General features: G+C 72.9%; 51 protein-coding genes and 3 pseudogenes (1 of these 54 cut by a window edge). 29 read left to right on the forward strand and 25 right to left on the reverse strand.

The window, feature by feature from the left end; all coding sequences use genetic code 11:
- Positions 1–241: hypothetical protein (locus EAO76_RS45575; protein WP_222872221.1), on the reverse strand; the 241-nt coding region annotated here is incomplete at its 3' end.
- Here EAO76_RS45575 and EAO76_RS35640 point away from each other — a divergent pair.
- Together EAO76_RS35640 and EAO76_RS35645 are read left to right on the forward strand one after the other, a co-directional pair.
- Positions 240–1,082 carry a nitrilase-related carbon-nitrogen hydrolase gene (locus EAO76_RS35640; RefSeq protein WP_148840210.1) on the forward strand — a complete coding sequence of 281 codons (843 nt, stop codon included), beginning with the start codon at positions 240–242 and terminating at the stop codon, positions 1,080–1,082. The two genes, EAO76_RS45575 and EAO76_RS35640, sit on opposite strands and share 2 nt — an antisense overlap.
- The gene (locus tag EAO76_RS35645) at positions 1,079–2,362 is read left to right on the forward strand and encodes an aspartate aminotransferase family protein (protein ID WP_148840211.1); all 1,284 of its coding nucleotides are present in this window, start codon (positions 1,079–1,081) and stop codon (positions 2,360–2,362) included. Before EAO76_RS35640 ends, EAO76_RS35645 begins: the two co-directional genes overlap by 4 nt.
- 149 nt (positions 2,363–2,511) lie before the next feature.
- On the opposite strand, the gene EAO76_RS35650 is transcribed toward EAO76_RS35645, so the two are convergent.
- Positions 2,512–4,398, reverse strand: a complete 1,887-nt coding sequence (locus EAO76_RS35650) for an alkaline phosphatase family protein (protein WP_262375965.1) — start codon at positions 4,396–4,398, stop codon at positions 2,512–2,514.
- A 391-nt stretch (positions 4,399–4,789) separates the two neighbouring features.
- Between EAO76_RS35650 and EAO76_RS44960 the strand changes: the two genes are divergently transcribed.
- From EAO76_RS44960 to EAO76_RS35665, 4 genes are all read left to right on the forward strand, one after another.
- Positions 4,790–4,945 carry a hypothetical protein gene (locus tag EAO76_RS44960; protein WP_187438890.1) on the forward strand — a complete coding sequence of 52 codons (156 nt, stop codon included), beginning with the start codon at positions 4,790–4,792 and terminating at the stop codon, positions 4,943–4,945.
- Positions 4,946–5,081: 136 nt separating this feature from the next.
- Entirely contained in the window at positions 5,082–6,473 is a 1,392-nt protein-coding gene (gene hydA, locus EAO76_RS35655) for a dihydropyrimidinase (RefSeq protein ID WP_148840212.1), read from the forward strand.
- A 143-nt stretch (positions 6,474–6,616) separates the two neighbouring features.
- Complete coding sequence (locus tag EAO76_RS35660; RefSeq protein WP_148840213.1) at positions 6,617–7,636, forward strand: TIGR03842 family LLM class F420-dependent oxidoreductase; 1,020 nt, start codon at positions 6,617–6,619, stop codon at positions 7,634–7,636.
- Between the two features lie 168 nt (positions 7,637–7,804).
- A complete protein-coding gene (locus EAO76_RS35665) occupies positions 7,805–9,355 on the forward strand; it encodes an NCS1 family nucleobase:cation symporter-1 (protein WP_148840214.1) in 1,551 nt (516 codons plus the stop codon).
- On the opposite strand, the gene EAO76_RS35670 is transcribed toward EAO76_RS35665, so the two are convergent.
- Complete coding sequence (locus EAO76_RS35670) at positions 9,293–10,636, reverse strand: MFS transporter (protein ID WP_148840215.1); 1,344 nt, start codon at positions 10,634–10,636, stop codon at positions 9,293–9,295. The two genes, EAO76_RS35665 and EAO76_RS35670, sit on opposite strands and share 63 nt — an antisense overlap.
- Before the next feature lie 357 nt (positions 10,637–10,993).
- On the opposite strand from EAO76_RS35670, the gene EAO76_RS35675 reads away from it, so the two are divergent.
- The gene (locus EAO76_RS35675; RefSeq protein WP_148840216.1) at positions 10,994–11,770 is read left to right on the forward strand and encodes an ATP nucleotide 3'-pyrophosphokinase; all 777 of its coding nucleotides are present in this window, start codon (positions 10,994–10,996) and stop codon (positions 11,768–11,770) included.
- 18 nt (positions 11,771–11,788) lie between these two features.
- Here the strand turns inward: EAO76_RS35675 and EAO76_RS35680 are convergent, their stop codons facing one another.
- On the reverse strand, positions 11,789–12,562 hold the full coding sequence (locus tag EAO76_RS35680) for a hypothetical protein (RefSeq protein ID WP_148840217.1): 774 nt from the start codon (positions 12,560–12,562) through the stop codon (positions 11,789–11,791).
- A gap of 261 nt (positions 12,563–12,823) precedes the next feature.
- On the opposite strand from EAO76_RS35680, the gene EAO76_RS35685 reads away from it, so the two are divergent.
- Entirely contained in the window at positions 12,824–13,165 is a 342-nt protein-coding gene (locus tag EAO76_RS35685; protein WP_376037118.1) for a hypothetical protein, read from the forward strand.
- Here the strand turns inward: EAO76_RS35685 and EAO76_RS35690 are convergent.
- Together EAO76_RS35690 and EAO76_RS35695 are read right to left on the reverse strand one after the other, a co-directional pair.
- Positions 13,149–14,255 (reverse strand): nucleotidyl transferase AbiEii/AbiGii toxin family protein, encoded by a 1,107-nt coding sequence (locus tag EAO76_RS35690; RefSeq protein ID WP_222872222.1) that lies wholly within the window; start codon positions 14,253–14,255, stop codon positions 13,149–13,151. The two genes, EAO76_RS35685 and EAO76_RS35690, sit on opposite strands and share 17 nt — an antisense overlap.
- Positions 14,252–14,914 (reverse strand): hypothetical protein, encoded by a 663-nt coding sequence (locus tag EAO76_RS35695; RefSeq protein WP_148840219.1) that lies wholly within the window; start codon positions 14,912–14,914, stop codon positions 14,252–14,254. Before EAO76_RS35695 ends, EAO76_RS35690 begins: the two co-directional genes overlap by 4 nt.
- A gap of 267 nt (positions 14,915–15,181) precedes the next feature.
- Here EAO76_RS35695 and EAO76_RS35700 point away from each other — a divergent pair, with 267 nt between their 5' ends.
- Together EAO76_RS35700 and EAO76_RS35705 are read left to right on the forward strand one after the other, a co-directional pair.
- A complete protein-coding gene (locus tag EAO76_RS35700) occupies positions 15,182–16,645 on the forward strand; it encodes an amidase (protein WP_148840220.1) in 1,464 nt (487 codons plus the stop codon).
- A 147-nt stretch (positions 16,646–16,792) separates the two neighbouring features.
- Positions 16,793–19,396, forward strand: a complete 2,604-nt coding sequence (locus EAO76_RS35705; protein ID WP_148840221.1) for a SpoIIE family protein phosphatase — start codon at positions 16,793–16,795, stop codon at positions 19,394–19,396.
- Positions 19,397–19,566: 170 nt separating this feature from the next.
- Here EAO76_RS35705 and EAO76_RS35710 read toward each other — a convergent pair whose 3' ends face one another.
- Positions 19,567–20,622, reverse strand: a complete 1,056-nt coding sequence (locus EAO76_RS35710) for a biotin/lipoate A/B protein ligase family protein (protein WP_148840500.1) — start codon at positions 20,620–20,622, stop codon at positions 19,567–19,569.
- Between the two features lie 356 nt (positions 20,623–20,978).
- Here EAO76_RS35710 and EAO76_RS35715 point away from each other — a divergent pair.
- Positions 20,979–21,533: pseudogene (locus EAO76_RS35715) on the forward strand (lytic polysaccharide monooxygenase); the annotation flags it as partial.
- On the opposite strand, the pseudogene EAO76_RS35720 reads toward EAO76_RS35715, so the two are convergent.
- Positions 21,526–21,810 (reverse strand): annotated as a pseudogene (locus EAO76_RS35720) (electron transfer flavoprotein subunit beta/FixA family protein); the annotation flags it as partial. The pseudogenes EAO76_RS35715 and EAO76_RS35720 sit on opposite strands and share 8 nt — an antisense overlap.
- A 145-nt stretch (positions 21,811–21,955) precedes the next feature.
- Here EAO76_RS35720 and EAO76_RS35725 point away from each other — a divergent pair.
- From EAO76_RS35725 to EAO76_RS35735, 3 genes are all read left to right on the forward strand, one after another.
- Positions 21,956–22,645: a TetR family transcriptional regulator gene (locus EAO76_RS35725; protein ID WP_148840501.1), complete on the forward strand. Its 690-nt coding sequence runs from the start codon at positions 21,956–21,958 to the stop codon at positions 22,643–22,645.
- A 138-nt stretch (positions 22,646–22,783) separates the two neighbouring features.
- On the forward strand, positions 22,784–23,134 hold the full coding sequence (locus EAO76_RS35730) for a zinc ribbon domain-containing protein (protein ID WP_262375966.1): 351 nt from the start codon (positions 22,784–22,786) through the stop codon (positions 23,132–23,134).
- A gap of 81 nt (positions 23,135–23,215) precedes the next feature.
- Entirely contained in the window at positions 23,216–24,061 is an 846-nt protein-coding gene (locus EAO76_RS35735) for an inositol monophosphatase family protein (RefSeq protein ID WP_148840224.1), read from the forward strand.
- Between the two features lie 87 nt (positions 24,062–24,148).
- On the opposite strand, the gene EAO76_RS35740 is transcribed toward EAO76_RS35735, so the two are convergent.
- A complete protein-coding gene (locus EAO76_RS35740; protein WP_187438921.1) occupies positions 24,149–24,931 on the reverse strand; it encodes a DUF4037 domain-containing protein in 783 nt (260 codons plus the stop codon).
- 137 nt (positions 24,932–25,068) lie between these two features.
- Here EAO76_RS35740 and EAO76_RS35745 point away from each other — a divergent pair, with 137 nt between their 5' ends.
- Positions 25,069–26,484, forward strand: a complete 1,416-nt coding sequence (locus tag EAO76_RS35745; protein WP_148840226.1) for an NAD(P)/FAD-dependent oxidoreductase — start codon at positions 25,069–25,071, stop codon at positions 26,482–26,484.
- 320 nt (positions 26,485–26,804) lie between these two features.
- Here the strand turns inward: EAO76_RS35745 and EAO76_RS35750 are convergent, their stop codons facing one another.
- Entirely contained in the window at positions 26,805–27,242 is a 438-nt protein-coding gene (locus tag EAO76_RS35750) for a hypothetical protein (protein ID WP_187438891.1), read from the reverse strand.
- Between the two features lie 164 nt (positions 27,243–27,406).
- Between EAO76_RS35750 and EAO76_RS35755 the strand changes: the two genes are divergently transcribed.
- Positions 27,407–28,903, forward strand: coding sequence for an AlkA N-terminal domain-containing protein (locus EAO76_RS35755; RefSeq protein WP_148840227.1), 1,497 nt, complete (start codon positions 27,407–27,409; stop codon positions 28,901–28,903).
- Entirely contained in the window at positions 28,900–29,424 is a 525-nt protein-coding gene (locus tag EAO76_RS35760) for a methylated-DNA--[protein]-cysteine S-methyltransferase (protein ID WP_148840228.1), read from the forward strand. The genes EAO76_RS35755 and EAO76_RS35760 overlap by 4 nt, the downstream gene beginning before the upstream one ends.
- Positions 29,425–29,522: 98 nt before the next feature.
- Here the strand turns inward: EAO76_RS35760 and EAO76_RS35765 are convergent, their stop codons facing one another.
- Positions 29,523–30,107 (reverse strand): TMEM165/GDT1 family protein, encoded by a 585-nt coding sequence (locus tag EAO76_RS35765; protein ID WP_148840229.1) that lies wholly within the window; start codon positions 30,105–30,107, stop codon positions 29,523–29,525.
- A 334-nt stretch (positions 30,108–30,441) separates the two neighbouring features.
- On the opposite strand from EAO76_RS35765, the gene EAO76_RS35770 reads away from it, so the two are divergent.
- Positions 30,442–30,843, forward strand: a complete 402-nt coding sequence (locus EAO76_RS35770; protein ID WP_148840230.1) for a (2Fe-2S) ferredoxin domain-containing protein — start codon at positions 30,442–30,444, stop codon at positions 30,841–30,843.
- A 12-nt stretch (positions 30,844–30,855) separates the two neighbouring features.
- Here the strand turns inward: EAO76_RS35770 and EAO76_RS35775 are convergent, their stop codons facing one another.
- From EAO76_RS35775 to EAO76_RS35785, 3 genes are all read right to left on the reverse strand, one after another.
- Entirely contained in the window at positions 30,856–31,623 is a 768-nt protein-coding gene (locus EAO76_RS35775; RefSeq protein WP_148840231.1) for a Sir2 family NAD-dependent protein deacetylase, read from the reverse strand.
- A gap of 87 nt (positions 31,624–31,710) precedes the next feature.
- Positions 31,711–32,922 carry a hypothetical protein gene (locus tag EAO76_RS35780; RefSeq protein WP_262375967.1) on the reverse strand — a complete coding sequence of 404 codons (1,212 nt, stop codon included), beginning with the start codon at positions 32,920–32,922 and terminating at the stop codon, positions 31,711–31,713.
- A gap of 175 nt (positions 32,923–33,097) precedes the next feature.
- The gene (locus EAO76_RS35785) at positions 33,098–33,592 is read right to left on the reverse strand and encodes an NUDIX hydrolase (protein ID WP_148840232.1); all 495 of its coding nucleotides are present in this window, start codon (positions 33,590–33,592) and stop codon (positions 33,098–33,100) included.
- A gap of 160 nt (positions 33,593–33,752) precedes the next feature.
- Here EAO76_RS35785 and EAO76_RS35790 point away from each other — a divergent pair, with 160 nt between their 5' ends.
- Positions 33,753–34,877, forward strand: a complete 1,125-nt coding sequence (locus EAO76_RS35790) for a glycerate kinase (protein ID WP_148840233.1) — start codon at positions 33,753–33,755, stop codon at positions 34,875–34,877.
- Positions 34,878–35,024: 147 nt separating this feature from the next.
- Here EAO76_RS35790 and EAO76_RS35795 read toward each other — a convergent pair whose 3' ends face one another.
- The 6 genes from EAO76_RS35795 to EAO76_RS35820 form a co-directional block, all read right to left on the reverse strand.
- Positions 35,025–35,588 (reverse strand): SRPBCC family protein, encoded by a 564-nt coding sequence (locus tag EAO76_RS35795; RefSeq protein ID WP_148840234.1) that lies wholly within the window; start codon positions 35,586–35,588, stop codon positions 35,025–35,027.
- 128 nt (positions 35,589–35,716) lie between these two features.
- Complete coding sequence (locus EAO76_RS35800) at positions 35,717–36,655, reverse strand: MASE1 domain-containing protein (protein WP_187438892.1); 939 nt, start codon at positions 36,653–36,655, stop codon at positions 35,717–35,719.
- A 157-nt stretch (positions 36,656–36,812) separates the two neighbouring features.
- The gene (locus EAO76_RS35805; protein WP_148840236.1) at positions 36,813–37,640 is read right to left on the reverse strand and encodes a PP2C family protein-serine/threonine phosphatase; all 828 of its coding nucleotides are present in this window, start codon (positions 37,638–37,640) and stop codon (positions 36,813–36,815) included.
- A 158-nt stretch (positions 37,641–37,798) separates the two neighbouring features.
- On the reverse strand, positions 37,799–38,197 hold the full coding sequence (locus EAO76_RS35810; protein WP_148840237.1) for a DUF6221 family protein: 399 nt from the start codon (positions 38,195–38,197) through the stop codon (positions 37,799–37,801).
- Positions 38,198–38,560: 363 nt separating this feature from the next.
- A complete protein-coding gene (gene pssA / locus EAO76_RS35815) occupies positions 38,561–39,418 on the reverse strand; it encodes a CDP-diacylglycerol--serine O-phosphatidyltransferase (protein WP_262375968.1) in 858 nt (285 codons plus the stop codon).
- Positions 39,405–40,052, reverse strand: coding sequence for a phosphatidylserine decarboxylase (locus tag EAO76_RS35820; RefSeq protein ID WP_148840238.1), 648 nt, complete (start codon positions 40,050–40,052; stop codon positions 39,405–39,407). Before EAO76_RS35820 ends, pssA begins: the two co-directional genes overlap by 14 nt.
- A 2-nt stretch (positions 40,053–40,054) precedes the next feature.
- On the opposite strand from EAO76_RS35820, the gene EAO76_RS44965 reads away from it, so the two are divergent.
- Complete coding sequence (locus EAO76_RS44965) at positions 40,055–40,198, forward strand: hypothetical protein (protein WP_187438893.1); 144 nt, start codon at positions 40,055–40,057, stop codon at positions 40,196–40,198.
- A gap of 35 nt (positions 40,199–40,233) precedes the next feature.
- Here EAO76_RS44965 and EAO76_RS35825 read toward each other — a convergent pair whose 3' ends face one another.
- From EAO76_RS35825 to EAO76_RS35835, 3 genes are read right to left on the reverse strand one after another with little or no spacing between them, the layout of a single operon-like run.
- Complete coding sequence (locus tag EAO76_RS35825; RefSeq protein WP_148840239.1) at positions 40,234–41,439, reverse strand: acyl-CoA dehydrogenase family protein; 1,206 nt, start codon at positions 41,437–41,439, stop codon at positions 40,234–40,236.
- Positions 41,440–41,441: 2 nt separating this feature from the next.
- On the reverse strand, positions 41,442–41,969 hold the full coding sequence (locus EAO76_RS35830; RefSeq protein ID WP_148840240.1) for a MaoC family dehydratase: 528 nt from the start codon (positions 41,967–41,969) through the stop codon (positions 41,442–41,444).
- Positions 41,970–41,971: 2 nt separating this feature from the next.
- Entirely contained in the window at positions 41,972–42,970 is a 999-nt protein-coding gene (locus EAO76_RS35835) for a CoA ester lyase (RefSeq protein WP_148840504.1), read from the reverse strand.
- On the opposite strand from EAO76_RS35835, the pseudogene EAO76_RS35840 reads away from it, so the two are divergent.
- From EAO76_RS35840 to EAO76_RS35880, 9 genes and pseudogenes are all read left to right on the forward strand, one after another.
- Positions 42,954–43,295 (forward strand): annotated as a pseudogene (locus EAO76_RS35840) (carboxyl transferase domain-containing protein); the annotation flags it as partial. The gene EAO76_RS35835 and the pseudogene EAO76_RS35840 sit on opposite strands and share 17 nt — an antisense overlap.
- 78 nt (positions 43,296–43,373) lie before the next feature.
- Positions 43,374–44,033 carry a ScbR family autoregulator-binding transcription factor gene (locus EAO76_RS35845; RefSeq protein WP_148840241.1) on the forward strand — a complete coding sequence of 220 codons (660 nt, stop codon included), beginning with the start codon at positions 43,374–43,376 and terminating at the stop codon, positions 44,031–44,033.
- Between the two features lie 241 nt (positions 44,034–44,274).
- Positions 44,275–45,111, forward strand: a complete 837-nt coding sequence (locus EAO76_RS35850; protein ID WP_148840242.1) for an AfsR/SARP family transcriptional regulator — start codon at positions 44,275–44,277, stop codon at positions 45,109–45,111.
- Positions 45,112–45,128: 17 nt separating this feature from the next.
- Positions 45,129–45,941, forward strand: coding sequence for a ScbR family autoregulator-binding transcription factor (locus EAO76_RS35855; protein ID WP_148840243.1), 813 nt, complete (start codon positions 45,129–45,131; stop codon positions 45,939–45,941).
- Between the two features lie 185 nt (positions 45,942–46,126).
- Complete coding sequence (locus EAO76_RS35860; RefSeq protein ID WP_148840244.1) at positions 46,127–47,008, forward strand: phosphopantetheine-binding protein; 882 nt, start codon at positions 46,127–46,129, stop codon at positions 47,006–47,008.
- Positions 47,009–47,448: 440 nt separating this feature from the next.
- Positions 47,449–49,188: a polyketide synthase gene (locus tag EAO76_RS35865; protein ID WP_187438894.1), complete on the forward strand. Its 1,740-nt coding sequence runs from the start codon at positions 47,449–47,451 to the stop codon at positions 49,186–49,188.
- Positions 49,185–50,021, forward strand: coding sequence for a 4'-phosphopantetheinyl transferase superfamily protein (locus EAO76_RS35870; RefSeq protein WP_148840246.1), 837 nt, complete (start codon positions 49,185–49,187; stop codon positions 50,019–50,021). Before EAO76_RS35865 ends, EAO76_RS35870 begins: the two co-directional genes overlap by 4 nt.
- 292 nt (positions 50,022–50,313) lie before the next feature.
- Positions 50,314–50,862 carry a flavin reductase family protein gene (locus tag EAO76_RS35875; RefSeq protein WP_316248389.1) on the forward strand — a complete coding sequence of 183 codons (549 nt, stop codon included), beginning with the start codon at positions 50,314–50,316 and terminating at the stop codon, positions 50,860–50,862.
- Positions 50,863–50,879: 17 nt separating this feature from the next.
- Positions 50,880–53,360, forward strand: coding sequence for a LuxR family transcriptional regulator (locus tag EAO76_RS35880; RefSeq protein WP_222872223.1), 2,481 nt, complete (start codon positions 50,880–50,882; stop codon positions 53,358–53,360).
- A 63-nt stretch (positions 53,361–53,423) separates the two neighbouring features.
- Here the strand turns inward: EAO76_RS35880 and EAO76_RS35885 are convergent, their stop codons facing one another.
- Positions 53,424–54,650, reverse strand: coding sequence for a hypothetical protein (locus EAO76_RS35885; RefSeq protein ID WP_222872224.1), 1,227 nt, complete (start codon positions 54,648–54,650; stop codon positions 53,424–53,426).
- Positions 54,651–54,766: 116 nt separating this feature from the next.
- Positions 54,767–56,511: the 3' portion of a 3-hydroxyacyl-CoA dehydrogenase family protein gene (locus EAO76_RS35890; protein ID WP_262375969.1), read on the reverse strand. Its footprint extends 49 nt past the window's final position; the window shows 1,745 of its 1,794 coding nt (coding positions 50–1,794); its start codon lies off the right edge, out of view — the gene reads right to left on this strand; its stop codon occupies positions 54,767–54,769.

Genomic DNA, 56,511 nt, shown 5'->3' on the forward strand with positions numbered 1-56,511 from the left:
TTGGAAAGCAGGTGCTGTTCCCGGCCCCGCCGCCGCGGCCCGGGAACAGCACCTGCTTTCCAAGGGTGAGACCGGGGGAGCGTGTGGACCGCACGGGTGTGAAACATGATCGACTCCGCCGGTTCACGGCGATGGTCTTGCCCCGCTGTGTGGCGGGGCTTACGTTCTCCTCTACGTCCGTGTCTACGGGCGTAGAAAACGCGTTGAGGCTCTCTGACGCCGCGTCGAAGGAGCAGCTCATGTCCCAAGTCGTACGCGCCGCACTCGTCCAGGCGACCTGGACCGGCGACACCGAATCCATGATCGCCAAGCATGAGGAACACGCACGCGAGGCCGCCCGTCAGGGTGCGCAGATCATCGGCTTCCAGGAGGTGTTCAACGCCCCCTACTTCTGCCAGGTGCAGGAACCCGAGCACTACCGCTGGGCCGAGGCCGTGCCCGACGGGCCGACCGTCCGCCGGATGCAGGACCTCGCCCGGGAGACCGGCATGGTGATCGTCGTGCCGGTCTACGAAGTCGAGCAGTCGGGCTTCTACTACAACACCGCCGCCGTGATCGATGCCGACGGCTCCTATCTCGGCAAGTACCGCAAGCACCACATCCCGCAGGTCAAGGGCTTCTGGGAGAAGTACTACTTCAAGCCCGGGAACGTCGGCTGGCCGGTCTTCGACACCGCCGTCGGCAAGGTCGGCGTCTACATCTGCTACGACCGCCACTTCCCGGAGGGGTGGCGCCAACTCGGGCTCAACGGAGCCCAGTTGGTGTACAACCCGTCGGCCACCTCGCGCGGCCTCTCCGGTTATCTCTGGCAGCTGGAACAGCCCGCCTCGGCCGTCGCCAACGAATACTTCATCGCCGCGATCAACCGCGTGGGCCAGGAGGAGTACGGCGACAACGACTTCTACGGGACCAGCTACTTCGTCGACCCGCGCGGCCAGTTCGTCGGCGAGGTCGCCAGCGACAAGGAGGAGGAACTCGTCGTCCGCGACCTCGACTTCGGCCTCATCGACGAGGTCAGGCAGCAGTGGGCGTTCTACCGGGACCGCCGCCCCGACGCGTACGAGGGACTGGTGGAGCCGTGAGCAGTCTGCACGACCGCCATCTCGCCGTCTGCCCCGACTGGCTGGCGCTCTATTACAAGAAGCCCCTGGAGATCACCCACGGCGAGGGCCGCCACGTCTGGGACGCCGACGGCCGGCGCTACCTCGACTTCTTCGGCGGCATCCTCACCACCATGACCGCCCACGCCCTGCCCGAGGTGACCAAGGCGGTCGCCGAGCAGGCGGGGCGGATCATCCACTCCTCCACGCTCTACCTCAACCGGCCGATGGTCGAGCTGGCCGAGCGCATCGCCGCGCTCTCCGGAATCCCGGACGCCCGGGTCTTCTTCACCACCTCCGGCACCGAGGCCAACGACACGGCCCTGCTGCTCGCCACCGCGTACCGCAGGTCGAACCAGATCCTCGCGATGCGCAACAGCTACCACGGCAGGTCCTTCTCCGCGGTCTCCATCACCGGCAACAACGCCTGGTCGCCCACCAGCCTGTCGCCGTTGCAGACGCTGTACGTGCACGGTGGCGTCCGCACCCGGGGGCCGTACGCGCACCTCGGTGACGCGGAGTTCGTCGCGGCCTGCGTGGCGGACCTGGAGGACCTGCTCGGCCACACCCGGACACCGGCCGCGCTGATCGCCGAACCCATCCAGGGCGTCGGCGGGTTCACCTCGCCGCCCGACGGGCTGTACGCGGAGTTCCGCCGGGTCCTCGACCGGCACGGCGTCCTGTGGATCTCCGACGAGGTGCAGACCGGCTGGGGCCGCTCCGGCGAGCACTTCTGGGGCTGGCAGGCGCACGGCAGGAACGGGCCGCCGGACATCCTCACCTTCGCCAAGGGCATCGGGAACGGCATGTCGATCGGTGGTGTCGTGGCCCGCGCCGACGTCATGAACTGCCTGGACGCCAACTCCATCTCGACCTTCGGCGGTTCCCCGGTCACCATGGCGGCGGGCCTGGCCAACCTCTCGTACCTGCTGGAGCACGACCTCCAGGGCAACGCCCGGCGGGTCGGCGGGCTGCTGATCGAGCGGCTGCGGGCGATCGGGGCGGGTTCGGAGCACGTGCGGGAGGTGCGCGGCCGGGGCCTGATGATCGGCATCGAGCTGGTGCGGCCCGGCACCGACGAGGCGGACCCGCAGGCGGCCGCGGCGGTGCTGGAGGCGGCCCGGGAGGGCGGCCTGCTCATCGGCAAGGGCGGCGGCCACAACACCAGCGTGCTGCGGATCGCGCCGCCGCTCTCGCTGACCATCCCGGAAGCGGAGGAGGGGGCCGAGATCCTGGCCGAGGCCCTTCGGTCGGTGGCCTGAGACCGGGCGGGCCGGTGCGGTGCGGGCGGATCGGTGCGCACCGCACCGGTCGGCCGACGAGGGTGGACCGGTGCGGCCCGGCCCGCCGGCGTCGGCGGGCCGGGCGGCGGACGGGCCCCGGCCGGTGGCTCAGGGGCCCGCCCGGCCGGTCAGCCGCGGTGGCCGGTGGGGCGGGTGAGGTCCAGGCCGCGGACCGGGTCGAGCTCGCCGTGGTACGCCAGGTCCCGGTGGCGCACCTCGGTGATCCTCAGCGACGCCTCGGCGACGCCCCGGTCCACCGTGACCTTGAAGCGCACCGAGCCGTCCTTCTTCGTGGTGCCGGTCAGCTCGCGCACCGTGCCGCCGGCCGTCAGCTCGGCGGTGACCTCCGCGCCCTTCACCGGCGCGCCCTGCGCGGTCGTCACGACGCCGTGCGCGGTGACCTTCCAGGCCGCGTCGGTACCGGGCCGGCCGAGCAGTTTGCTCTCGGCCGTCAGCGAGGCCACGGCGAGCTGCGACGGCGGGGCGGGCTGGTCGAGGGCGACCCGGTCCACCGTCCAGAAGGCGCTGTTCGTGCCGGTGTAGCGGAAGCTCAGCCGGGCCGTCCGCGCACCCGCCGGGACGGTGAGTCCGATGCGCTCGACGGTGTTGCTGTCGGACCGGTAGGACTTCACGGGCTGCGGGGCGCCGCCGTCGTACGAGACGTACACGTCACCGGTCTGCGGGCCGTCGACCCGGTAGTTCGTCGCGTACGAGACGGTCGCCGTCGCCGCGCCGTTCAGCTCGTACGCGGGGCTGATCAGGGTGGAGTCGAACTGCCCGGCGTCATGCGCCTTGTCGTCCCACTCGTCGGAGTCGGCGACCGCGAACACGTCGCGGGCGCGGACGTTCGTCTCGCGGCCCTGGCCGCGCTCGGCGTCGGACCAGAACTCGTCGGTGGCGAAGGCCCAGCCGCGCCACTCGGTGACGCCGCCGGCCGGCATCCGCGAGTTGTCGATGGACCAGCCCCCGGGCGCGGTGTTCGTCCACCCCCTGGCGTCGGCCGGGAGCTTCGTCTCGTCGACGGGCCCGCGCAGCGAGGGGCGCAGCGCGTCGAAGGCATCCGTCCCCGGCTCGGCGAGCGAGGTGCCGTCCAGGTCCCAGGCGGGGTCGGTGGCGACGCCCTCGTGGCGCAGGACCGTGGGCGCGATGTCGGTGATCTTGACATCGTCGCGGACCGAGCCGGGCCGGATGTCCTTGCCCTTGGCGATCACGAACGTGCCGCGCTCCAGCGGGGTGTTGCCGCCGTGTCCGCCGGTGGGGGTGTGGCCGTGGTCGGCGGTGACGACGACGAGCCAGTCCTCCTGCGCGTACGTCGGCCGCGAGGCCACCGCGTCGAGCAGCCGGCCCACCTGGGCGTCGGCGGTGTTCAGGGCCTTGAGGTAGGCGGCGCTGGAGGAGCCGGTGCTGTGGCCCGCGCCGTCGACCTCGTCGAGGTGGACGAAGGTGGAGTCGGGGTTGCCGTGCGCGAGGTAGTCGGTGGCCCTGGCGGTGGTGCCCTCGTCGTTGCCGCCCGCTATCCGCAGATCGGTCCTCGCCCCGAAGACGGTCCGGGGGATCGGGCTCCAGGTGCCGACGACCAGGGTGGACGTGGCCGGGTCCGCGGTCTCCAGCCGGGTCGCGTAGTCCGGGTAGCGGTCGTAGTTCGGGTTCGTGAAGTCGTTGTCCTTCACGTTGTGCTTGTCGGGCCAGACGCCGGTGGCGATGGAGGACCAGCCGGCGCCGGAGACGGTCGGGGCCATCGGGTTGGCGTACAGGTTGCTCCGGGCGGTCAGTCCGTCGGCCATCAATCGCTCGATGCGCGGTACGTCGGCGCGCGAGAAGGCGTCGAAGGTGGCGCCGTCGATGCCGATGACCAGGGTCTTCGCCTGCTTGGTACCGGACGGCAGACCGGCGTACGGGGCGGCGGACGGCGATGCGGGGCTCTGGGCGCGGGCGGCGGTGGTGGCGAGCGGCAGGGCGACGGCGGCGACGGTTGCGGCGGCCAGCACCGTACGCGCGGAGCGCGACAGGGACACGTGATCCTCCGGGATCGGTCGAGGGGCACCGGACAACGGGGGGCGTCCGGTGGTGTGTTCGAGGCTGGCCCTCGGTGGTGATCGGATCACGCCGCGTACGGGACGGGCGCATGAACCGTACTCGACATCTGGACCAGACCCGTCATCAATTCGTTACCCACGAGCGGGCCCGCGACTCCCCGGCCGCTCCGCGCGCGCACCCGCACCGGCCCGCGGACGGCGCCGGCCCACGACGCGTTGTGGGCCGGTGGAGTGTCGGGCGGATGAAACAGAAACGTCTTCAGCGGTTAGCGGCAGCGGTATTGCCACAGTGGGTAACCCACTTCTACGTTCTTCATCACGCACCTCATCTACGTGCGTAGACCCATTCCGCCACAGTGAGGAGGGGTACATGAGCCGCGCCGTCTTCCACGGCGGTCCCACCGGCGTCGCGCCCGACGGGAGCCGTGCCGCCGTACGCACCGGGGGCGCCCGCGCCGTGCCCTTCGCGGCACACGGCATCCGCGCCGCCGACGCTCTCGGCACCGGCCCCCGAACCGCCGGGTGAACACACGGGCGGACGGGGCCGCCGACCGGCCGCTGCCCGGACGCCCGTGTGTTCCGACCGGCCGGGCCGTCCGCCGCGGCACGGCCGGAGGCAGCCGTGTTCCCCGGCGGACGCGATGTGAAGGGACTTGTGAGGTATGACTCGGACTCTGATTACCGGTGGCCTTGTGATCACGGCCGCCGAGGAGCTGCACGCGGACGTGCTGATCGAGAACGGCCGGGTGGTGGCGCTGGCGACACCGGGCAGCCAGCAGTGGACTGCCGACCGGGTCATCGACGCGTCGCACAAGTACGTGATCCCGGGCGGGATCGACGCGCACACGCACATGGAGATGCCGTTCGGCGGCACCTTCGCGTCGGACACGTTCGAGACGGGCACGAGGGCCGCGGCCTGGGGCGGCACGACCACCGTCATCGACTTCGCGGTGCAGTCCAAGGGGGCGGCGCTGCGGGAGGGGCTGGACACCTGGCACGCGAAGGCCGACGGCAACTGCGCCATCGACTACGGATTCCACATGATCGTGGCGGACGTGAACGAGTCGACGCTGAAGGAGATGGACGGGCTCGTCGAGGAGGGCGTGAGCTCGTTCAAGCTGTTCATGGCGTACCCGGGGGTCTTCTACTCGGACGACGGGCAGATCCTGCGGGCGATGCAGCGGGCCGGCGGGAACGGCGGGCTGATCATGATGCACGCGGAGAACGGCATCGCGATCGACGTGCTGGTGGAACAGGCACTGGCCCGCGGCGAGACCGACCCGCGTTACCACGGAGAGGTCCGCAAGGCGCTGCTGGAGTCGGAGGCGACGCACCGCGCGATCAAACTGGCGCAGGTCGCCGGCTCGCCGCTGTACGTGGTGCACGTTTCGGCGCAGGAGGCGGTGGCCGAGCTGACCCGCGCCCGGGACGAGGGCCTGCCGGTCTTCGGGGAGACCTGCCCGCAGTACCTGTTCCTGTCGACGGACAACCTCGCCGAGCCCGACTTCGAGGGCGCGAAGTACGTGTGCAGCACGCCGCTGCGGCCCAAGGAGCACCAGGCGGCGCTCTGGCGGGGCCTGCGCACCGACGACCTCCAGGTGGTGTCGACGGACCACTGCCCGTTCTGCTTCTCCGGCCAGAAGGAGATGGGCCGCGGCGACTTCTCCAGGATCCCCAACGGGATGCCGGGCGTGGAGCACCGGATGGACCTGCTGCACCAGGCGGTGGTGGACGGGCACATCTCGCGGCGCCGCTGGATCGAGATCGCCTGCGCGGCACCGGCCCGGATGTTCGGCCTGTACCCGAGGAAGGGCACCATCGCGCCGGGCACGGACGCCGACATCGTCATCTACGACCCGGCCGCCGAACAGACCCTCTCCGCCGAGACCCACCACATGAACGTCGACTACTCGGCGTACGAGGGCAAGCGGCTGACGGGGCGGGTGGAAACGGTCCTGTCGCGCGGCGAACCCGTCATCACCGAGCGGGAGTTCACGGGCCGTGCCGGGCACGGCGTGTACACCCCGCGCGGTCTCTGCCAGTACCTGGACTGACCGGTCCGGCACGCCGGGTGCCGTGGGCGGCGCACCGCCCGCGGCACCCGGCGCCGGCAGGCAAGCAGACACGTGTGGATCGTCCGGCGGTCCGCGGCGCGACCGCGACCGCCGGTCCGGACTCGACCAATGAGGGGCCTCACATGGACTTCGGACTCGTCCTGCAGACCGACCCGCCCGCCTCGGCCGTCGTCGGCCTGATGCGCCGCGCCGAACGCAACGGCTTCAGCCACGGCTGGACCTTCGACTCCGCCGTGCTGTGGCAGGAGCCGTTCGTCATCTACAGCCAGATCCTCGAACACACCGAGAACCTCGTCGTCGGCCCGATGGTCACCAACCCGGGCACCCGCACCTGGGAGGTGACCGCCTCCACCTTCGCCACCCTCAACGACATGTACGGCAACCGCACCGTCTGCGGCATCGGGCGGGGCGACTCCGCGATGCGCGTCGCCGGGCGCAAGCCGAACACGCTCGCCCGGATCAGCGGGGCGATGAGGACGATCCGGGCCCTGGGCCGCGGCGACGAGGCCGACCTCGGCGGCACGGTCATCAAGTTCCCGTGGGTGCGGGAGGGCGCCGAGGTCCCCGTGTGGATGGCGGCGTACGGGCCCAAGGCGCTGAAGATGACCGGCGAGGAGGCCGACGGCTTCATCCTCCAGCTCGCCGACCCGTTCCTCACCGAGTACATGGTGAAGGCGGTGCGCGACGCGGCCGTCGCCGCCGGGCGCGACCCGTCGGAGGTGAAGATCTGCGTCGCCGCGCCCGCGTACGTCACGGCGGACGACTCGCCCGAGGCGCTCGCCCACGCCCGGGAGCAGTGCCGCTGGTTCGGCGGCATGGTCGGCAACCACGTCGCGGACCTGGTGGAGAAGTACGGCTCGGACTCGGGCCTGGTGCCGCAGGAGCTGACGGACTACATCAAGGCGCGCGACGGGTACGACTACGCGCACCACGGCCGCTCCGGGAACCCCGACACGAAGTTCGTGCCGGACGAGATCGTGGACCGCTTCTGCCTGATCGGCCCGGTCGGGACGCACCTCGAAAGGCTGCGCGCGCTGCGGGACCTGGGCGTCGACCAGTTCGCGCTGTACGCGATGCACGACGCGAAGGAGTCGGTGATCGACGAGTACGGACAGCACGTCATTCCCGCACTCGACGCCTGACGGACGGCCCGTCCCGACCAGCGCACACCGCCCGCACCCCGGCCACCGTTCCTCCGCCCACCGGCCGGGGCCCGACCGGGCAAGGCAGTTCACGGCACCCGCACGGCCATGTTCCTTCGTTCCCCGTGAGCCCGTCGGGCCCGCGGCATCCCATCGAACGGACTGCCCATGACCAACACCGTCCCACCCCCGTCCCCCTCCTCCCCGATACCGGCCGGAGGGGCGGGCGTCGAACTCCCCGCCGACGCCTACCCCTCCGGCAGCCGATACGCCAACGAGGACCTGCGCCCCGTCCCGGTCGCCGAGCGGCGCTGGACCACGTACAACTTCGTGGCCCTGTGGATCGGCATGGCCCACTGCATCCCGTCCTGGACCCTGGCCTCCGGTCTGGTCGCGCTCGGCATGGACTGGAAGCAGGCGGTGCTCACGATCGCGCTGGCGAACGTGATCGTGCTGCTGCCGATGCTGCTGACCGGGCACGCCGGGCCGAAGTACGGCATCCCCTTCCCGGTCCTGGCCCGCGCCTCCTTCGGGATACGCGGCGCGAACCTGCCCGCCATGGTGCGCGCCGCGGTGGCCTGCTGCTGGTTCGGCATCCAGACCTGGATCGGCGGGCAGGGCATCTTCCTGCTGCTGGGGAAGATCTTCGGCGGATGGGCCGACGCGGGGAAGGTCGGCAGCTACCCGTGGACGCTGTGGCTCTGCTTCGTCCTGTTCTGGGCGCTCGAACTCGCCATCATCTACCGGGGGATGGAGACCCTGCGGCGCTTCGAGAACTGGGCGGCGCCGTTCGTGCTCGTCGGCGCGGCGGTGCTGCTGGTCTGGATCGCGAACAAGGCGGGCGGCTTCGGCCCGCTGCTGCACGAGCCGTCGAAGGTCGGCTGGGGCGCGGACTTCTGGAAGGTCTTCTTCCCGGGGCTGATGGGCATGATCGGCTTCTGGTCGACGCTGTCGCTGAACATCCCGGACTTCACCCGCTTCGGCAAGGGACAACGCGCCCAGGTGTGGGGGCAGACCCTCGGCCTGCCGACCACGATGACGGCGTTCGCGCTCATGTCGGTGCTGGTGACGGCGGGTTCGGAGAAGGTGTACGGGGCGGCGATCTGGGACCCGGTCGAGCTCGCGGCCAAGACGGACAGCGTCTTCGGGCTGCTGTTCGCCCTCGTCACCGTGTTCGTCGCGACGATCTCCGTGAACATCGCGGCCAACGTGGTCTCTCCCGCGTACGACCTGGCGAACCTGGCGCCGAAGCTCATCAACTTCCGCACCGGCGCGCTCATCACGGGCGTCGTGGGTGTGCTGATCATGCCGTGGAAGCTGACGTCGACGCCCGAGCTGTACATCTTCACCTGGCTGGGCGTGGTCGGCGGGCTGCTCGGCACGGTGGCCGGCATCCTGATCGCGGACTACTGGATCATCCGCCGGACCGTGCTGCACCTCGCCGACCTGTACGTGGCCGGAGGGCGGTACTGGTACACGCGCGGCTGGAACTGGCGGGCCGTCGCCGCCTTCGTCGTCGGCGGCCTGCTCGCCGTCGGCGGGTCCTACTCGACGCTCGACGCGGAGGGGAACAAGGCCGGACCGTTCCCCACCGACGGCCTCGTCCCGTTCCTCAAGCCCCTCGCGGACTACGGCTGGGCCGTCGGGCTCGGGGTCTCACTGGTCGTGTACGTGGCGCTGACGGCGGGAGCGGGGCGGCGGACGGCCGACGGCGGCTGAGAGCACGGGCACCGGTCCGGTCCGACGGGCGGCCGGTGTCAGCCGTCCACCCGGGAGCGAGGGGCCGGTGCCGACCCCCCCGCTCCCGGCCACCGGTGCCGTACCGGTGGTACGGGGGCGCGGCTCGACCGCCGGGGCCGCGAAGGCGGCGCAGGCGACACAGACCAGGACGACGGACATGGCGGCCCGCAGGCCGATGTGGTCGCCGAGGAAGCCGAGACCGGGCGGCCCGACGAGGAAGGCGAGGTAGCCGATGGTGGCGACCAGACCGACCCGGGCCGTCGGGCCGGGCCCGGATTCCCCCGCGGCGGTCAGCGCGAGCGGGAAGCCGAGCGAGGCGCCCAGGCCCCACAGCAGCACCGCGGCACCGGCCAGGACGGCGCTGTCGGAGACGATGACGACGAGCAGACCGAGCGCGCCGAGGGCGGCACTGGCGCGTACGACGGCGGTGCGCCCGAAGCGGTCCAGGAAGAACGCCCCGGTGAAGCGGCCCAGGGTCATGGCGGCGGCGAACCCGGCGTAGACGAGTGAACCGGTCGTGGCGTCCACGCCGTGGCCGTCGACCATCAGCAGGGGCAGCCAGTCGTTGGCGGAGCCCTCGGCCAGAGCCATGGCCAGCACGATCGCGCCGATGAGGAGGAGCTTCCCGTCCTTCCACACCGCCGGGTGCGGTCCGTCGTCGCCCTGCCCCGCCCCGCCGGGCGCGATGCGGCCGGTGCCCGCCGGGACGGCGCGCATCGCGTACAGGAAGAGCCCGGTGGCGAGCAGGGTGATTCCGGCCAGGTGCCAGTGCGCGGGCACCCCGGCGGCGGTGACCGCCATGCCCGTACCGGCCCCGAGAACGGTGCCCAGGCTGAAGCAGCCGTGCAGCGCGGGCAGGGTCGTCGTACCGCTGATCCGCTCGACGTCCGTGCCGTCGACGTTCACGGCCACGTCACTGGTCCCCATCCCCGCCCCGAACGCGCAGAGGCCCGCCGTCACCACGGGTACGGACGCGGCGGCGCTGCCCGCGCAGATCGTGGCCATCCCGATGAGGAGCAGCAGTGTCCCTCCGGCGATGACGGGCCGGGTTCCGTACCGGGAGACCAGCCGGCCCGAGGAGACGATGCCCAGCATCGAGCCGAGCGACAGGCCGAACAGCACCAGGCCCATCTGCGCCGTGGACACGCCCAGCCGGTCCCGGATCTCGGGCGTGCGCGTCACCCATGACGACATCGAGATCCCGGCGAGCAGGAAGAGCAGGAACAGCGCCTGGCGGCGCCGGGGCACGGCGCGGTACATGAGGGTGCTTCTCCGGGGAGCTGGGAGACGGGGAGGGACCGGGGGACGAGAGGGAACGCCGGGGCTGGTTCCCGTCCGGTCCGGACCAACGTACATGCTCGCCCCCCGTTGATGAAAGCGCATACAAAATAATGTCCGGCACCTCGCGCACCGGCCTCGGAGCGCCGGGACCGCGCCTTCGGCACCCGCTCCCGGCGGCGGGCGGCCTCCTCGCCGGCGGGCCGTTCGGGGCTTTTGGCCGGACGCGGACGGGTGAAAGATCCTCCGGCCGGTCGACAGGCCAACACCCCGTGCCCGTACCGCCCGTTAGGCGTCGCGTCGAACCGAACCCCCGCTGTCCACGGAGGAACCGCACGCATGAACATCACCCGCACCGTCACCCGGGCCGCGATCACGGCGGCGCTCGCCGCCGCACTCGGCGGGGCCGCGACGCCCATGGCCGCCGCGGAGACCTCCCGCGCCACCGCGGCCGAGCCGGGGGAGGGATGGAAGGGCGAGGACGGGCTGAGCCTGGACGCGGCCGACAACGAGCGCGTCGACGCCTACCTGGAAGGGGCCGGGCGGGCGGAGCGCGGCATCAGCCCGCAGGTGCGGGCCGCCGCGTGGGCGACCGGGGCGGAGGTGATCGGATTCGAGAACCGGCTGAAGTCCCCCGACTCCCTCAAGCGGAAGGTGGCCACCTCGCTGCGCGAGCAGCCCGGCCGGAACGTCGACGCCGTGCTCGCCACGCTGTCCGACGCCGTCCGCTACACCCTCCGGTGGCGCGACGAGGAGTACACCACCGGTGTCACGAACGTTTCCCACCTGCTGGCCGGCTGGGGCAACACCAGCACCAAGTGGTCCAACACCTGGGGGCGGGGCCAGGGCTACAAGGGCCTCAACACCGGCTGGCGCGCACCGCGCACGGGCCAGCTGTTCGAGGTCCAGTTCCACACCCCCGCGAGCAAGAACGCCCAGGAGGTGACGCACAAGCTGTACGAGGAGCAGCGCCTGCCGGGCACCGGACCCGAGCGCAGGAAGGAACTCCAGGCGCAGCAGGACGCCGTCTTCGCCGCGGTACCCGTGCCCGACGGCGCCGACCGGCTGACCGCTCCCGCCGCACCGGCCCGCCCGGAGTCCGTGCCCATGGCCTGAGCCCCCGCGGGCCCGGGGTCACACCGGCGCGCTCGTGCGGCCCAGCAGGGCGCCGATGTCGTAGGTCTCGTCCGGGGGCGGCGTGGTCGTGGGCACCGGCTTGTCGAAGGCCGAGAAGCCCACGACCGCGTCGGCCCCGTCGCCGCGCACCGTGATCCTCAGCGGGTACGGCTTGCCCGTGGCCGCGACGTACGTCGTCAGCGTCCGGTCGTCCCTCATCCGGGTCAGCGGGATCACCGGAGTCCCGGCGAGGGTGGTCTTGTGGCCCTTGTTCAGCGTTCCCCGGTCGTTGTCCGCGTTGTCGGCGACCAGCTTCCGGAACGTGTCCAGGTCGCAGCCGTCCGCCAGGCCGCGCAGCCGCGGATCGTCGGCCGAGCCCTTCATGTAACGCCCGTGGAGGATCGCGGCGAAGGCCGGACCGCCGCCCGGGACCTGGTTCTTCCAGAAGTCCGCGTCCGGCTTGACCCAGACGTCGTCGCCGCGCTTCACGATCCGGACCGAGCCCTGGTTCCTGCCGAGGCCCACCGAGCCGTTGCAGTTGCCGTCCCGGTCCAGGGTGAGCTCCAGCGTCATCGGCGGGCCGCCGTCGCCGAGGTCGCCGCGCGCGCTGAGGTGCAGGGAGCGGACGCTCAGCAGGGCGTCGCGGGAGCGGTCCGCGATCTGCTGCGCGGAGAGGTCGTCGATGCCGTCGTCGGCTCCCGCCACGCCCCCGCCCAGGACGCCGCCGGTGATTCCCAGCGCGATGACGGCCGCCCGGACGGCCCGGCGCGTGCGGTTGCGTCGACCGGTCACGTCGCCTCCCTCGTAGGGCCCGTCGGGCCCGTTCAGGTGTGCGGACCCGACGGTTCCGAGAGTACGCCGGGGGCGGATCGGCCGCGCGGTGGAGGAACGCGGCGGGAATGCACACAGCGTGACGTTCTGCCCGGTTTTGCGTCACGGGGAGCGGGGACGGTTGTCGGCGTACCGGCCCGCCGTCGCCGGAGCCGCCGCGGGCGGGCCCGCCGGCGCCGGACCGCCACCGACGAGGAGGAACGGGAACACATGAAGCTGTCGATGGGAAGCGCGTCCGGGGCGATGCTGCGGGGCGTCGTCGTGACGGGAGCGGCCGCCGCGCTCGCGGTGCCCGCCACCGCCGCCACCGCCCTGACGCCCCCGGCCACACCGCCGGGCCTGTCCTGCGAGACCGGAAAGCACGAGATCGACGACTACACCGGCTTCGCGCTGTGCCGGAACAACGGCAGCACGACGCAGACCTTCTGGGTGCACCTGGTCTGCGGCTGGTCCCCGGACGCGGACGGCGAACACGTCACGCTCAACCCCGGCCAGTCCGGCCAGTCCACCGCGCACTGCGGCAGCCTGGGCACCGGGATCGGGGAGATCACCGTCCAGCCGTAGGACGCGTTCCGCGGGCGGCGTCGTCCCCCAGCAGGCGCGGCAGCGCGTCCGCGAGCCGCTCCCGCAGCCGGTCGGGCCCGCCGTCCACCCACGGGTGGGCGGCGTGGAACGCGGCCCAGTCCACCGGCCAGTCCAGCACCGTCCGGGGCGTGAACCCCTCCGCGTGCGGGCCGAGCACGGTGCGCAGCAGGCGGAGCGAGAGCCGTGTCGCGGGGTGCTCCGCGAGCAGCACCGCGTCGTACAGGTCCTTGGTCGCCGACCGGCCCTCCGCCTCCTGGTCCTCGGCGAGCCACAGCAGCTTCCAGGCCAGCGAGAGCCCCGGGTCCGCGGTGCGCACCGGTGTCGGCGGGCCGCCGTCACCGCGCGGGCAGGCCGTCCACACCGGGGCCCGGGGCAGCCGCTCGTCCCGGGCGAAGTCCATCCCCAGCTCGCCCGGCGGCAGCCCGTCGGCCTGCCAGGGCACGACGACCCGCACACCGGGCGTCTCGTACTCCCGGTACATCCACGTGTCGTCCGCCCGCACCCGGTCCGGATCGATGCGTATCCCCTCGGGCGGCGGCGGACCGGCCGTCAGGGCGGCGACGACCTCGGCGAGGGCGGAACGGGGCGCGTACATGCCCCCGAAGTCCTCGCACCCCCCGGATCCGTCGGACTCCTCGGAGTCGTCGAGCTCCTCGGACTCGATCCAGCGCAGCCCCTCGGGCGCGAGCAGGGGCCGGGCACCGGCGGTCTCGTGGCACTCCTCGTCCGTCCACAGCTCGGGAGCGGCCGCTCCGTGCGCGGCCTCCGGCCAGTGCTGGACCGTCTCGATCCCGGAGACGTACGGGTAGGGATCGAGACGGTCGACGAAGTCCTCCGCCGACGGCCCGAACATGATCCAGTCCAGGTCGCCCGGCTCCCGCGCCGCCGCGCCCACCCACGCCCGGAGCGGGAAACTGCCGCGCAGCACCAGCCGGTCGCCCCACGGCGACCGGGCGATCACGCGCAGCAGATGGTCCTGGGCGGCGCGCCGGGCGGCCCGCCAGCGCGGGGCGAGCTCCGGGTCGTCGAACGTCGGCTCCCCGGGAACGGGGCGGTCGACCGTACTCACGGCGCCACCTCGACCCGCTCGTCGATCCAGCCCGCGTCCACCGCCGGATGGTCGTCGTGCACCACGAACTCCTCCTCGGTCTCCAGTACTTCGAGCCCGGCGTCGTCCAGCGCGCGCAGGAGCGCGTCGAGCCGGGCCCGGGCCCCGGGCCGGCCCACCGCGCGGCAGCGCTGCGTGACGAACCGCTCGTGACGTCCCCGGCCGTCGGTGCGGCGGGCGTTGCGCGACAGGTGCGCGCCGTGGCGCTCGGCCGCGGCCCGTGCGGCGACGAGGTCGGACTCGCCGGAGAGCAGCAGCTTGACGTGGTGCTCGAAGTGGCAGTCGGGGGACAGCGCGGCGGCCTCGTCGGCGGTCCGGGGCACGTCCTCGTTCCACGGCGCGGCCTCGATCTTCACCCGGACGACCGGGAACCCCGCCGCGCGCAGCGCCTGCGCGCGGAGCCCCGCGGCGGCCCGCCGCCCGGAGAGCGAGCCCCGGCCCCGCTCGGTCAGCATGGGCTGGTCCGGCACCGCGCCGCGGTCCAGGACGATGCGGGTGAGCTTCAGGCCGTGCCGCCGGGCCCAGCGCGCCAGCCGGGCGTCCTCCTCCGCGCCGTCGGCACCGGGATCGAACCGCACCGTCAGATGCGTCTCGAACTCGCCCTCGAACTCCGCTTCCACACGCCCTCCAGCAGTGCCTTCGCCACTCGCGCCCGGACCGTCCCGGCCCGTTCCCACCGGCAGAACGTAACAAGCGGCACCGACACTCCCCGGCCCCTCCCCGACGCGCCGCCCGGCGCACCGGCCGGCGTGCCGACCGGCCACTTTCCACCGAACGGTTGAGCGGACCGCTCACTTCTCGTTACCCTCCGGTAAGTTCGGTCGGGCCCACAGCGGGACCACAGACGCGTCGCGCGCCTCTGCCGATACGAGGAAGGCGGTCAGCCCATGTCCTCAACGGAAGCCGTGGAAACCACCGGACCGGCCGGTCCGGCCGGACTGGCCGACAGCGCACGGGAGCTGGCCGAGGGCACCACCACCTCGACCGAGCAGGTGTCCGCCGCGCTGCGCCGCATCGAGGCGAGCCAACCCGTCCTCAACGCCTTCCGGCACCTGCGCGCCGATGCCGCGCTCGTCGAGGCCGCCGAGGCCGACCGCCGACTCGCGGCGGGGGAGCGGCTGCCCCTGCTCGGCGTACCGGTCGCGGTCAAGGACGACACCGACGTCGCCGGAATGCCGACCCACTTCGGCTGCGACGGCGACCTGCCCGTCGCCGCCGCCGACAGCGAGGCGGTACGCAGACTGCGCGCCGCCGGAGCCGTGATCGTCGGGAAGACCAACTCCTGCGAACTCGGCCAGTGGCCGTTCACCGAGGGGCGCGCGTTCGGCGCCACCCGCAACCCGTGGCACACCGGCCACACCCCCGGAGGCTCCTCCGGCGGCTCGGCGGCGGCCGTCGCGGCCGGTCTCGTGCCCGCCGCGCTCGGCTCGGACGGCGCCGGCTCCGTCCGCATCCCGGCGGCCTGGACCCACCTCGTCGGCATCAAGCCCCAGCGCGGCCGGATCTCCGGCCACCCGCACCGCGACTTCCAGGGCCTGACCGTCAACGGACCGCTCGCCAGGACCGTCGCCGACGCCGCGCTGCTGCTCGACGCGGTCGCCGGGACCCACCCCGCCGACCCGCACCGCCCGCCGCCCGTCGACGCCTCGGCCGCCGCCCGCCGCGACCCCGGCAGACTGCGCGTGGCGATCGCCTGGCGTCCCCCGTTCACCTTCACCGGCTCCGAACCGCACCCCGACGTGCGCCGTGCCGTCACCGCACTGGCCGAAACCCTCGCCCGGCTCGGTCACGACGTCGAGGAGGCCAGGCCCCGCTACGGACTGATCGGCCTCGGCTTCGTCCCCCGGGCCACCGCCGGGATCGCCGAACTCGCCGCCCGCCACCCCGACCCCGCACTCCTCGACCCGCGCACCCGCAGCGCGCTGCGCACCGGCACCCGGCTCGGCGGCCGGGTGGTACGGGCGGCCAGGGAGCGCGAAGTGCGCCAGCACCACCGGATCGGCGCGTTCTTCCACACCTCCCGCACAGGCACCGGCTACGACGTGCTGCTCACCCCGACGACCGCGCTGCCGCCGCCCCCGATCGGCCGGTTCGACGGGCTCAGCGCCTGGCGCACCGACCTGGCGATGACCGAGGCGTGCCCGTACGCCTGGCCCTGGAACGTACTGGGCTGGCCCGGCATCAACGTACCGGCGGGCTTCACCGGCGCCGGACTGCCGGTCGGCGCCCAGCTGCTCGGCCCGTCCCGCAGCGAGGAACGGCTGATCTCCCTCGCCGCGCAGCTGGAGGCGGACCGGCGGTGGTACGAGCTCCGGCCGCCCGTCGCCGCGGCCGCCCCCGGGGCCCGCTGACCACCGCGCTCCCCGTGTGCCCACCCGCCGCCCCGGCCGCGCCCTCGCCCGCGCGGGTCCGGCCGGAGCGGCCGCCCGGTCGCGGTCGCTCGCACCGGAGCGGGAAAACCGGGACCATGGATGTGGAGTGGATGGGTGGTGAACCGTATGGCGTGCGCAGGTCCGCAGCCGGAGCCCTGCCCCGAACCGGTGCCGCCCAGCGCCCCCCGGCACACCCATGACGCGGCGAACGACGCGACCGCGGTGGTCGCCGGAACCGGCACGGTCGTCGGCTGGACGCACAGCGCGCAGGAGCTGCTGGGCTACCGCGCCGGGGACGTGGTCGGGCGGTCCGCCGGCTTCCTGCTCGCCATGCCCGAGGACCCGGTCCGGGTGGCGGGCATCGCCGAACGGTGCCGGGCCGGCGTGGGATGGAGCGGCGTCGCCGAGGTGCGGCGCAGCGACGGCCGCCGGATCGAGCTGGACCTGCGGGTCTCGGCCTCCTTCCACCTGGACGGGCGGGAGTGCTTCCTGGTCTCGGGACGCGAACGGCGCCCGGAGTGGACGGTCGGCCAGTCCGTGCTGGACGCCTTCCTGACCAGCTCCCCGATCGGCATGGCCGTGCTGAGCCCGAGCCTGCGCTACCTCTGGATGAACGACACCCTGGAACGCTTCGGCGGCGTCCCGCGCGAACAACGCCTGGGCCGCCGGCTGAGCGAGGTGCCGTCGGGACTGGAGGCCGACGCCATCGAGACGCTGATGCGCGGTGTGCTGGACACCGGGGTTCCCGTCATCGACTACGAGTACCTGGGCTGGAGCTGGGCCGCTCCGCACCGCAAGCGCGCCTACTCCACGTCGTTCTTCCCGCTGACCGACGGCGACGGCAACGCCACCGGGATGTGCTACATGGTCCTGGACGTCACCGACCGGTGGAACGCCCAGCAGCGCCTGGCCCTGGTCAACGACGCCGGAGCCGCGATCGGCTCCACCCTGGACGTGATGCGCACGGCCCAGGAGCTGGCCGACTTCGCGGTGTCGCGCTTCGCCGACTTCGTCATCGTCGACCTGCTGGAACCGGTCACCAGCCCCGAGGAACCCGCCCCGTGGCCGCTGGGCCCGGGACTGTCCCGCGCGGACCTCGCCCGTTCCCGCGCCGTCGACCCCTCGCTCCGGCCGAAGATGCGCCGGGCCGGGATGAGTTCGGTACGCGAGGGCTGCCCGGAGGCGGTGGGCCGGATCGGGGACCGGGTCGACTTCATGCCCCCGCCCCACGACATCCGGTTCCTCATCGACGGCGAGCCCGTCCTCGTCCCGGTCCTCGACCCGGACAGCCACGCGTGGACGGCGGAACAGCCCGCCAGGGCGGCGAGCATCCGGGAGTTCGGGCTCCACTCCCTCATCTGCGTACCGATGCGGGCCCGGGACACGGTGCTCGGTCTGGTCACCTTCGTACGGTCGGTGAATCTCGCCCCCTTCGAACCGGACGACGTGCTCCCGGCCCGCGAGATGGTGGCGCGGGCCGCGGTGTGCGTGGACAACGCCCGCCGCTACACCCGTGAGCACGCCGCGGCACTGACCCTCCAGCGCAGCCTGCTCCCGCACACCCTGCCCGGCGGCATGGCGCTGGACGTGGCCTCGTCCTACCTCCCGGCGGACGCCAAGGACGGCGTCGGGGGGGACTGGTTCGACGTCATCCCGCTGTCCGGCGCCCGGGTCGCCCTGGTCGTCGGCGACGTCGTCGGACACGGCATCGCCGCGGCCGCGACCATGGGCCGGCTCCGCACCGCGGTGCACACCCTCGCCGACATGGACCTGCCCCCCGACGAACTGCTGGCCCACCTCGACGACCTCGTGCTCCGCCTCAGCGAGGAGGAACCCGAGAACGGGACGCGCGGCACCCCGGTGCTCGGCGCGACCTGCCTGTACGCCGTCTACGACCCGGTCACCCAGCTCTGCACCATGGCGCGCGCCGGCCACCCGCCACCCGTCGTCGTCTCCCCGGACGGACGCGTCTCCTTCCTCGAACTGCCCGCCGGGCCCCCGCTGGGCCTGGGCGGGATGCCCTTCGAGACGGCGGAGGTCGAACTGCCCGAGGGGAGCCTGATCGGCCTCTACACCGACGGGCTCATCGAGGGCCGGGACCAGGACGCCGACCTCGGCATGTCCCGCCTCGGCGGGGCCCTGGCCCAGCGCGGACTGTCCCTCGACGCGCTGTGCGCGACGGTCGTGGAACAGCTGGTCCCCGTGCCCCAGCCCGACGACGTCGCCCTGCTGCTCGCCCGTACGCACGAGCTGGGCGCCGACCACGTCGCCTCCTGGGAGGTGCCCTCCGACCCGGCCGCCGTCGCCGGTGTCCGGGCCCGGACCGCCCGCCTGCTGAGCACCTGGGGCCTGGAGGAGCTCCAGATGACGACCGAGCTGATCGTCAGCGAGCTCGTCACCAACGCGGTGCGCTACGCCACCGGCCCCATCCGGCTCCGGCTGCTGCGCCAGTCCGTCCTGATCTGCGAGGTCTCCGACACCAGCAGCACCTCGCCCCGCCTCAGGCACGCCCGGACCACGGACGAGGGCGGCCGCGGTCTTTTCCTCGTCGCCCAGCTCACCCACCGCTGGGGCACCCGTTACACGCCCGAGGGCAAGATCATCTGGACCGAGCAGGAGATCCCGCCCGCCGGACCGGAGCTCCGTTCCGACGAGGGCGAACCGGGCGCCGATGAGGGGGAACTCCCCGCGGAAGAGCGGGAGTTCCCCCCGGGCCGACCGGAGGGCTGAGACCTCCGGACCACCGGCGGCCCCGGCCCCGTCACGCGGCGAACGGCCCCGTCACATGGCGAACGGCCTCGCTACGCGGCGAACGGCCCCGTCGCATGGCGAACGGGCCCGTCACGCGGCGAACGGCCCCGGACCGGCGGTCCGCTCCGGGCCCGTCCCGCTCCGTCCCGTCACGGCACCCGGGCGGTCCACTCCTCGGTGCCGAACTTCGTCCGTACGAGCTCCTCGGCCCGCGCCATCTCCTCGTCCGTCACCTTGCCCCGCGTGAGGCCGTGCCGGGTGCGGAAGGAGTCGATCATCCGCTCGATGACGGCCTCGCGCGCCAGCCCCGTCTGACGGCGCAGCGGATCCACCCGCTTCTTCGCGCTCGCGGTGCCCTTGTCGGACAGCTTCTCCTTGCCGATGCGCAGGACTTCGAGCATCTTGTCGGCGTCGATGTCGTACGACATGGTCACGTGGTGCAGCACGGCGCCCTCCCCGCCGACCACCCGCTTCTGCGCCGCGCCCGCGATCTTCCCGGCCTCCGTGGCGATGTCGTTGAGCGGCTGGTACCAGGCCCTGATGCCCATGTCGGCCAGGGCGCCGAGCACCCAGTCGTCGAGGTAGGCGTAGCTGTCGGCGAACGAGAGCCCGGAGACCAGGGCCTCCGGGACGGAGAGCGAGTACGTGATGGTGTTGCCGGGTTCCACGAACATGGCCCCGCCGCCGGACACCCGGCGCACGACCGTGACGCCGTGGCGCTCGGCGCCCTGCGGGTCCACCTCGTTGCGCAGGGACTGGAAGCTGCCGATGATCACGGCGGGGGAGGCCCACTCCCAGACCCGGAGCGTGGGCGGGCGGCGGCCCGCGGCGACCTCGGCGGTGATGACCTCGTCGAGCGCCATATGGAGCGCGGGGGACTGCGGGGCCTCGTGGATGAGCTGCCAGTCGTAGTCGCTCCACTCGGTGGCGTGCGCGAGGGCCCGGCGCACGGCGACGGCGACACCCTCGGAGGTGAGGCCGAGCATCACGGTCGAGGCGGGGAGCGCCGCGTCGATACGGGCGGCGAGGCCCGCGGTGTCGGTGTTGGCCGGTGCGCCCTCCAGCGCCGCGTCGATCGCGAGGATCGCCTCGTCCGGTTCCAGGAAGAAGTCCCCGGCCACCCGCACGTTGCGCAGCGCCCCGCCCTCGACATCCAGATCCACCACGACGAGCTTGCCGCCGGGGACCTTGTACTCACCGTGCACAGCCATGCCTCCCGTTCCGTCCGACCCACATCTTCGCAAATCGGTACCGACCAGGAACAACATCATCGCCGCACGATTTAGTCCGAACCCCCGCCCCGGAGGGGCCGGGCGTCGCGTCCCGGTCGCGGGAGAACACCCTTGCCCCGGGCCCTCGTGCGGCGGGGAGCGGGGGAAGTAATAGCAGTCTGAGGAATGCCTTAAGGCATCCATAAGAATTGCCCGATACGGCTTTTGCCCGTCGGACGACCAGGTTTCGAGGGTTAGGTTGCTGATCGCCGGACCGCAGGACTCCGTACCGGGAGACCGCCCGGTACCCCCGTTCCCAAACACCACCGCAGGGTTGAGGAGTTCGTCCCATGACCTTTTACCGCAAGGCCGCAGCATGCGCCGGAGCCGGTTCCGCAGCAATGTTCCTGACCGTTTCGCTGAGTGTTCCCGCGGCGGCGCACGGGTCGATGACGGATCCGGTGAGCCGGGTCTCCGCCTGTTACGCGGAGGGCGTGGAGTCGCCGCAGTCGGCGGCGTGCAAGGCGGCTGTCGCGGCGAGCGGGAAGCAGGCCTTCTACGACTGGAACGCGGTCAACATAGCCAATGCGGCCGGTAGGTCGAAGCAGATCATTCCGGACGGCAAGCTGTGCAGCGCGGCCAACGAGAAGTACCGGGGCCTGGATCTGCCCCGGGCGGACTGGCCGTCGACGAAGATGTCCGCGGGCGGCCACACCTTCCACTACAAGGGAACCGCCCCGCACAAGGGTTCCTTCGCGCTGTACATCACGAAGGACTCCTACGACCCGACGAAGCCGCTGAAGTGGTCGGACCTGGAGGCGAAGCCCTTCGTGGAGGTCGCCGACCCGAAGATGGAGAACGGCGACTACGTCTTCCGGGGCGATGTTCCCGCGAGGTCGTACCGTGCAGATCGTCGTCCTCGACATGCACCGCCCTGTCCGCACCCATCGACAACGCCTTGCGCAACGCGTCCCGCGCATCCTCCGGACCCACCGTCACCACGGTGACCTCCGCGTCATCCACCCCGTCCGCGATCTGCAACGCCTGCTCCACCGCGTACTCGTCGAGCTCCGACAACAGACCGTCCACATCCTCACGGTCCACCGTCAGATCATCGGCAAAACGCCGCTCACCCGTGGCATCGGGCACGTACTTCACACAGACAACGATCCTCAAGCTCACGCCGGCTCTCCTACCTGGGTGTGGTTCGTAGAAACGACATTATGGCACTCAGTACCCCCTGTAAAGGAACCCGGTGCCAGAAAGCTCTTTTCGGTGCTACGTTCCCGGCATGACTGACGCACGCAGACCGGCGAAGAAGGCCCCCATGCGGGAGGTGCTCGCCGAGGCGGCCTTCCAGCTCTTCCTGGAGCGGGGCTTCGAGCGGACGACGGTGGACGACATCGTGGCGCGGGCCGGGGTCGGGCGCCGGTCGTTCTTCCGGTACTTCCCCTCCAAGGAGGACGCGGTCTTCCCGGACCACGAGCGGTGCCTCGCCGACATGACCGCCTTCCTCGCGGAGGCCGGTGACGCCGAGCCGGTCGACGCGGTGAGCGACGCGGCCCGGCTGGTGCTGCGCATGTACTCCGCCAACCCCGAGTTCTCCGTCCAGCGCTACCGGCTCACCCGGGAGGTGCCCGGACTGCGCACCTACGAACTGTCCGTGGTGCGCCGGTACGAACAGACACTGGCCGGCTACCTCCGCGGGCGGTACGGCGACTCGGCCGACGGCGCGCTGCGGGCCGAGGTGATCGCCGCGTCCGTGGTCGCCGCGCACAACAACGGGCTGCGGAGCTGGCTGCGTTCGGGCGGTGAGGGCGACGCGGAGGCCGCCGTCGACCACGCGCTCGGGCTGGTGCGCCGGATGTGGGGGAGCGGGACGGACGAAAGCGCGGCGCCGCCCTCGGCCGACGGCGACGTGGTGGTGATGGTCGCGGCGAAGGGCGCCCCGATGTGGCGCGTCGTCCAGCAGGTCGAATCGGCCCTCGGGCAGGGCGGACGCCCCGGAACGGCATGATCTGGCACTGAGTGTCTTTACGTTTCGACACTCAGTGCCCTATGGTGCGGACGCGTGCCGACGCGCAGACGCGGCGCGCTCCGAGCCGAGCGCAGGGGGTCGAACGTGTCCCAGTCGTCAAGTGGCACCGCGCGGACGGTGCATGAGGAAGCCGGCCTGACCTACCACCGATGCCGCTGGTGCGGCACGGCCTCCTTCCGGAGGCTGCTGTGCCCGGTGTGCGCGTCCAGCGACCTGGAGTCCGAACACAGCGCCGGTCCCGGCGTCGTGGTGCGGTCGGGCGTGGTGCACCGCTACACGGAGGCGGCCCGCAACGAGTCCCTCGTCCGGTTCCCCGAAGGCTTCGTGTTCCGCTGCCGGGTCGTGGGCGCCGCGCCGGACCGGGTGGCGGTCGGCGCCCGGGTGCGCCCGGCCGTCGTCGAGGGCCCGGACACGGGAGAGGTGGTCTTCGAACTCTGCGACCCGCCGGGACACGACGACTGGTACTGACGCCGACCGGGCACGTCCCCGTTCACGTCCCCGTCACCACCGGGTCGTCGGCGCCGGGGAGGGACATGATTGGCTGGGGGCATGATCGATGACTTTCTCGCCCAGACCGCCGGGGACGCCGGACACCTGACCGAGGTCGAGGCGGCGGTGCGCGCCGCCGCCGCTGCCGAGATCATGCCCCGCCACCGGCAGCTGTCCGCGCACGAGATCGTCGAGAAGAACGGCCCGCACGACCTCGTCACCGTCGCCGACCGCCTCGCCGAGGAACACCTCACCGCCGCCCTCACCGAGCTCCTGCCCGGCTCCGTCGTCGTCGGCGAGGAGGCGGTGCACGCCGACCCCGGGGTGTACGACGCCCTGGGCGGCGACGCCCCGGTGTGGATCGTCGACCCGGTCGACGGCACCCGTCAGTTCGTCCGGGGCGAGCAGGGCTTCTGCACCCTGGTGGCCCTCGCCCACCGCGGCGAGCTCCTCGCCTCGTGGACGTACGCACCGGCCCTGGACGAGATGGCGATCGCGGTCCGCGGCCGCGGTGCCACGCTCAACGGCAGGCCGATACGGTCGGGGGCGCCCGCCCCCGGTGCCGTCCTGCGCGTGGCGATGTCGCACCCCGACTACACCACCGACGCCCAGAAGCGCGCCCTGCTCGGCCTGCGCACCGAGGGCATCGACGCCCGCCCCTGCGGCTCGGCGGGGCTCGAATACCTCGACATCGCCCGCGGGGTCAAGGACGCCGTCGCCTTCAACTGGGAGTACGCCTGGGACCACGCGGCGGGCCTGCTGCTGGTCACCGAGGCGGGCGGCGCCCAGGCCACCCTCTCCGGCGCACCGTTCCGCATCGCGGGCGGCAACGACCTGCCGTTCACCGCGGCACGCGACGGGGCGACCGCCGCCCGCGTCCTCGAGGCGCTGCGCACCGGAGCCTGACCGGCCGCTCCCGTCCGGCCGCCGTCGCCGTACTGCTCCGGGAGCCGCCGCCGTACCGTCCCGGGGCGTACGGCGGGTCCCGGGATTTCAGGCGCCCGGCGCGATCGCCGACCGCACCTCGCGCACCAGCTCCGCCGCCCGCTCGACCGCCGCCCCGTCCAGCCCCCGCAACACCGCGTCGACCCGGTCGGCGTAGCCCGCCGGAGTGTCCGGCAGCGCCGCCGCGGCGGCCGTGGCGCCCTTCTCGTTGAGGCACCAGACACGATGGTGGGCGTGCAGGGACTGGGCCAGGACGCCGAACGCCCGCGACAGGCACAGGGCGACATGGAGCGTGTCGCCGGCGGGCGCCGACTTGCGGGCCGCCGCCACCGAGAAGTCCGCCTCCCACGCGGCTTCGACGAGCGCGGTGCGCAGCGGCTCCGGATAGTGCCTCGTGCGTTCCTGAAGATCCGTCAACTCGCCCCGTGGGTCGGCCAGTACACGGCCCATCGCGACCTCGCCGGGGTACGCGGGGGACCAGAAGCCCAACGGATGCCCCGGCTGCACGCCCACTTCGAAGCGGCCCTCGCGGCAGCCCTCCCAGACCGCCTCCACCCGGTCCAGGTCGCGCAGGATCCAGTCCACCGCGACGCCGTCCACCCGCAGCCACGTCCCGCCGTCGACCCAGGGGCCCCAGCCGCCGGGACCGGCGACCTCGGCCGGGGCGCCCTGCGCCTCGGCCGCCAGCGCGGTCAGCGCGGCCACGTCGGGCGTGCCGCGGTAGTACAGGCCCAGATCCCAGTCGGAGTCCGGGCGATGGGTGCCGCGAGCCCGGCTGCCGCCCAGGGCGACGGCCCGGATTCCGGGCAGGCCGACCAGGCGGGAGGCCATGTCGAGGATGTGGGCGGGCACGGGCGCGGCGGGGGAGTTCGGTTGGTTCATCGCGCGTGACCCTACCCCCGGCCGGGTCGCCGGCGCCTCGGAATATCCTGGGTGTCCTGGCCGTCGGCTGACGAAGGAGTCCGAAGGTGCCGTCGATGCTCGATGCAGTCGTCGTGGGGGCGGGCCCCAACGGACTGACCGCCGCGGTCGAACTGGCCCGCCGCGGCTTCGCCGTGGAGGTCTTCGAAGCGGAAGGGACCGTCGGGGGCGGCGCCCGCACCGAGGAGCTGACCCTCCCCGGCTTCCGCCACGACCCCTGTTCCGCCGTCCACCCGCTGGGCATCGGCTCGCCCGCGTTCGACGCGATGCCGCTCGCCCGGCACGGCCTGGAGTGGATCCAGCCCGAGCTGGCGCTCGCCCACCCGTTCCCGGACGGCACGGCCGCCGTGCTCACCGGCTCGGTGGGGGAGAGCGCCATGTCGCTGGGCGCGCGGGACGCGGGCGCGTACCGCAGGCTCGTCGCCCCGTACCTCGGCCACTGGGACACCCTCGCCGAGGACTTCCTGCGCACCCCGTGGGACGGGCTGCCCCGCGACCCGTACCGCTGGGTGCGGTTCGGGCTCGACGCGCTCCAGCCCGCCTCGCTGATCTCCCGCCGCTTCCGCGGGGAGAAGGCGCGCGGACTGTTCGCCGGGCTGGCCGCCCACGCCATAGCCCCCACCAGCGGCCTGGCCACCGGCGGGATCGCCCTGCTCTTCGCGCTGGCGGCGCACGAGAAGGGCTGGCCCGTGCCGCGCGGCGGGTCGCAGTCCATCTCCGACGCCCTCGCCTCGTACCTGCGCGAACAGGGCGGCGCGATCCACACCGGTACGGAGGTCAAGCGGCTCGACGAGCTCCCGCCCGCCCGCGCCTACGTCTTCGACACCTCGCCGACCGCCGTCGCCCGCATCGCGGGGCTCGGCCGGGCCTACCGCGGCTACCGGTACGGCGCCTCCTGCTTCAAGATCGACTACGCCCTGTCGGGTCCCGTCCCCTGGACCGCGGAGGAGGCCCGGCGCGCCGGAACGGTCCACATCGGCCCCACCGCGGGCGAGATCGACTCCGCGCTGACGGCCGCGGTGAAGGGGCACGACCCGAGCGTGCCGTTCCTGATCACCGCGCAGCCCAGCCTGGTCGACCCGTCCCGCGCCCCCGAGGGCCGGCACGTCTTCTGGGCGTACGGGCACGTCCCGGCGGGCTGGGAGGGCGACGCCACCGACGTCATCGAACGCCAGCTGGAACGCTTCGCCCCCGGCTTCCGCGACCTGGTGCTCGCCCGCGCGGTCGCCGGGCCGCCGCAACTCGCCGCGCGCAACGCCAACTACGTCGACGGCGACATCGCGTGCGGTGCGTTCGCCGGGCTGCAGACGGTGCTCCGCCCCAAGCTCGCCCGCGTCCCGTACGCGACGGCGCACCCGGCGGTGTTCCTGTGCTCCTCGGCCACCCCGCCCGGCCCCGGCGTGCACGGGATGTCCGGTCACCACGCGGCGAAGGCGGTCTGGCGGCGGCTCCGGGCCTCCTGAAGACGGTTCCGGGGCCGGGCGGTCCGACAGCTGCTCCACGGCGATCGCGCCGGTGCGCCGCCACTCGCGCACGAGGACGACGGTCCGCCCCGTGGAGCCGGCCGCCATGATCCCGTACCGGGCGCCGGGCCGCGGATGGCGCCCCTTCAGCAGGCGCACGCCCACCAGCGGCTGCCCGTCCTCCGACAGGACCCGTCCGCCGTCGGCCCGGGTGGATTCGGCGAAGTCGCAGAGTGTCCCGATGAGTTCACGGAGTCGGCCGGGTTCCAGGGGGGGGCGGTCATCCGGCCCCGGCCACGGGGCCGGGGCGAACGGACCGCTCACCGTTCCCCACCCGCTTCCGGCCATTCCCCCTGCACCTCGTCGAGTGTGCGCGACCGCGCCTGCGGGGACTCGCCGCGGGGCGGGCCGAAGGCGCGCCGCAGCCACTGCGCGAGCCGGTCCCCGAAGTCCTCGGCGGAGACGATGTCCGAGGCCGGGAGCGGCTCGAAGCCGTCGGGGGAGGCGAAGAGGTCGACATCGGCCCAGCCGCCCCGGAACAGCACCACGGACAGCTCGGTGTCGTCCGGACCGCGGGCGGCGACTCCCAGCGAGTCGGGGTCGCCCACCCGCGCCCGGTCGGTTTCCAGCGGCTGGGGCCAGGACGCCTCCGCGTCCCGCCACGTCACCGGGGCGAACACCACTCCGCGGTCGCGCCAGGGCGCTGCCCGGTCGGCGAGCACGGCGGCGGCCCGATCGAGATCGACGATTCGCTCCATCCCGGGAGCATGGCCGACCGGAGTCCCGCCATCCACCGTTTTGCCGGGCGGAACGGCGAAACGCCGCCGACGGGCGGGGAAGCGAATCCGAAGGGTCCTGGCAGTGCCGCGTCGATGTCGGAATTCCGCCAGCCCTCCAGGGGCCCGTACCGGATGCTTGAGGCATGTACACCGACACCGAGCGCTGCGTACGGGCCGTCCGGTCCAAGGACGCCCGCTTCGACGGCTGGTTCTTCACGGCGGTCCTGACCACCCGGATCTACTGCCGCCCCAGCTGCCCCGTCGTGCCGCCCAAGGTCGAGAACATGACCTTCTACCCCAGCGCCGCCGCCTGCCAGCAGGCCGGGTTCCGGGCCTGCAAGCGGTGCCGGCCCGACACCAGCCCCGGCTCCCCGGAATGGAACGCCCGGGCCGACTCCGTGGCCCGCGCGATGCGCCTCATCCGGGACGGCGTCGTCGACCGCGAGGGCGTCCCCGGGCTCGCGGCCCGGCTCGGCTACTCCGCCCGGCAGATCGAACGCCAACTGCTCGCCGAACTCGGCGCCGGCCCGCTCGCCCTGGCCCGCGCCCAGCGCGCCCAGACCGCGAGGCTCCTCATCGAGACGACCGCGCTGCCCATGGCCGAAGTCGCGTTCGCCGCCGGGTTCTCCTCGATCCGCACCTTCAACGAGACCGTCCGCGAGGTCTTCGCGCTCGCCCCGGGCGAACTGCGCAGCCGCGCCGCCCGCTCCGCGAACCCTCCCGCCACCCCGGGCACGATAGCGCTGCGGCTGCCGTACCGGGCCCCGCTCAACCCCAGCAACCTCTTCGGCCACCTCGCCGCGACCGCGGTCCCCGGCGTCGAGGAGTGGCGGGACGGCGCCTACCGCCGCACGCTCACCCTGCGGTACGGACACGGCACCGTCGCCCTCTCCCCGCAGCCCGGCCACATCGCCTGCCGCCTCTCCCTCACCGATCCGCGGGACCTCACGCTCGCGATCAGCCGCTGCCGCTGGCTGCTCGACCTGGACGCCGACCCGGCGGCCGTCGACGAACAGCTGCGCGCCGATCCGCTGCTCGCGCCCCTGGTCGACGAGGCCCCCGGCCGGCGGGTCCCGCGCACCGTCGACGAGGCGGAGTTCGCCGTCCGGGCGGTGCTCGGCCAGCAGGTCTCGACCGCCGCCGCCCGCACCCACGCGGCCCGTCTGGTCACCGCGCACGGCACCCCCGTCGACGACCCGGAGGGCGGCCTCACCCACCTCTTCCCGACCCCCGGGGCGCTCGCCGGACTCGACCCCGAACGGCTCGCCCTGCCGCGCAGCCGCCGCACCACCCTCACCACGCTCGTCGGGGCGCTGGCCGACGGATCGCTCCGCCTCGGCACCGGCACCGACTGGGAACGGGCCCGGGCCGAGCTGGCCGCCCTGCCCGGCTTCGGACCCTGGACCGTGGAGGTGATCGCGATGCGGGCGCTCGGCGACCCCGACGCCTTCCTCCCCACCGACCTCGGCATCCGGCGCGCGGCCGGGAAGCTCGGCCTCCCGTCCACCCCCGCGGCACTCACCGCCCGCACGGCGGCCTGGCGGCCCTGGCGGGCGTACGCGGTCCAGTACCTGTGGACCGTGGACGACCACCCCATCAACCACCTGCCCACCCGAGAAAGCCGGGAAGTCCAGTCATGACCACGAAACCCACGAGCGCGGCGCCCCGGCGGCACACGGTCGTCGACAGCCCGTACGGCCCGCTGACCCTCGTCGCCACCGACGGGGTCCTCTGCGGCCTCTACATGACCGAGCAGCGCCACCGCCCGCCCGAGGAGACCTTCGGGGAGCCGGACCCGCGGCCCTTCGCGGAGACCGTCCGCCAGCTCGACGCCTACTTCGCCGGTGAACTGCACGAGTTCGACCTGCCGCTGCACCTGGACGGCACCCCGTTCCAGCGCAGCGTCTGGGAGCAGCTCCAGCACATTCCGTACGGCGAGACCCGCTCGTACGGCGAACTGGCCGAGATCCTCGGCAAACCGGGCGCCTCGCGTGCGGTGGGGCTCGCCAACGGCAAGAACCCGGTGGGCATCATCGTCCCCTGCCACCGCGTCATCGGCGCCTCGGGCGGGCTCACCGGCTACGGCGGCGGGCTCGACCGCAAGCAGCGGCTGCTGGCCTTCGAGAGCGGTGCGCAGGACGACACCCCGGCGCTCTTCTGACACCGCCCCGTGCGGAGAAGCACGAGGGCGGTCCCGGACGGGAACGTCCGGGACCGCCCTCCGGGCAACCGGGAAGTGCCCCGGCCGGTCGGCCGGGGTCAGCCGGTGAAGATCTCCACCAGGGTCCAGATCGCCAGCCCCAGCATGCAGAGCCCGCCGATCCGCTGGACCGTCTTGAGCGGCACCCGCTTCGCGATGAACTGCCCCGCCAGCAGCGCCAGCGCCGAGACGGACATCAGGGCCGCCGCCGACCCGATCGCCGTGGACCAGGTGCCGTTGCTCGCGGCCAGGTTAGCCGTGGTGATCTGGGTGAGGTCGCCCCACTCGCTGATGAAGACGGCCATGAACGCGGTCGACCAGACCGGCCAGAAACCGGTCACCGTCTTGCTGCCGGCCTCGTCGTCGTCATCGTCGCCACCGGAGCGCAGCAGCATGAACGCGCCGAAGGCGAAGAGGGAGGCCGACACCAGCTTCACGATCCAGTCGGGCAGCAGCCCGATCAGACTGCCCGCTCCCACCGCGATGGCGACGTGCACGATGAACGCGGACGAGGTGCCGAACCAGACGTACAGCGGCCGCATGCGGGTGCCCATGGCAAGCGACGCGAACATCGTCTTGTCGGGGAGTTCCGCGAGGAAGATCAGCCCGAAGGCGGTGAGGATCGCCAGGGGGTCGAGGTGCATTCCGGGTGGCTTTCTGTGAGAGCCGGGCCCCGGGCCTTCGCGAAGCGCCGGAACGGCTCTCGGAGGACCACTCGGCCCGGCATGACGTCAGCGCCCACGGGCGCGGGCGTGTCATACCTGACCGAAGGTCTCGCCCGCCCGTCATGATCGACGGGCCCGGCCACCGGGAACCCGAGGGCTCCAGTGTGTCGACGACCGGTTTGCGGGGCTACTCCCCTTCGCAGCCATCAACTCTACCCCACCCGTCCACGGGGCAGCGCGGATGTTCGACCCGGCAACGGGGCCGGTACAGTCCCGTGGTGATCATCCGAGCCGGTACCGGAAGCGCCCCCGCATGAGCCGCACACGCAGGACCGCACCCACCGGGGGAACGCCCCGGCCCACCGTCAGCGTCTGCCGCGGCTGCTGCTGCGGGACGCCGAAGATCCCGGACGTGGACCACGCCGGTCAGCTCGCCGGGCTGCGGAGCTCGCTCGGCGATTCCGCCACGGTGCGCGCGGTGGACTGCCTCGACGCCTGCGAGCAGGCCAACGTGATCGTCGTGCAGCCGTCGGCTGAGGGCCGCAGGGCGGGCGGCCGGCCGGTCTGGCTCGGGCTCGTCAACGACCCGGACGCCGTGACGGACATAGCCGCCTGGGTCGGGGCGGGCGGACCGGGGCTGGCGGACCCGCCCGCGATCCTCGACCTGTACGTGTTCCGCCCCTCGCGCCGTGTGCGACGGGAACTGGAGGACTGACGGCTCCCCGCCTCAACTGCCCTGAGCCGTACCGGAGTCCGTGCCGGGAGCCGTCCCGGCCTCCGCCGCCAGCCGCCTCAGCAGCGCGGGCAGCGCCGTGCCGATGGGCTCGCGCACGGTCTCCTCGGCCAGTTCGTCGTACGGCGTCGGCTCCGCGTTCACCACGATCAGCCGGGCGCCGTGGTCCACCGCGATCCCGGCCAGCGACGCGGCGGGCTGCACCTGGAGCGTCGTGCCGACCGCGACGAACACCTCGCACCCCTTGGCGATCGCCATGGCCTGCCCCAGCACCATCGGATCGAGCCGCTCGCCGAACATCACCGTCGCCGACTTCAGGATGCCGCCGCAGACCTCGCACGACGGATCGGGATCGCCCGCCTCGACCCGGGCCAGCGCGTCGGCCATGGAGGAGCGGGCGTGGCAGCGGGTGCAGACCACCTCGCGCGCGGTCCCGTGCAGCTCCAGGACCTTACGGGCGGGGAGCCCGGCGAGCTGGTGCAGACCGTCCACGTTCTGCGTGATCACCCGCACCGGTGTGCCGGAACGCTCCAGCTCCGCCACCGCGCGGTGGGCCGCGTTCGGCTCGGCGTTCCGGGCCGCACTGTCGCGGCGCATCTGCCAGGAGCGGCGGCGGATGTCCGGGTCGGCCATGTAGAAGTCGTACGTGACGAGCTTCTCGGCCTCCGGATCCTTGCGCCAGAGGCCGTTGGGGCCGCGGTAGTCGGGAATGCCGGAGTCGGTGGAGACACCGGCGCCGCTGAGGATCGCGACGAGAGTCATGGCCCCGAGCGTACGCAGCACCGGGCGCCGCCCGCGAGACGATTTCGCCCGGTGCCGGGCGGTGCGGGCGGCGGTCCGGCGCCGCGGTCAGGCCGTGGGGGGCACGGGACCGAACGGCGACGGGGTCAGCCCCGTCCAGACGTTCAGCTCGGCGCGGGCGGTCTGCTTGGTGACCCCGCCGTCCTGGAGCGTGCCGCTGCGCGCCACGTAGAACCGCCCGTCGTCGAGCGAGACCAGCCCGTACTGCCCGTACTGTCCCGGCGCCGGCCACCCGTACGTGCCGCTCGACGCGTCGTGCGCGCCCTCCCGCAGCAGCGGGAGCAGCAGGCCGCGCTCCGGGTCCTGCTGGCCGCGGATCGGACCGCGCACCGGCTTTCGCGCCCCGTCCAGCGCGAAGACCGAGTAGTTGGGGAAGCCCGGCTTGGTGCCCTTGTAGGCGGCCATCAGCCAGTTGCCGCTGTGCCCGTCGTACTCCAGGTTCTGCACGCCGTACGTGGTGTTCCCGGTGTACGCGAAGAACTTGCCGTCGACCCGGGCGGGGCCGCTGGTGTGCGGGGCCGACTCGGTCAGCGGGCGCTCGTACTTCTTCCACCGGGTGACGTCGTACTGGAGCAGGACCTGGTGGTCGTTGTCCGTGCGGTCGGCGTTGGCGTACACGCCGTAGGCGACCGTCAGCTTCTTCCGGGCGTGCTTGCCGCGCCGGTCGCCGAAGGCCGGGCCGAACGCGACGCCGTCGATGCCGCTGCAGCCGTAGCGGTGGTCGGGCGTCCTGCCGGTGTCGCCGTCGAAGACGCCGTCGCCGTTCATGTCGGCGGTGAAGTCCTTCACCACCTCCTCGAGGTAGACGGTCGAGACGACCCCCGTGGTCTGGGCGTCCATGTCCATCCGGGTGATCCGGTCGACGTCGAGGATCGCGATGTAGAAGGACTTCGCCTCCTTGTACTCCAGCGAGCCGTAGACCCGGCCGTCCCGCTCGTTGAAGTCCAGATCGCCGAGGTGGCCGGTGAAACCGGTGACCGAGCCGACCGGGTTGCCCCTGAGGTCGGTCTTCACCAGCAGGTTGGTCATCGAGAAGTACATGAAGCCCTTGCGGCGGTCGACGGCCATGCCCTGGACGTGGCCGGACCGCCAGGCGCCCCCGTCGACCGACGACGGCAGCCCGCCGTGCGCGGGACGGGCCGGGGACGGCGCCGGCTCCGCGAGCGCCGTCGAGGCCGTGGTGACAACTGCCGTGCAGGCGAACACGGCCGCGACGATCGCGGCCAGTGGTCCGCCGAGGTGCCCTGTGTGCGTACGCATGATCCCTCCGCATCCGTGGAGTCCGGATGATGCCGGTCGAGCGTGGACTGCGGACGAATGGCATCTGAACTCGCGCGTCCGGCAGCCGTCGTCCGGAATACCGGTGATGGGCCGTCAGGACAACGGGACACAGGGGGAATACGTGATGAACGGGGTGGAGAGGGGGCGGGGCGGCTCAGCCAGTCACCGGGCGGCCGTCCACCAGCTCCACCGTGCCGCCGCCGGAGTCGAGGACGTCCAGAGCCGCCCGCAGGCGCGGCCCGAGAGTGCCGAGGAGATGGCGGTCCAGTGCGTCGCGCTCCACCAGCTTCCAGGACAGGAGCTCCTCCTCCTGCAGCCGGATCGCCTTCAGATCGGCCTCGCCGAGCACTCCGCCGTCGTACAGGTACGCGGCGATCGGCGGCCGTTGCGGACTGCGCGACCAGTCGACGGCGAGCAGCCGCCCCGGCTCGACGTCGAGTCCGATCTCCTCGGCCGTCTCGCGCCGTGCGGCCTGGCGCGGGCTCTCGCCCTCGTCGGACTCGATGGTTCCGCCGGGCAGGGCCCAGCCCTCCCGGTAGTTCGGCTCGACGAGCAGCACGCGCCCCCGGTCGTCCCGGAACAGCGTGGCCGCGGCGGCCAGTACCCGGGGGAGGCCCGCGATGTAGGTGGTGTAGTCGGTGGTGGTCACGCGGGCAGCGTAGCGGGGGCCGCGCGCGGAGCGGCCCGGCGAAGGCCGTCCGACCGGTGCGACGGTGGCCCTGGGCAGCGGGTATCCGCTGCGGATAGGGTCGGGTCGGCGCGACTGCCTGTTCGAGAGCAAGGGATGCAAGGTGGCGGACGGAGCAGTGATGGAGACCGCACGCGTGCTCGTCGCGGCGGACAAGTTCAAGGGCTCGCTCACGGCCGTGCAGGTCGCGGAGCGGGTGACGGCCGGGCTGCGACGGGTCGCCCCCGGCGCACGGGTCGAGACCCTGCCCGTGGCCGACGGCGGCGACGGCACGGTGGCGGCGGCGGTGGCCGCCGGATTCGAGCGCCGCGAGGCCCGGGTGACCGGCCCCCTCGGCGACCCGGTGACCGCGGCGTACGCGCTGCGCGACACCACGGCGGTGGTGGAGATGGCCGAGGCGTCGGGGCTCCAGCACCTGCCCGCCGGGGTGTTCGCCCCGCTCACGGCCACGACGTACGGTTCCGGCGAACTGCTGGCCGCCGCGCTCGACGCGGGGGCCCGGACCATCGTGTTCGGGGTCGGCGGCAGTGCGACCACGGACGGCGGCGCGGGCATGCTGGCCGCGCTCGGTGCCCGTTTCCTGGACGCGGACGGCAAGCCCGTCGGCCCCGGTGGCGGCGGCCTCGCCGCACTGGCCGAGGCGGACCTGTCCGGACTCGATCCACGACTGGCCGATGTGGACCTGATCCTCGCCAGCGACGTCGACAACCCGCTGACGGGGCCGAAGGGCGCCCCCGAGGTCTACGGCAGGCAGAAGGGCGCGACCGAGGACGACATCGCGGTCCTCGACGCCGCGCTCGCCCACTACGCGTCCGTCCTCGGCCCGGACCACGCGCGGCTGCCCGGAGCGGGGGCGGCGGGCGGCATCGGCTACGGGGCGCTGGTCGCCCTCGGCGCCCGGTTCCGCCCCGGCATCGAGGTCATGCTCGACGTCCTGGGCTTCGCCCCCGCGCTGGCCCGCGCCGACCTGGTGATCACCGGGGAGGGGTCGCTCGACGAGCAGACCCTCCACGGCAAGGCGCCGGCGGGAGTGGCCGCCGCGGCACGGGCCGCGGGCGTCGAGGTCGTCGCGGTCTGCGGTCGGCTGGCGCTGCCGCAGGAGGCCCTGACCGCTGCGGGCATCGGCCGCGCGTACGCCCTGGCGGATCTGGAACCGGATCCGGCGGTCTCGATGGCCCAGGCGGGGCCCCTGCTGGAACGCGCCGCCGAGGCGATCGCGCGCGACTTCCTGACCCGGCCCCGGTAGCCGGCCCCGGCCGGACGGCCCGGTGACCGCCCCGCCGGACGGGTCCGGTCCGCCGGGGCCGCCCGGCTCACGGCGGTCCGGGAGGGGCGGGACGGCATCCGCGCCGGCCGCCCGCCCCGCGCCCCGGCGCGGGACGCCGCCCGCACGTCATCCGACGGACGGCGCGGTTCCCAGGCCGCTTCCGCCGACGGCCTCCCCGGTGCCGTCCCCGTCGGCCTCCGCTCCGGGGACGCCCGGGGCCACGCCCTCGTCGGGGCGCGGGCCGGATCCGTTCCCCTCGGCCAGCAGGTCGGCCAGGCACTGGAGCTCCGACGGCAGGTCACGGCGCCAGGCCATCGTCACGAACGGCGCGAGAATGATCATGCCGCCGTCCAGATGGGGCCGGACCGAAACGGTGACCGTCGTGCCCCGGCGGCTCGGACTGAGCCGGAACTCCAGCTCCGGGGAATGCCGTCCCAGCGGGGTCCACATGCCCGCACCCCGGAAGACCAGGTACTCGACGGGGGCGCTCGCGGTGCAGCGGAGACGGTGCGCCCGCCGTCTGCCCGGGAACTTGCAGGTGTACTCGTCGCCGAGTTCGGCGGCGATGGGCCCGTCGATCACCCGGTCGATGCTCGACGACCACTCGGCCAGATTCCGAGGATCCCGGAGGAACGAGAAGACCTCGTCGGCGGGGCGGGACACATGGACATTCGCAGACACATGGGGCATGGCTCCACCTCTTACGGCGCCCGGCCGCCCGGGTATCGGCGTCCGGTTGCCCTCGTCGCGGTGCCGTCGCCCATCAGCCTGCTCCGGTTCACCGGTTCGCGCACCCGTCGCACGACCGATGGAGTGACTCACTGGTCCTGACGGGCCAGCTTCTCGGAGAGCCGCGCGCAGAGCCGCCGGATCTCGTGGTGGGTGCGGTTGCGTTCGGTGACGGCGGCGCCGAGCAGCAGCGCGGTGAGCGCGATGACCCCGTTGAACGCCTGGAGGACGATCATGTCGGCGGCCAGGCCGTAATCGGCGAAGGGCCCGGTCATCCGTCCGGCGGCCAGGATCGCGAACGTGGACACGCCCAGCGCGCAGCACGCGGCGCCGGCCCGCTCGAAGCGGAAGGCGGCCCAGATGAGGAAGGGGAACACGAGGAACAGCAGCGAGGGGGCCGTATCGGTCGCCAGGAGCGTGGCGGCCAGGGTCGCGGCCACCAGCACGGCCGCCTCGATCCACCGCGCCGGGTCGACGCCGCGCGGCCACCGGGCCCTGCGGGCGGCCAGCAGGAACGGTGTCACGACCATGACGCCCATGGCGTCACCCGTCCACCAGACCAGCCAGGTCGGCCAGAACTCGGCGGCCGGGAGCGCCCCCGACAGGACGAGGGCGGCGGAACCCGCGGACGCGCTGATCAGCGTGCCGGCCAGGGCGCCGAGAAAGACCAGCGCCAGTGCGTCCCGCAGCCGGTCGAGGTCCTTGTGGAAGCCCACGCGCGTCAGCAGCAGGAGCGAGCAGAGCGGGGCGAGGGTGTTCCCGGCGGTGATGAGCAGCACCGACAGCGGCGAGGGGTCGATGGTGCCGTTGACGACGAGCGCCCCGAGCGCGATTCCTGGCCAGATCCGCACGCCGAACACGAGCAGCGCCGCCATCGCGATCCCGGTCGGCGGCCACAGCGGGGTGACCTGGCCGTGCACCAGCTGCTGGAGCAGCCCCAGACGGGCCGTCGCGAAGTAGCAGGCGGCCACCCCCAGAACCGTCAGGACCGTGACCGCCCGCCGCCGGAGCCGCGCTCTGTCCACCACAGCAGCATCAGACACCACACCGGGACATCCCGCAGGGCCGGGCACGCCGACGTTCCGCCGATGCCACGGACGAAGGGGCGCCTCCGGAGTACACCCCGGTCCGCCCGCCGCGTCCCGCCGTCCGCGCCCGCCGTATTCGTCCCGCCCGCCCGTTCCGTCAGCCGGTGTCCGCCGTGCCGTCGTGGTGGACGACGAGCACGGCGGCGTCGTCCTCGTGACCGGTCAGATCCGCCACCCGGATCACCCGTGCGGCCAGCTCGTCGGGGTCGGCCCCGTCCGCGGCGCCGACCAGCTCCGCCACCGCGGCGAGCCCCTCGTCGATCGGGCAGGACGGCCCCTCCACGACCCCGTCGGTCAGCAGGACCAGGTACCCGGGCCCCGCCAGCTCCCGACGGGTCACCGGGTACGGCTGGTCGCGCAGTATCCCCAACGGCATCCCGCCGGTGTCCAGGCAGACACCGCGGTCGCCCGAGTCGGTGCCCCACACGAGCGGCACGTGCCCGGCCCTGGCCACGAAGAACTCACCCCGCTCCGGGACGACGCGCAGCAGGCAGCAGGTCGTGAACAGCTCGCAGTCCAGCGAGATCAGCAGTTCGTTGGCGAGGGCCAGCACCTCGCCCGGGTCGGTCGTCATACCGGCGAGCGCCCTGAGACCGGCCCGTGCCTCGCCCATGAAGGCGGCGGCCTCCACCCCGTGCCCCTGCACGTCGCCGATGACGATCCCCGTCGTCCCGTCCCGCATCGGGAACGCGTCGTAGAAGTCGCCGCCGATGGCCAGCCCGTCCTGCGAGGGCGCGTAACGGACGCCGATCCGCAGCCCCGGGAACTCGGGCAGCCGGGACGGGAGCAGGTGCCGCTGCAGAGCCATGCCCAGTTCCGCCCTGACCCGGTGGAGCTCGATGTTCTCCAGGGCCCGGTCCACCAGACTCCCGAGGGTGAGCAGGAGGTCCTCGGGGTCGTCCGGTGCGCTGCGGTGTCGGTGCATGGCATCCCCGGGCAGTCCGATCCGTCCCCCCTTTGAAACCTTAACCTCCCGCCAACACGCGCAGGAGGGTCCGTGGCAGGGGCACGGAGCGGGCGGGCGCCCCGGTGCCGGTACGGGAACGGGCACCGCCCGGGACGTCCCTCCGGCCGGGACCGGTGCTACTGGATGAACCGGGGGAGCCACCTGGCCCGGTACTCGGGATGGCCGGCGTGCTCCGCGGCCAGCTGGCGGACGGCGAACCCCAGCCCCACCGCCCGGCCGGACCGGAAATCGTGCTCGGGGCGGTCGGTGTCCAGGTCGGCCACCTCCGCGTACTCGTTGAGGAGTACCCGGCTCGTCTCGATGCGGCGCAGCGTGCGCGCCGGGTCCTGGAGGGCGATGTGCTGGTCGAAACCGAGATTCCGCACGCTGAACGCGATGCCCCCGGACCGGTCGTGCACCTCGCCGGGCACATCGGCCGGGCAACGCCAGCTGTCGCCGCCCGCCCCCTGCGCGATCCGTTCTTCCTCGGCGAGCCGCGCCCGGACGAAGTCGATCATCTCGGCGTTGTCTGTCATCGGGTTCCGAATCCTTCATCGTCATGGCCTGATCCGGGGGCGGCGCACACGGTCGGCGCCGCCGTTCGACCGGCTGCCCATCGCTTCGGACGGTCAGGTGCCTGCGGGGAGGACGGGCCGGTCCCGGCGGGAGGACACACGACGGCGCCGGCACGTCCCGAGGACGAGCCGGCGCGGACAGCCGTGGAAGAAGCCCCCCGTTCCCATGGCCCAACATACTGTGCCCGCGCCCCCGGCCGGTCCCGGCGAATCGCCGCGGAGGCAGACGAATCCGGCACGTCGCACCGGTCGGTCCCGCCCCCGCGCATGCGGAAGGGCCCGGGTGCTGGGGAGCACCCGGGCCCTTCCGTTCCTTCGTGTGCGCTACGGCAGCTGCGCCGCCCGCGCCTCGCGCCGGTTGCCGCGGAAGGTGTTCACCCGCCGGGCCGTCGCGAAGAGCGGGATGACCGCTCCCAGGACCACCTGGAGCGCGCAGCCGGTCTGGAGGAGCAGCTGGCCACCGGGGGCGTCGAACGCCCAGGCGGCGAGCAGGCCCATCGCGGCCACGATCCAGCTGAGCATCGCCACCGCGAGGATGCCCCGCGGCTTCGGGTACTCGACCCGGCTGACCATCAGCCACGCCACCCCGACGATCGCGAGGAGCGTCGGCACGAAGGGCAGCTCCAGGAGCACGATCGAGACGACCGTGAGCGCTCCGAAGGGGCTCGGCATGCCCTGGAACATGCCGTCCTTCATGGTCACGCAGGAGAACCTGGCGAGTCTGAGCACCACCGCCAGCAGCACCACGACCGCCGCCAGCGCAGACACCCGCTGGTGCGCGTCGTCCGCGACCATGCCGTACACGAGGACGAAGTACGCCGGGGCGAGCCCGAAGCTGATCAGGTCCGAGAGGTTGTCCAGCTCGGCCCCCATCGGCGAGGAGCGCAGCTTGCGGGCCACGAGCCCGTCGAAGAGGTCGAAGACCGCCGCGAGGAGCATCAGGATGACGGCGGTGGCCGCGGAGTGCCGCGCCATGCCGCTCTCGTCGCTGCCCGTGAGGTGCGGAATGAGGATTCCGGTGGTGGTGAAGTACACCGCCATGAATCCGCAGGTGGCGTTGCCGAGCGTGAGGGTGTCCGCTATCGACAGCCGCAGAGAGAGCGGCATGTCCTCGCCGGCGTCCTCCTCGGACTCCGCCTCCGGCACCCAGCCGGCCTGTGTGTCGGGATCAATCACAGTCAATTCGAGTCACCCCCGCGGTGGTGGCCTGGCCGACCTCGACCGCGACATCGACACCTTCCGGAAGGTAGATGTCGACCCGCGAGCCGAAGCGGATCAGGCCGATGCGTTCGCCCTGTTCCACCTTCGTACCCTGCGGGACGTACGGGACGATGCGCCGGGCGACCGCACCGGCGATCTGCACCATCTCGATGTCCCCGAGCTCGGTGTCGAAGTGCCAGACAACGCGCTCGTTGTTCTCGCTCTCCTTGTTGAACGCCGGAACGAACCCGCCGGGGACGTGCTCGACAGAGGTCACCGTGCCAGCCAGCGGCGCGCGGTTGACGTGGACGTTCAGCGGGCTCATGAAGATCGCGACGCGGGTGCGCCCGTCCTTCCACGGCATGATGCTCTGCACCACTCCGTCGGCGGGTGAGATCACCCGGCCGCGGGTGATCTCGCGCTCGGGGTCGCGGAAGAACCACAGCATGCCCGCCGCGAGCGCGGTGGTGGGCACGGCCACCGCGGCCCAGCGTCCGGACTTGCGGGCCCGGGCGAGGCTGAGTGCCGCGGTGGCGACGGTCGGGAGGAGCCACGGCGAAGCTCCGCGTGCAAGGCGGACCCCGCCGCGTGGTGCAGAGGTTTGGCTGTCGGGCATGGATGACCTTCGTAGCGGATGATGCCGCGCTGGCAACGGGGGACGGCGGCTTTTCCGGCGATGTTATCGGTTGCGAGCCGCAACTGGGCAAGCCAGCAGCCGAGTCGGACGGCTTGAAGGCACTGACCGAGGATGACAGGGTGTGATCTTCTTCGCGGCTAAATCACCTTTAAAGGGACAATCACCCCTGGAACCGGTACTCCTCGAGGAGTCGGCGCCCAATGATCATTTTCTGGATCTCGGCGGTACCTTCGCCGATGAGCAGCATCGGGGCCTCCCGGTAGAGGCGCTCGATCTCGTACTCCTTTGAGAAGCCGTAGCCGCCGTGGATGCGGAAGGCGTCCTCGACGACTTCCTTGCAGTATTCGGAGGCGAGGTACTTCGCCATCCCTGCCTCCAGGTCGTTTCGTTCCCCGGAGTCCTTTTTGCGGGCCGCGTTCACCATCATTGCATGGGCGGCCTCGACCTTGGTGGCCATTTCGGCCAGCTTGAACTGGATCGCCTGGTGCTGGGCGATCGGCTTTCCGAAGGTCTGGCGCTGTTGTGCGTAGGAAACGCCGAGTTCGAACGCACGCTGCGCGACACCGCAGCCACGCGCCGCCACATTCACCCGGCCGACCTCGACGCCGTCCATCATTTGGTAAAACCCTCGACCGGTCGTGCCGCCCAGCACCCGATTGGCCGGAATGCGTAGCCCGTCCATGATGAGTTCGGTCGTGTCGACGCCCTTGTATCCCATTTTGTCGATCTTGCCGGGAATGGTGAGGCCGGGGCGGACCTCGCCGAATCCGGGTTCCTTCTCCACCAGGAACGTCGTCATCGACTTGTGCGGGGCCGTTCCCTCGGGGTGTCCTTCGTCACTCCGGCACAGGACGGCGACGAGCGAGGACGTGCCGCCGTTCGTCAGCCACATCTTCTGGCCGTTCAGGACGTACTCCTCGCCGTCCCGGACGCCCTTGGAGGTGATGGCCGAGACGTCCGAGCCCAGCGCCGGCTCGGACATCGAGAACGCGCCACGGACCTCGCCCAGCGCCATCCGCGGCAGGAAGGTGTCCTTCTGCTCCTGGGTGCCGTGCTGCTTGAGCATGTACGCCACGATGAAGTGCGTGTTGATGATTCCCGAGACGCTCATCCAGCCGCGGGCGATCTCCTCCACGCACAGCGCGTATGTGAGAAGCGACTCACCCAGGCCGCCGTACTCCTCGGGGATCATCAGCCCGAACAGGCCGAGTTCCTTGAGTCCCTCCACGATCTCGGTGGGGTACTCGTCACGGTGCTCCAGTTGGGTCGCGACCGGAATGATCTCCTTGTCGACGAAGTCCCGGACCGTGGAGAGGATTTCCCGCTGGACGTCGTTGAGGCCGGCGGTCTGGGCGAGTCGCGTCATGGCTACTTCTCCACGTTCTTCTGCGAAGGCTGGTTCAACTCGGGACGGCCGGGCTGCTCCCCGCCGCGCTCCTTGATGTACGTCTCGGTGGGGACCATCACCTTGCGGCGGAACACGCAGACGAGCGTGCCGTCCTGCTTGTACCCCTTGGTTTCCACGTAAACGATTCCCCGGTCGCTCTTCGACCTCGACGGCGTCTTGTCGAGAACGGTCGTCTCGCCGTAGATCGTGTCGCCGTGGAAGGTCGGCGCGACGTGCTTCAGCGACTCGATCTCCAGATTGGCGATGGCCTTTCCGGAGACGTCCGGTACCGACATGCCGAGCAGCAGCGAGTAGATGTAGTTGCCGACGACGACGTTCTTGCCGAAGTCGGTCGTCCGCTCCGCGTAGTTGCTGTCCATGTGCAGCGGGTGATGATTCATGGTCAGCAGACAGAAGAGGTGGTCGTCGTACTCCGTGACCGTCTTCCCGGGCCAGTGCTTGTAGACCGCACCGACCTCGAACTCCTCGTACGTGCGTCCGAACTGCATGGTCAGGCCTCCGGGGCTTCGAACTTGGAGGTGCGCTGCATGCCGGCGGCGCGGCCCTTGCCCGCGATGACGAGGGCCATCTTGCGGCTGGCCTCGTCGATCATCTCGTCGCCGAGCATCGCCGAACCCTTCTTGCCGCCCTCCTCCGAGGTGCACCACTCGTACGCGTCGAGGATCAGCTCGGCGTGGTCGTAGTCCTCCTGCGAGGGCGAGAACACCTCGTTGGCCGCCTCGACCTGACCGGGGTGCAGCACCCACTTGCCGTCGAAGCCCAGCGCCGCCGCGCGGTCGGCGACCTCGCGGTACGCGTCCACGTCGCGGATCTGGAGGAAGGGGCCGTCGATCGCCTGGAGGTCGTGCGTACGGGCCGCCATCAGGATGCGCATCAGGATGTAGTGGTAGGCGTCCGCCGGGTAGCCGGGCGGCTGCTGGCCGACGACCAGGGTCTTCATGTTGATCGACGCCATGAAGTCGGCCGGGCCGAAGATCAGCGTCTCCAGGCGGGGCGAGGCGGCGGCGATGTCGTCGATGTTCACCAGGCCCTTGGCGTTCTCGATCTGCGCCTCGATGCCGATCCGGCCGACCTCGAAGCCCATCGTCTTCTCGATCTGGGTCAGCAGCAGGTCGAGGGCGACGACCTGCTGGGCGTCCTGGACCTTGGGCAGCATGATGCAGTCGAGGTTCTGGCCGGCGCCCTCGACGACCGTGATGACGTCGCGGTAGGTCCAGTGGGTGGTCCAGTCGTTGACCCGCACGACCCGGGTCTTGCCCGTCCAGTCGCCGTTGTTCAGCGCGTCGACGATGGTGTGCCGCGCGCCCTCCTTGGCGAGCGGCGCGCAGGCGTCCTCCAGGTCGAGGAAGACCTGGTCGGCGGGGAGGCCCTGGGCCTTCTCCAGGAACCGCGGGTTCGAGCCGGGCACGGCCAGGCACGAGCGGCGCGGACGCAGACGGGAGGTGCCGTCCCGCGGGGGCGTCGCCTGAGGGTGGGGGGAGACGTACATCGTCATGGACAGCCAGTCCATCGGTGCGGACCTGACGTACGCCTGGCCGACCAACGAGATCGCGGTGATGGGCGCGGAGGGTGCGGCGAACGTCATCTTCCGTCGGCAGATCGCCGACGCCGAGGACCCGGAGGCCATGCGCCGGCGCATGGTCAAGGAGTACAAGGCCGAGCTGATGCACCCGTACTACGCGGCCGAACGCGGACTGGTCGACGACGTCATCGACCCCGCCGAGACCCGCGAGGTCCTGATCGCCTCGCTCGCCATGCTCCGCAACAAGCACGCCGACCTGCCATCCCGCAAACACGGCAACCCACCCCAGTAAGTCATGAACGACGGGGCGCGGCGGGACCGGCCCCGATCGGGGGGTCGTGCTGCCGGTCCCGTAGCCAGGAGACATTTGATGGTCAAGCAGGACCGTGCGGCCCGCACACGTCAGTCGTTGATCCGTGCAGCCGCCGAAGTGTTCGCGCGGGAGGGCTTCGCGCCCGCCTCGCTCACGGCGATCAGCCGCGGGGCCGGGGTGAGCAACGGCGCGCTGCACTTCCACTTCGAGAGCAAGAAGTCGCTGGCCCGGGCCGTGGAGGAAGAAGCGGTGCAGGCCGTCCGCGACATCACCGGGAAGGCGCTCGACGGCGGCGGAGGAGGTCTGCGGACGCTCATGGACACCACGCGTGAGCTGATGGGCCGACTGGTCGACGACATCGTCGTCCGGGCCGGCTTCGAGCTGGGCGGTGACCCGGCCAGGGGGGAGGAGTCCCTTCTGAGGAGCGAGTGGCAGCGGTGGGTCGAGGACATGCTGCGGCGCGCCGAGGAGGAGGGCGAACTGGCCGAAGGGGTGTCGCCGGGCGACGCCCTGCCCGCCATCATGGCGGCGACCGTGGGCTTCGAGATGCTCGGTGCCGAGGACAAGTCGTGGCTGTCCGAGGAGACGATCGACGGGTTCTGGGAACTGGTGCTGCCCGGCCTGGCGGGCGTACGGGAGCAGCCGGTGCCGGCCGGTCCGCCCTCGATGGGGGCCTCCGGCCACCGGGTCGTACGGCCCGCACAACCAACAGACTGATCATGCTGTTTTGAGGGTTCGTCACGGATGGACCCCACCCGATACCCCTCCGCACCCGCCGGGTGCGGAGGGGTTGTTCTTTCTGCTCCTCTGTCAAAGTGCCAGGTCAGAGTGTTTCTTGAGCGTCAAGGGCGAGTCAAAAGAAACAGCGCGTACGGTTTGATATTGACAAACCGTACGTCCTGTTTTTTACTCGAGGTACTTCGGAGCTCATGATTCATGCACGAACAGGGGAGACGGCGTGGATATCGATGTACTGGGCGCGTTGGCCGTCCGTGAGAACGGGCTCTCGGTGACGCCGACGGCGCCGAAGCCGCGGCAGGTCCTGGCCCTGCTGGCTCTGCACGCCGATCGGGTCGTGCCCGTGGCCACGCTGATCGAGGAGCTCTGGGGCGACCGGCCGCCGCGCAGCGCCCGTACGACCCTGCAGACGTACGTGCTGCAGCTGCGGGACCTGATCGCGGTCGCGCTGCGGGAGGACCCGGAGGGGACCGGGCCCCGTTCCGCCAAGGACGTGCTCGTCACCACCCCCGGCGGCTACCTGCTCAACACCTCCGGCGGCACCAGCGACGTCCGCGAGTTCGAGCGGCTGGCGGGGCTGGGGTACCGGGCGATGGACGCCGGTGACTTCCCGGGCGCGGCACGGCAGTTGGGCGACGCGCTCGCGCTGTGGACCGGCGCCGCGCTGGCCGACGTGCAGACCGGGATGCAGCTGGAGATGGAAACCCGGCGGCTGGACGAGACCCGGCTCTGCGCGCTCGATCAGCGCATCGAGGCCGATCTGCGGCTGGGCCGGCACCGGGAACTGCTGGGCGAGCTGACCATGCTGGTCAGCCGCTACCGCACGCACGAGAATCTGCACGGCCAGTTCATGCTGGCGCTGCACCGCTCCGGGCGCCGCAGCGAGGCGCTCGACGTCTACCAGCGGCTGCGCTCCGTCCTGGTACGGGAGTTGGGCTTCGAGCCGTCCGCCGGGCTGCGGCGGTTGCAGCGGTCGATCCTGATGTCCGGTCCGGAGTCCGCCCTCGACCCGGCCGCCGCCGGCGGCGGCCGCGAGCGCCTCAGCCGGGTCGGCTGAGGGGGAGGGGAGCGAAGATGCAGGCCAGATCGCAGCGGACCCGCCAGAGGCTGGTTCGCGCGGGTGCGGAGATGTTCAACCGGAACGGCTACGCCAATGCGACGCTGGGCCAGATCGCCGGGGCCGCCGGGATGACGAAGGGGGCGCTGTACTTCCACTTCGCTTCCAAGGACGGACTCGCCGACGCGGTGCAGGAGCGGGGCCGCGACATGTTGCAGGACTTCATCCGGGAGCACTGGGAGGCGGGCGTACCGCCGGTTCAGGTGCTCATCGACATGACGCACTGGCTGGCGCGGACGTTCCACGACGACCCGGTGATCCGGGCCAGCTTCCGGATCACCAACGAGTGCACCGGGCGGCAGCCGCCCGTCACCGACTTCCACCAGGCGTGGATCACCGAGGTGTTGCGACTCCTCGGCCAGGCCCGGCAGGAGGGCGCGCTGCAGGACCGCGAGGCGGGGGACGGGCCCGAGGCGCTGCTGTCCGCGACGGTGTGCGGCATCGGGGTACTGGCCGGCACCGGCATGCCGTACCCGCAACTCGGCGACCGGGTCGCGGCGTTGTGGAAGCCGCTGCTGTCGGCGCTCGTACCGCCCGGTGACGTGGCGCGCTACCGCACCCGCCCGCCGGCCGCCGTGGGGGACGCCCGGCCGCAGGTCGTCGCCGAAGGCCCCCACGCGCAGGTTTCCCGCACGGACGCCCACCGGCCGGTGGCCGCTGCCGGTGCCCACGCCCCCGTGTCCGCGGCGGGTGCCCCCACGCCGGTCGGTGGCGTGAACGGCGAGCCGGCGCTTCCCGCCGGGAGTCCGGCCGGGGGCCGAGCCGCCTGAGCGGCGCCGGGACGCCGTGCGCGACGACACGGCTCGCCCGTACGGAGTAGTCGCGGAGGAGTGCTCCCTCCAGGGGACCAGCCCGCGGCCGCACATTTCAGCACGGACGGCGATAGCCGCCGGTCGGACGCGCCTTCGATACTTCCTTCGTCGGCCAGCCGGGACGGACACTTTGGAGCCCATCCATGCCCCATGAACGTCAGAATTCCCTCAGGGCGGATGTCATCGCACCGCCGCCCGACGCGATGACCGAGGCCGTGGTGACCGAGGTCGTGGTGGTCCTCGCCGACGTACTGCGACTGAAGCCGGAGAAGATCGACCCCGAGCAGACCTTCCGTTCGCTGGGCCTCGACTCGCTGCTGACCGTGGAGTTCGTCGCCACGGTGAACGCCCGGTACGGCACGGCCGTCAGGGCGGCCGCCCTGCTCGACCATCCGACTCCGCTGGCCTTCACCCGGCACCTGGTGGGTGAGCTGGGAGCACGGGATTCCGCGACCGGGGCCGTGCCGCCGTCCGGTGCCCGGGGCCCGGCCGCGGCCCAGGGCCGGGGACCGGCGCCCGTCATGCCGGGGACCGCGGTGCCGATGCCGGTCGTGCCGGTGCCGGAAACCGTGTCCGTGCCCGTCCCGCCGTCCGGCGGCCCGCTGCCCCCGACCGCGTCCTCGACGCCCGGAGCGAGGGAGATCCTCGACCACCTGCGCGAGGAACTCGCCCGCATCCTGTGCTGCGACCCGTGGGACATCGACCCCACGGCCGCGTTCAACCTCCTCGGCGTGGACTCCATCATCGGCGCCCAGTTCATGGCGGTCATCAACGGCACGTACGGCATGGAGGAGCGGCCGGTCGCGCTCTACGAGCACCCCAGCCTCTCCGCGATGGCCGCGCACATCGCCCTCGCCACCACGGGGACGGCGACGGCCGCGCCGACGGCGGGGGCGATGCCCGCACCGGTGGCGGAGCCGGTCGCGGAGGCCGAGGACCCGGGGCTGCGGGCGCTGCTCGACGCGGTGCGCGACGACCGGCTCTCCGTGGACGAGGCGCTCACTCTGCTGCCCAGGCGGGCGTGAACGGGCGGAAGGCAATGGACGAACGAGAAATACTCACCCGCTTCAAGGCCGGAACCCTGGAACGGGACCGGGCCGTGCGACTGCTGGCCGGGCTGAAGGCCGTACCCGGCCCCGCCCCGGAGCCGGTTCTGCCGACGGCCCCGGACACGGCGGCATCGGAGACCACGGGGCCGGTGCCACCCGGGACCACGGGCCCGGTCGCGTCCGGGACCACGGGGTCGGCAACGCTCGGGACCACGGGGCCGGTGGCGGCGAAGGTCCCGGACGCGGTGATGCCGGAGGCCCACGGCCGGGTGCCCTTGCCGGTCCCCGGTCCGGTACGGCCACGGACGCCGGCACAGGGACCCGTACCGGCACCGGTACCGGCACCGCTTTCTCCGGCGGACCCGTCGGCGGCCCTCCCGCAGGGCCTGCCGCAGGCCCGCCGGAACGATGGGGCCGTGGACGTCGAGGACCGGTTCGCCGTCGTCGGGATCGCCGGCCGCTATCCGCTCGCCCCCGACCTGCGCGCCTACTGGCAGAACCTGCGTGAAGGACGGGACACCTCGTCGGGCGCGCCGCTCGGCCGCCCCGGCGCGTCACCGCTGAGCGCGGGACAGCGCGGGCACTTCCTGGACGGGGCCGCCGATTTCGACGCGGACTTCTTCGGGCTGACCGACCGGCGGGCGAGGCTGATCGACCCCCAGGAGCGGCTCTTCCTCGAAACCGTCTGGGAGGCGCTGGAGGATGCCGGCTGCACCGGCACCCGGCTGGACGCACTGACCGGTCCGGGCGGAGCGCCGCGCGGCCTCGGGGTGTTCGTCGGGGTCAGCGCCGCCGACTACTCGCTGGTGGCCGCCGAGGCATGGGCGCACGGCGGGCGGGAGATGCCCGACAGCGGGCACTGGAGCGTGGCGGGCCGGCTCTCCGGCCTGCTGGGACTGAGCGGACCGGCGCAGGCCGTCGACACCGCCGAGTCCTCCGCCCTCGTCGCGGTGCACCTCGCCGTCGGCGCACTGCGGCGCGGGGAGTGCGCGGCGGCGGTGGCCGGCGGGGTCGAACTGCTGCTGCACCCCTCGCGCGGCCGGCAGGGCGCGGGGGAGGGCGTGGGCGCCGTGGTGCTCAAGCCGCTGGCCCGCGCGCTGTCCGACGGCGACCATGTGCACGCCGTCGTACGTTCCACCTCGGCGGGCACCGGCTCCTGGACCGGCCCGTCCGGGCTGCGCGAGACGAGGGGGACGACCGCCCGCCGGGTGGGCGACGCCGGGGCCGTCACCGGCATCGCCGCGCTGACCGCCGCCGTGCTCCAACTGCGGTACGGCGTCCTCGCCCCCGCACGGGGCGAGGACACGGCCACGCCGTGGCCGAGGCCCCGCGACGCACGGGGACACGAGCTGCCCCGCACGGCCGTCGCCGAGGTGACCGGAGCGACCGGACCGTTCGACGCGTACGCCGTTCTGGAGGAGTTCGTACCGGCCCGGCGTCCGGGGGACGGATCAGGGACCGGGACCGGGCGGAACGAGGCCGACCGTGTAGATGGGGCCGATGGGATCGATGGGGCTGGTGAGGGCAGTGGGAGTGACGGCGTCGGACGTGGTGAGCTGATCCTGCTCTCCGCCCCCACCCCGGGCCATCTCGCCGCCACGGCCACCAGGCTGGCCGACTGGCTCGCCTCGGACAACGGCAGGAGCGGGGACACCACCACCGGGGACGAACGGGTGGCGCTCGTCGATGTGGCCCGCGCCCTGCGCGTCGGCCGCGAGGCACGGGCCTGCCGGATCGCGCTGATCGCCCGCGACCTGCACCAACTGGTGGACTCCTTGCGGGAGTTCGTCCGCTCCGGGGTGGAAACCGGCGGCGCCGGGGGAGCATCCGGCACACACGGTGTCGGCGCCGATGTCGGTGTCGGTGGGGTCCGGTACGCGGACCTGCGCACCGGCGGGACCGATCCGCTGGGCCTGGGCGACGTGCCGGAGACCGGCGACTACCTCGACGCGCTGTGGCGGGCCGGCCGGGTCGAGCAGTTGACGCGCCTCTGGCTGTCCGGGCTCGACATCGACTGGGCCGTGCTGGAGTCCGGGCCGGACGCCAGCAAGACCCTGGTACCGCTGCCGCCCTCGGCGTTCCTGCGCCGCTCCCTGTGGCTGGGGGGCCAGGACGGCACGCGGGAGGGCACGGAGAAGAAGGGGGCGTCCGGATGACCGGCCTCTCGGTGGTGGAGCGCCCCGTCGACAGGTTCGCACCGGCCCGGTCCGAACCCGTCAAGCTGTGGTTCTGCCCCAACGACGAGCTCACTCCGGGGATCGCCGCGACCCTGGCCACGCACTGGCTGGACGAGCACGAACAGGAGATCGCGAGCCGGTTCCTGTTCGAGCGCGACCGGCGCCAGTACCTCGTCGCCCACACGCTCGTACGGCGGGTGCTGGCGCTGGAGAGCGGTGTGCCCGAGGCGGAGGCCGTGATCTGGCGTTCCTCGCGGGGGCGGCCGTTCCTGCAGAAACCCGTGGAGGGACTGCCGCGCGGCGGCCGGGAACTGGACTTCAACCTCTCCCACGCGCACGGCCACAACTTCCTCGGCGTGGTCCGGCGCCACCGCATCGGGGTGGACGTGGAACGGCTCGACCGGGGCGACCAGGGATTCGACGCGATCGTGGAGACCTTCGCGCCCGAGGAACAGCAGTGGGTGGCGCGGGCCGCGGCGGGCCGCCCCCGGGACCGCCGGGTGCTGCGGCTGTGGACGCTGAAGGAGGCGTACTCCAAGGCGCGCGGGCTGGGGCTCGGGCTACCCTTCGACAGCTTCGCCTTCACGCTGGCCGAGGACCGGGGGGTACTGGGCTTCCGCCCGCCCGAGACCGAGTCCGCGCTGCCGTGGCGGTTCCTGGAGCTGGAACCCGTGCCCGACGTCCTGGCGGCCGTGGCCGTGGCGGCCGACACGGACGTACCGCCCGTCTTCCACCTGCACCACGGCTTTCCGTGGGACCGGGGGGCGCCCCGGCTGCTGGCACTGCCGGAGCCGGTCGCCATGGCTGCGTAGAAGCCGCCCCGCAGAAGACCTGTCCGGCAGGGAGAACCGTTCCGCAAGGGAAGCCGCTGCGCAGGGACGTCCCGTAGGAGAAGCCGTTCCGTGGCGGGCTGTTCGGGGCGGAGGGCCGTTCCGTAGGGGGCGAGGACAGGGGGGCCTTCGGGGTTCCGGGCGGTGGGTGGACCGGCTGACGATGGGTGCGCCCACGTACGGACCGGTCACCGGCCCGTGCGAGACAGCGCGGGCCGGCCGCGACGCGTCGTACCCGCGCGCGGGCCGGCCGTCGACCGAGGGAGCCCCTTCTGTGACCGTGCCGTACACACCGCCGCGGGCCGCCGCGACAGGCGCCCAGGAATTCCGGGACGCGATGGCGCTGCTCGCCGCGCCCGTCACCGTCATCACCACCGCGGACGGTGACGGCCGCCCGCGGGGGTTCACCGCCAGTTCGGTCACCTCCGTCTCGCTCGACCCGCCGCTCGTCCTGGTCGGCGTCACACGCGGCTCGAGTTGTCACCAGCCCCTCATCGAACAGGGGGAGTTCGTCGTCAACGTGCTCGGTGTCCGGCACGGCGCACTGGCCCGGCGCTTCGCGACCACCGGCGTGGACCGGTTCGCCGGCGGGGAGTTCGAGGCGTGGCCCGGCAGCGGTCTGCCGTACCTGCCGGACGCGTCCGTGCTGCTGCGCTGCACCCTGGCGGACGTCGTGCCCGCGGGCGACCACGACCTGCTGCTGGGCAGCCCGGCCGAGGTGCGCACGGACGGCTCGAGCGGGGCTCTGGTCTGGTACCAGCGAGGCTTCCACGTTCCTGTGCAGACTTCCCAGGAGAGGACGGCGGCCATCCGGGTGGCCTGACGACGTGGGGGGTGCCGGTGCGGCTGGTCCGGCGGGACGCACAACTCGACCTGATCGAGCGGCATCTGACGGCCGCCCGGCGGGGCGGGGGCGGTGCGGTGCTCGTCACCGGCAGTCCCGGCACCGGCAAGAGCGCGCTGCTGCGGGCCTTCGCCGAGCGGGCCGGGGACTCGGGCGCGCTGGTGCTGGACGCGTCCGCCTCACCGGCCGAGACGGATCTGCCGTTCGGCGTCGCGGGGCAACTGCTCAGCGGCGCGGGCCGGGATGCCGGACACCACCGTACGGAGCCCCCGCCGCCCCGTTCCCCCGCCCGGCCGGTCGTGCCCGGAAAGCCCGGCGACGATCCCGCGGTGCTCCACGAGGTCCTGCGCGAACTCGCCGCGACCGCCCCCGTGGTGGTCCTCGTCGACGACGCGCACCACATGGACGAGGTCTCCGCCCGGTGCCTGCTGTACGTGTGCGGGCGGCTCGCCGCGAACCGGATCCTGCTGGTGATGAGCGGCCCGCCGCGACCGCGCTCCCGGCCCCCGCTGCCCCTGCCGCTGGCCGAACTGCTGAGACACCCCCGCTGCACGCCCGTACCGCTCGCGCCCCTCGACGAGGACGGTGTCGCCGCGTTCCTCACCGCGTCCCCGGGCGGTGCGGCGGACCTGCCGACGGCACGACGGCTGGCCCCCGACTGGCACCGCTTCACCGGCGGGAACCCGCGACTGCTGTGCGGGCTGCTCGACGACCACCGGGACTGCGAGCCGGTGCGGCCGTCCCGGCCGGTGGCGGGCACGGCGTTCCGGCGGGCCGTCACCGGCTGTCTGCGGGGCGCCGGTGACCCGGCGGTCTCGGCCGCGCGGGCCCTGGCCGTGCTCGCCGACGCGGCGACGCTCACCCTGCTCGCCCGGCTGCTGGAACTCCCCGAGCGCGCGGTCGGCCCCTGCCTGGCCGAACTCGACGCGATCGGACTGCTGGACGGCGGACGGCTGCGCCACGAAGGGGTGCGGGCGGCCGTACTGGAGGAACTGTCCGCCCGGGAGTCCAACCGGCTGCACACCACGGCGGGCCGGATGCTGTACGAGAACGGCGCCGAACCGGCCTCGGTCGCCCGCCACCTGGTCGCCGCGGACACCGCCGGCGGCGGGCCCGGCCCGGCGTGGGCCGTCCCGCTGCTCGCCGAGGCGGCCCGGCACGCGATGAGTTCCGGCGGGGCGCGGCAGGCCGCGGAGTTCCTGCGCACCGCCCATCGGGCCGGTGGCCACGAGGCGGCCGGGCTGCTGACGGCGCTGGCCCGCGCCGAGTGGGAGGCCGACCCCGCAGCGGTGATCCGGCATCTGCCCGCCCTCGGACGGACCCTCGCCGGTGCCCGGTGGCAGACGGCCGAGGACACGGCGGGAGCGATGGGGCTGCTGCTGTGGCACGGACGTCCCGCCGAGGTGGCACGGGCCCTGCCCGAAACCCCGCGCCCCGACGGCGCGGACGGTGCGGACGGAACCGGCGGGGTGGACGGGGCCGGTGGGGTGGGCGGACCGGCCGCGGCGTTGGCGTACGTCTACCCGGGTACGGGCGTCGGACCGTACCCGTACGACGGCAGTGGGGAACGGCCCTCGCGGCACTCCCCTCACTCCCCGCATTCCCTCCACTCCCCGTACCCCCCGTACTTCCCGTACGACGATCGTGGGGACGCGCGGGACGCCGACGGCATGGCCGAGCTCCGGGACGAGGCCGCCGAGCGGGTGCTGGCGTCGATCGTCTACGACCACGCGCCACCGGCGCCCGTGGCCGCCGTCCTCTCGGCGCTCCTGCACACGGGGGAGACCGGGCGGGCCGCCCGGTGGTGCGGGCTGACGGCCGGCGGGGACCGGACGGGGGCCACCACGGCCCGCCGGGCGGTGGCCGCCGCGGCGGCGGCCGTGGTGCACGGCCGCACCGGTGCGTACGACATCGCGTCCGGGCACGCGGAGCGGGCGTTGTCGCTGATGTCACCGGGGGCGTGGGGCGTGGCCATCGGCATGCCGCTGTCCGCCGCCGTGCTGGCGGCGACGCGCCGGGGCGCGCACGAGGAGGCCGTGCGGTGGCTGCGCGTCCCGGTGCCCGCCGCGATGTTCCGCACCCGGGCCGGGCTGCACTACCTGCTGGCCAGGGGCCATCACCAGCTGGCCGTCGGACGGCCGAAGGCCGCACTCGGCGACTTCCACGCCTGCCGGGACGTGCTGTCCGGGTGGCGACCGGAACTGCGGGGCGCCGTCGACTGGGACACCCCGGCGGCCGATGCCCTGCGGGCGCTGCGCGGGGAGGACACCGGGAACGGGGACCCGATCGCCGGACTGACCGATGCCGAACGCCGGGTCGCGGTACTGGCCGCCGACGGCTGCACCAACCGGGCCATCGCGGCCCGGCTGTACGTCACCACCAGCACGGTGGAGCAGCATCTGACCCGGGTCTACCGCAAGTTGTGCGTGAAGTCGCGCGGGGACCTGGCACACCTGGTGACGGCCCGTCCGCACTGATCCCCGCTCGTACCGAGCCCCGTCCGTACCGAGCCCGTCCGCACCCGGATCAGTCCCTCCGTACTACTGGTGTGTCACCGGGTTTCCGTGGAGGCCGCCGTCCGCGCACGGCCAGACACCGCTGTCCAGGGGGCCGAGGCCCGTCCGCCGCAGGACGAAGAGTTCGTCGTGGAGGGTGAAGAGCACCCTCCCCCGGTCGAGCAGCATGATTCTGCTCATCACGGCGCGCTCCTCGCCCTCCGGGGCGAACAACTCCCGCATCCGCGATCCGGCGTCGACGGCGAGCAGCCGGCCGTCCCGCCAGAACACCGCGGTGCCCTCGTCGTCCAGGGCCGGGTAGGTGGTGTAGTAGCCGGAGAGCTCGGGGCCGTGCCGCACCGTGCCGTCGGGATCGAGGCGGACGAAGCGCGAACGGGACGGCAGGACGTTCTCGGACTCGGGTCCGCTGATGGCGCCGTGCCGGTCGACCAGCGACATCGTGTGCGTCGGCCATTCCCGTACCACGGCGCCGGAGGAGTCGTGGTGGGCGGTTCCGAACGCGCCGTAGCCCTGGGAACCGATCAGGAACTCGCCCGGTCCGACGATCGCCTTGTGGCGACCGGGCCCGGGTGTGCTCGCGGCGACGGGCCGACCGGTGGCGGTGTCCAGGAAGAACGTGACGGATATGCCGCTCCTGCCGTCGGCGAACGTCGCGGCGACGCGGTGACCCGAGACCAGCAACGGCTCCCAGCGGTGCGCCTCCACCGTCTGCGGAGTCCACGGCTTCGAGGGCCGTATCTCCCAGTCCGTCTCCGCACCGATCTCGACACAGCCCGGAAACGACAACCGGTCGAGCACGGCCGGTGTCGACCATCGCACCGAGCCGTCCCCGTCGTGACGTGCGACCCGCGGATGGCGGCCGGCCGGGACGACACGGCCCCGCCCTGCGGGCAGCCAGGACGCGCACACGCCGTCGGGCAGCACCACGAACGCGCCGAGGTGTTCGTGGGGTTCGTGGTCGGGGACGACCGAACGCAGAGTCGAGCCGGTGGCGTCCAGCTCGGTCAGCACGACACCCTCCGGCCCGCTATGGGCGACCCACACCGATCCGTCCGGACCCACGCGCGGCGGGCCCGGGCGTCCGTCGAACCTGCGGCGCCACAGGACCTCCCCGTCCACGTCCACGGCGGTGAGCACCGTGGTGGACAGGTCCTTGCCGTCGTAACCGGTGACGAGGACGGGCCCACCGGAATCCGGTGCCGCCAGACCCCACACCTGCCCGGACATCGGTACACGCCGCGGTTCAGCCATGGGTTCGGCCCCCTCTTTCCCCGATCGGGCGGATCAGGAGCCTACACAGGCGCGCAGGAGCGGTGCGGTGCCTTTCCCGTGACGGTTCATCACGGGAAAGGCACCGGTGGGGTCCGTCAGCGGCGGGCGCCCGTCGTGCGCAGGCCGCGTCCGTTCTTGCGGCCGAGCAGGCCCGCGGCCACCAACTCGCCGAGGGCTGCGGCCGGTTCGTACTCGGGGGTGCGGAAGCACTCGTACAGCCGGTTCTGGATGGCGAGCGAGACGTCGAGGCCGATGGTGTCCAGGAGCGCGAACGGGCCCATGGGGTAACCGAATCCGGACCGGATCGCGTGATCGGTCTCCTCGATGTCCGCGTCGTGCCGCTCCAGCAGGGCGAGGGCCGCGCCGAGATAGGGGAACAGCAGGCTGTTGACGATGAAGCCGGTGCGGTCCGGACACGTCACCGTCGTCTTGCCGAGGGTGCGGCAGAAGGCGTGTGCCGTCGCCAGGGTCGTCGGGGCCACCGTGTCCGTGTGTGCCAGCTCCACCAGCTTCATCACGGGGGCCGGGTTGAAGAAGTGGATGCCCACGACGTCGGCCGGGCGGCCGGACGCCTCGGCGCACGCGGCGACCGAGAGGCTGGACGTGGTGGTGGCCAGTACCGTGCCGGGAGCACAGACCCCGCCGAGCGCCGCGAACATCGCACGCTTGACGTCGAGGTCCTCGGCGACCGCCTCGATGACCAGGTCGCAGTCGGCCAGTGCCGCCATGTCGTGGGCGCCGGTGAGGAGTTCACCGGCCGACGCCTTGGCCTCGACGGTGACCCTGCCCCGCCGTACGCCCCGGGTCAGGGAGTCGGCGACGGCGTCCAGCGCCCGCTGCGCCTTCTCCGGGTCGCGGGCCACCAGGACCGTGGGGTACCCCGCCGTGGCCGTGACCTCGGCGATGCCGCGCGCCATCGCGCCGGAGCCGAGCACACCCACCCGGCGCACCGGCGCACCGTCCGGCTCGCCGGAGCCGTCGGCCGGCCGGCCGAGCACGGCACCGGTCTCGTCGTACGTGTGGAAGCCCTCGCCGGTGGTACGGCCCAGGCGCCCGGCCGCCACCATCCGGCTGAGCAGCGGGGCGGGCTCGAAGGCGCTGTCACCGGTGCGCCGCCACAGCTCCGTCAGTGCTGCGTGGGCGGTGCCCAGGCCGATGCGGTCGAGCGTCTCCAGCGGGCCGGCCGGCAGCCCGCAGCCCAGCCGCATGGCGGTGTCGATGTCGTGCTGGGTGGCGTAGCCCTCGTCGAAGAGGATCACGGCACGGTTGAGGAACCCGAGGACCAGGGCGGTGGCGTCGGCGGCGGGCCGGGCACCGACCTCGACCGGGGCGAGCCCGGCCGAGGCCACCAGCGCGTCCACGGCGGCGGCGGTCTCCGGGGAGGTCAGGGCCGTCCGCACCGGTTCGACGGGGCCGCCGGGGACGGGCGGGGTGAACAGGCGCAGCCCCGCCACGTCGGCCGGCCGGCCGGTGGCGATGGCCAGGCGCGTGACCGGCAGCGCCGCCGTGGTGGTCAGTACCGGGGTACCGGGCGGGCAGACCGAGACGATCCTGCCGAGCGCGTCGGTCTTGGCGGCGAGGTCCTCCGGGACCGCCTCGATGACCAGACCGGCCGCGCCCAGCGCGGCGTGGTCGGCGGTGAAGGTGACATCGGGGCGGTCGGGGCCGTCCCCGGCGGCGATGACGGCCTTGAGCCGCCCGGCCACGCGGGCCAGGACGTCCAGGTCGGTGTCCACGGCGACGACGGTGTGGCCCGCGCCGTGCAGCAGGTGCAGGAGTGCCTCGCCCGTCGGGCCCAGGCCGACGATGCCCGTCACGGGTGCGGGGGTGGCGGTGTCCG

Origin of the sequence: Streptomyces sp. sk2.1 (assembly GCF_008120935.1) — a bacterium.
Taxonomy (GTDB): domain Bacteria; phylum Actinomycetota; class Actinomycetes; order Streptomycetales; family Streptomycetaceae; genus Streptomyces.

Coding starts and splice junctions, on each gene's coding strand:
- EAO76_RS35640 (WP_148840210.1), top strand. CDS start 240: ATGTCCCAAGTCGTACGCGCCGCACTCGTCCAGGCGACCTGGACCGGC.
- EAO76_RS44960 (WP_187438890.1), top strand. CDS start 4,790: ATGAGCCGCGCCGTCTTCCACGGCGGTCCCACCGGCGTCGCGCCCGAC.
- hydA (WP_148840212.1), top strand. CDS start 5,082: ATGACTCGGACTCTGATTACCGGTGGCCTTGTGATCACGGCCGCCGAG.
- EAO76_RS35660 (WP_148840213.1), top strand. CDS start 6,617: ATGGACTTCGGACTCGTCCTGCAGACCGACCCGCCCGCCTCGGCCGTC.
- EAO76_RS35665 (WP_148840214.1), top strand. CDS start 7,805: ATGACCAACACCGTCCCACCCCCGTCCCCCTCCTCCCCGATACCGGCC.
- EAO76_RS35670 (WP_148840215.1), bottom strand. CDS start 10,636: ATGTACCGCGCCGTGCCCCGGCGCCGCCAGGCGCTGTTCCTGCTCTTC.
- EAO76_RS35675 (WP_148840216.1), top strand. CDS start 10,994: ATGAACATCACCCGCACCGTCACCCGGGCCGCGATCACGGCGGCGCTC.
- EAO76_RS35685 (WP_376037118.1), top strand. CDS start 12,824: ATGGGAAGCGCGTCCGGGGCGATGCTGCGGGGCGTCGTCGTGACGGGA.
- EAO76_RS35700 (WP_148840220.1), top strand. CDS start 15,182: ATGTCCTCAACGGAAGCCGTGGAAACCACCGGACCGGCCGGTCCGGCC.
- EAO76_RS35705 (WP_148840221.1), top strand. CDS start 16,793: ATGGCGTGCGCAGGTCCGCAGCCGGAGCCCTGCCCCGAACCGGTGCCG.
- EAO76_RS35725 (WP_148840501.1), top strand. CDS start 21,956: ATGCGGGAGGTGCTCGCCGAGGCGGCCTTCCAGCTCTTCCTGGAGCGG.
- EAO76_RS35735 (WP_148840224.1), top strand. CDS start 23,216: ATGATCGATGACTTTCTCGCCCAGACCGCCGGGGACGCCGGACACCTG.
- EAO76_RS35740 (WP_187438921.1), bottom strand. CDS start 24,931: ATGGCCTCCCGCCTGGTCGGCCTGCCCGGAATCCGGGCCGTCGCCCTG.
- EAO76_RS35750 (WP_187438891.1), bottom strand. CDS start 27,242: ATGGAGCGAATCGTCGATCTCGATCGGGCCGCCGCCGTGCTCGCCGAC.
- EAO76_RS35755 (WP_148840227.1), top strand. CDS start 27,407: ATGTACACCGACACCGAGCGCTGCGTACGGGCCGTCCGGTCCAAGGAC.
- EAO76_RS35760 (WP_148840228.1), top strand. CDS start 28,900: ATGACCACGAAACCCACGAGCGCGGCGCCCCGGCGGCACACGGTCGTC.
- EAO76_RS35765 (WP_148840229.1), bottom strand. CDS start 30,107: ATGCACCTCGACCCCCTGGCGATCCTCACCGCCTTCGGGCTGATCTTC.
- EAO76_RS35770 (WP_148840230.1), top strand. CDS start 30,442: ATGAGCCGCACACGCAGGACCGCACCCACCGGGGGAACGCCCCGGCCC.
- EAO76_RS35775 (WP_148840231.1), bottom strand. CDS start 31,623: ATGACTCTCGTCGCGATCCTCAGCGGCGCCGGTGTCTCCACCGACTCC.
- EAO76_RS35780 (WP_262375967.1), bottom strand. CDS start 32,922: ATGCGTACGCACACAGGGCACCTCGGCGGACCACTGGCCGCGATCGTC.
- EAO76_RS35790 (WP_148840233.1), top strand. CDS start 33,753: ATGGAGACCGCACGCGTGCTCGTCGCGGCGGACAAGTTCAAGGGCTCG.
- EAO76_RS35795 (WP_148840234.1), bottom strand. CDS start 35,588: ATGCCCCATGTGTCTGCGAATGTCCATGTGTCCCGCCCCGCCGACGAG.
- EAO76_RS35805 (WP_148840236.1), bottom strand. CDS start 37,640: ATGCACCGACACCGCAGCGCACCGGACGACCCCGAGGACCTCCTGCTC.
- EAO76_RS35810 (WP_148840237.1), bottom strand. CDS start 38,197: ATGACAGACAACGCCGAGATGATCGACTTCGTCCGGGCGCGGCTCGCC.
- EAO76_RS35820 (WP_148840238.1), bottom strand. CDS start 40,052: ATGCCCGACAGCCAAACCTCTGCACCACGCGGCGGGGTCCGCCTTGCA.
- EAO76_RS44965 (WP_187438893.1), top strand. CDS start 40,055: ATGACCTTCGTAGCGGATGATGCCGCGCTGGCAACGGGGGACGGCGGC.
- EAO76_RS35825 (WP_148840239.1), bottom strand. CDS start 41,439: ATGACGCGACTCGCCCAGACCGCCGGCCTCAACGACGTCCAGCGGGAA.
- EAO76_RS35830 (WP_148840240.1), bottom strand. CDS start 41,969: ATGCAGTTCGGACGCACGTACGAGGAGTTCGAGGTCGGTGCGGTCTAC.
- EAO76_RS35835 (WP_148840504.1), bottom strand. CDS start 42,970: ATGTACGTCTCCCCCCACCCTCAGGCGACGCCCCCGCGGGACGGCACC.
- EAO76_RS35845 (WP_148840241.1), top strand. CDS start 43,374: ATGGTCAAGCAGGACCGTGCGGCCCGCACACGTCAGTCGTTGATCCGT.
- EAO76_RS35855 (WP_148840243.1), top strand. CDS start 45,129: ATGCAGGCCAGATCGCAGCGGACCCGCCAGAGGCTGGTTCGCGCGGGT.
- EAO76_RS35860 (WP_148840244.1), top strand. CDS start 46,127: ATGCCCCATGAACGTCAGAATTCCCTCAGGGCGGATGTCATCGCACCG.
- EAO76_RS35870 (WP_148840246.1), top strand. CDS start 49,185: ATGACCGGCCTCTCGGTGGTGGAGCGCCCCGTCGACAGGTTCGCACCG.
- EAO76_RS35885 (WP_222872224.1), bottom strand. CDS start 54,650: ATGGCTGAACCGCGGCGTGTACCGATGTCCGGGCAGGTGTGGGGTCTG.